Below are 52,347 nucleotides of genomic sequence, written 5' to 3'. Positions count from 1 at the left end.
CCCGCCTGCCACGCCTTGATATCGCGGTGCGCGACGGGGATGTCGTGGCCCTGGGGCAGTCCCGGGCGCAGGTGATCGCAACACCGGGGCATACGGCGGGGGAGGTATCCTATTATTTTCCCGACGGCCCGGCGCTGTTCTGTGGCGATACGCTGTTCAGCATGGGGTGCGGGCGACTGTTCGAGGGGACGCCCGCCGACATGTTCGCCAGCCTGCAACGCATCAAGGCCCTGCCGGATGACACGCTGATTTGCTGCGGACATGAATATACCCAGTCCAATGCCCGTTTTGCCCTGCATGTCGATCCGGATAATGCCGCGCTGAAACAGCGTGCGGGCCAGGTGGCGGACCTGCGGCGCAGGGGATTGCCAACCCTGCCGGTGCCGCTGTCGGTGGAACGTCTGACCAACCCCTTCCTGCGCGCGGGCGACGTGGCGACTCTGGCGCGGTTGCGCGGTGAAAAGGACAGTTTCTGACAGACTGCGTCATGTTTGGCGCGGTTGGGGAAACGCAGGTGGTTACATCTGCGTTTTACAGGCAGGAGGACACAGGCTTCATGGCGGGACAGGGGGCGGAAATGACCATCATCCCGGCATGGCCGGAACATGCGGATGGGGAACCGGGCCGGATGGCAATATTGTTTTCCCATCCGGAATCACAATTAATGATCCGGCTCATGGCCAGTCCCTGATATTATGACATAATACAGGCTGTCTGGCGGTCATGGATGCAGGGACAGGCGCATGCCGCGCGCTGAACCCATTGCCGCAGGGCTGGACATGGTCAGGGGGTGGGTATGAAAGGGCCATGCCGGGGGGAAGTCCCCATGGCTGGCCTGCATGCGCAATGTCTGGCCGGGGTGGCCGCCGCCATCTGGCGGACGGCGTCATGGCCCATCGGGGTGTTACGGGCCTGATCCATGCGAAAGGAAGGCATTTGTCGGTATCTTCTGTTCCGGTAATCATCAAGAAATACGCCAATCGGCGGCTGTACGATACCGAACTTTCGGCCTATATCACCCTTGAAAACCTGATGGACATGGTGAAACAGGACCGTGCCTTCGTCATTCTTGATGCCCGCACGGGCGACGACATAACCCGTGGCGTGCTGGCGCAGGTCATGCTGGAAGAGGAAACCCGTGGGCGCGCCATGCTGCCGGTTGCCTTCCTGCGCCAGCTTATCCGCTGTTATGGTGACAGCAGGCAGGGCGAGGTTTCCGATTACCTGGAACGGATGATGGCCGAATTCATGGACCGGCAGTCCCCATCCGCGACACCGGACGGACTGGAACAGCTGGGAAGGGAAAACGCGGCGGTGGTGCGGCAGGCCATGTCCCTGTTTACCTCCCTTTACGCCGTGGAACGGGTCGGGAACCGGACGGTGGAAAACCTTCTGCAGGAAATCATGGACCTGCGGCAGCAGGTCGCGGCCCTACAGGCCCCACAGGGGACGGCGCCGGATGAAAAGGGCAGCCATTGAAGGCACTTTGCCGGAGGGGATGCGCATCCCCCTCCGGCATGTGGTTCCGTATCTGGCGGATGGCGGGGTATCAGGACGTCCTGCAGATCATGAAGACGTTTCTGGTAACGCTTTTCCGGCAACTTCAGGAAATGCCGCCTTTGTGGAAAAGGCAGCCCCCGGAAACTTTCGTTATTTTTCCATCAACCTGATATTTTGCAACAGTCCTTCAGCATGGCCTGGGATCATGTGTGCGGATGCCTGTTGAGGGCAATGCCCGTCAGGCATGCATGCATGATTGCATTGGCATTCTGGCCGGTCTGGTAGGTGGTATCGAGTACCGGGGCGGGATCAAGGAGTTCAAAGCCAACCACCGTGTTGCTGGCGCATATGCCCCGGACAAGGGGAATGGCCTCACGCATGGTCATGCCACCTGGTAGCGGGCGACCCGTGCCCGTGGCGTACGCGGGGTCAAGAACACTCAGGTCGAATGATACAATGACGTTATGCGCTTTTGTCTTCAGTTCATCATTCACGGTCTGCAACAGGGCCATCGTGCCGTGCTGCTCCAGTTCGGTGACCGGGTGCGTGACAACGCTGCCGGGACGCGATGTCGTGGGCTGGATGGATGGGGCGCCATCCCTTACGCCAACCTGAATGATATTCTGGGGCAGGACGCTGCCGTTTTCCACCAGCCGCCGTACGGACTGGTTATCCGCGCGCAGGTGTCCGTCATCTTCCCAGTCCGTTTCGCCATGCGCATCAAACTGCACGATTGATATGGCGTCATGCCCGTAGACGGATGACAGCCCGGATACATCGGGAAACATGACGGAATGATCGCCACCGATGACAAACGGGACAACATGCAGACGGGCCATCTGTGCGATCATGTCACGGATATGCGCTTCCGATCGTTCCACGCTCATGTAATCCACCGCGAGATCCCCGTAATCGGCCAGACGGAGCGCCGCGCCGGGATTGATGCCGGTATCGGGATCGGGGTCGCTGGCGCTGCCCGTCAGGTAATCCGCGGTTCGCAGCATCATGGGACCATGAAGGGCGTCACGCCAGCCGGTGCTGAAATCCTGTGGCACGCCGACGAAGGCAACCTCCACATGTCCTGCTTCCAGATCTTCGGGGTGGAGGGCGAACGGGGCGTGCGCGAAGGTGGGAATGCCGGTTTTCTGGTGGATGTAGCGGTCCAGGATGATGGGGCCGGGGTCACGGTGCAGGTCATCAAGAATGGCGGGCCGGACAACGGTTTCCCCATTGAAGGCCAGGGCGGATGTGGTGTTTAGCGGAATATCGGGCTGATCGCCGGGCTGGAAGGCTTCTTTCGCCACGGCATTCATCATGGCATCAATATAATCCTTCGCCTCCACCGTGCTGCGTCCGGTCAGGACCATGCGCACCTTTTCCGGTGTCAGGCGGAATTCCGCCAGTTTGTGTGGATCGGTGGCGAAGGCGCGTTCCGCTGGTGTCAGGCCGGCCAGGGCATCGGGTTGCGCCGGGGCCTGTGCATGCGCCGGGGGGAATAACGGACCGGCCAGCACGGCTGCCAGGGTCGAAAGAAAGAGCATTTTGCGCATTGGATTACCCGTTCTCACTTTGATGTTCCCCCCAGGTGATCACGCTGATGATCGACGGTAAGCGGGCTGAGATAGTTTTTCTGCGTGATGCCTTTCTTGCGCATGGCAATGCCGGTCAGGCAGGCGTTGAGAAGGAAATTGGCGTTCAGCGCGGTCTTGTAGCTGGTGTCGAGATAGGGCGCGTACTCCACGATATCGAAACCGACAACATTCTTCTCGGCACACAGGCGGCGCAGGATCGGCTGTGCTTCCCGCAGGGTCAGGCCGCCGGGAACGGGCGTGCCCGTACCGTGGGTGAAGGCCGGGTCCAGCGCATCGATATCAAAGGAAATCCACAGCTTGTCCGTATTCTGGCTGGCTTCCGCCAGTGCGCGTTCCATGACGGCGTTCCAGCCGCGTTTTTCCACTTCCACCATGGTGTGGTAGCGCATGTTGTTATCGCGCATCCATTTGAAGCCCGCTTCCTCCGGCCCACGTGAACGCAGGCCGACCTGAATATAGTTTTTCCCCTGCACGTGACCTTCATGGATGACCCGGTATACCGGCTGCCCATGATCGATCAGGTGGGGTTCGTTGTGCCAGGCGTCGTAGTGGGAATCGAAGTGCACGACCCCCACTTTCCCCTTGCCATAGACATCGGTAATGCCCGCCACGTCGGGATATTCCAGTGAGTGGTCACCGCCGACGACCACGGGGATGGAACCTGCACGGGCGATTTCCGCCACAGTGCGCCGCACTTCGTCAATGCTGCGTTCGGTGCTGAGATTGTCTATCGCCACGTCACCGTAATCGACGATCTTCAGTTCCTCGATGGGATCGACCATGGTGTACATGTCCGGCCCCCACGGTCCCTGTGCGCCGCGTGACGTGCGCATGTCCATCGGGCCGTGCTGTGCATCACGGAAGCCGGATCCCATGTTCAGTGGCGCCCCCACGATCGCGACATCCACCTTGCCCGCCTTCAGATCCTCGGGTGTCAGGGCAATGGGGGCATAGGCAAAGGTGGGAATGCCGCTGAACGACCCGTATTCGCCACCAATGTAACGTGTGATCTGGATCGGCCCCGGTTCACGTTTCGGATTGAGCTGCTGGGGAATGCGGGCATTCCATGCATTGAAACTGGGTGATTTCGTATCAAGGGGAATGCTGGCGGGATCCCGGCCCGGCTTGAAATCGACCTGTTCGGCAACCGATACCATGGCCGAGACATAGGCACTGATTTCTTCAGGTGTTTCTTTTTCCAGCTTGGCGAACAGTTGCGCAGGTCCCCCCGGTGGCCGGGCGAACATGTACAGCGCCGGGCTGGTCAGAAAGGCCTTCTGTTCATCGCTCAGGGCCGTCAGTCGGGGTTTCAGCACATCCGGTATGACAATTTTCGGCAGGGGCGGTGGCTTGTCCACGTCTGTCGCGCCGTCCGCAGCAGATACAGGGGCTGCCTGCACCATGCCCAGACTGGAAAAGGACAGCATGGACGCGGCAAGAAGACACAGGTGCCGTGACATGGGCCTGCGTCTGCGTGGTCGTGCGGCCTCATGGTTGCAGGCAGATGGAAGGTAATGATCCCGGTTGGGGGACCGCACATGCTGTGTAACCATGAATATTTCCCGCCGTATGAAAATGCATCGGAATTATGCCCGGATACTTTCGACCCCCCTTGTGGTGTCATGGAATACGCATTTCCGCGTATTGATCGCGGAGATGAAGAATTTCAAAATAACAGATAAATTTTCATAGATTATGAAGTAAACTATTAATAAATAACGATTTTAATACAAAATATATTACCTGTTAATAACAATTATAATAAAAAGCACATTTTCGTGATTTGCGCTCATCCCCGCATGGTTGCCGTGGATGCCCTGCATGGGCGCAGCGCCTGTCTATACAACCTTCATGCCGGCAGGGGGGTAAGATCATGCAGCCGGGGCCATCACTGTATCGGTGCGCGCTGTCTGGCATGATGGCATGGGATAGTGGTTATGGTGACCGCAGGGAATGATGTTGACGGGCTCATTCATATCGTTACCATAACAATATGGCATCGGTGATTTACTGATTTCCACCGTTATTTCCGGTCTGTCGGATGGCAGGGACTTTTCCATGATCAGAATTGGCATTGATGTCGGCGGCACCAATACGGATGCTGCCATGATCACCCAGGACGTGGTGCTGGCATCGTGCAAGATATATACAACCGGCGATATCATGAGCGGCGTGCGCACAGCCCTGTCCCGGCTGCTTGAAATATCGGGGCAGCCCGCATCTGCCGTCAGTGCGGTAATGATCGGCACGACTCATTTCACCAATGCGGTGGTGCAGCGCCGTGATCTTGCCCCTACCGCCGCCATCCGGCTTGGTCTGCCTGCATCCGCCTGTCTGCCGCCCATGACCGACTGGCCCACCGACCTGCGCGACGCCATTGCCGGGCGGGGCTACATGATCGCGGGTGGCAATGAGTTCGATGGGCGCGAAATAGCACCGCTGGATGAGACGGCCCTGCGCGGCATCGCGGCACAGTTGCGGGCGCAGGGTGTGGGATCAGTTGCGGTTTCGTCCATCTTTTCCCCCGTCAATGCGGAAATGGAACATCGGGCCGAAGCGATCCTGAACGCGGAAATGCCCGGTGTTCATGTCACGAAATCACACGAGATCGGTCGTATCGGCCTGCTGGAGCGTGAAAATGCCAGCATCCTGAATGCCTGTCTGCGTGATCTGTCGCGCACGGTCATCACCGCCTTTCGTGACGCGCTGGCGCAAAGTGGCATTCAGGGGGCGATGTACCTGACCCAGAATGACGGCACCCTGATGGATGCCGGTTTTGCCGAGCGTTTTCCCGTCATGACCTTTGCATCGGGACCAACCAATTCCATGCGTGGCGCGGCTTTCCTGTCGGGTGTCGCGGATGCGATCGTGGTTGATGTCGGCGGCACGACAAGTGACGCGGGGCTGTTGCGGGGCGGTCTGCCACGACAGGCCGGAATTGCGGTGGAAGTCGGTGGCGTACGGACCAATTTCCGTATGCCCGACGTGTTTTCCGTAGGGCTGGGGGGTGGTTCCATCATCCGGCAGGCGGAAGGCGGGATTACGGTGGGGCCGGACTCGGTCGGTTACCGTCTTGCGGATGAAGGTATGGTCTTCGGCGGTGCGACCCTGACCACGACGGACATCATGGTGGCGGCGGGCGGCGCGTCGCTGGGGGACCGGTCGCGTGTGGCCGACCTGCCGCCCGCGCTGGTGCGTGACGCCCGGCGTGCCATCACCGCCCTGCTGGAACAGTGCGTGGAACGGGCACGTATTTCCGCCGATATGCTGCCGGTGCTGGTGGTGGGTGGGGGTTCAATCCTGGTCGATCATGAAACCCTTGCGGGCCTGCCGGTCATGAAACCCGCGCATTTCGCGGTCGCGAACGCGGTCGGCGCCGCGATTGCGCAGGTTTCGGGCGAAACCGATCGCGTCTACAGCCTTGCGACCGTGTCGCGTGACGCGGCGATGGCGGATGCGCGCAAGGGGGCGATGGACATGGCGATTGCCGCCGGCGCGGCCCCCGACGGGCTGGAGGTCATCGATATCGAGGAAATTCCACTTGCGTACCTGCCGGGTAACGCCACGCGCATCCGTATCAAGGTAATCGGGGATCTGCATGTCTGAATGGGGTTATGTGATCGGGGAGGAAGACCTCCTGCCCCTGTCACTGGGCTGTGCCGTGCTGGGCACCGGTGGTGGGGGCAATCCCTATCTGGGCATGCTGCGCACGCGCGAACTGATCCGCGCAGGCGCGCAGGTGCGTATCATTCCCTTTGACGCGCTTGATGATACGGCAACGGTCTATGCCCTGGGCAGTATTGGCGCGCCGGTGGTGGGGGTGGAAAAGATAAAGCGTGGTGACGAATGCTTGCATGCCCTGCGCGCACTGGAACGGACGACCGGACGCCGGGCAGATGCCCTGATTTCGGAGGAAATCGGGGGATCAAACGGTATCGAACCGATCGCGATTGCAGCACAGGCGGGGCTGCCGGTACTGGATGGGGATGGCATGGGCCGTGCCTTTCCCGAAGTGCAGATGACGACGTTCTTCATTTACGGGCAGGCCTGCTCACCCGCCGCCGTGGCGGATGACAAGGGTAATGTCGTCACCTTCGACCCGGTGGATACCATGTACCGGTTGGAGGCACTGGCGCGCGCGGTCACGGTGCAGATGGGCGGCAGCGCCGGCATGTGCACCGCCCCCATGGGGATGGCTTTCATCCGGCGCGCGGCATTGCCCGGCACGGTAACACAGGCCCTGCGTATCGGGCGGGCCATAGTCGATGCGCGGGCGACGCGGGCGGATGTGCTGGAACGCCTGCTGGTCGTGGCCGACGCGACATTGCTGTTTACCGGCAGGGTCACGGCGGTCGTGCGGGAAATGAAGGGCGGTTTTTCCGTCGGCATGGTCATGATTGCGGGCAATGGCGCGTATGCGGGATGCACGGCACGCATCGCCATCCAGAATGAAAACCTGGTGCTGTGGGTGGATGACGCGGTGATGGCCTGCGTGCCCGACCTGATCATGATGGTCGAACACGAAACGGGGGAACCCATTACGACGGAACTGGTCAAGTACGGCCTGCCCGTCGCGGTGATCGGCCTGCCCGCGCACGATCTGCTGCGGACAGCGCAGGCGCTGGATGTCGTCGGGCCGCAGGCGTTTGGTTATGCGGGGATTGATTACGATACGCACCGGCTCTGACGGGCGGGGGAGGTACGATGTCCCCGGATGGCGATTATCTGACCGAAACCGTGCCGCAGGGTGTCGCCCTGCCATGGTGGCGTGTCGCGCTGATGATGTCGGCTTTCAGCGTGTCCCTGCCAACACTGGTGACAGGGGTCGATCTGGCGCGTGTGACCACCATGCCTGGTTTCGTGACTGGCATGCTGGCGGGTGGCCTTATCCTGACCATTATCGGCTCCCTTATGGGGATTGTGGGCGCGCGCACGCGGCTGAGTTCATACATGCTGGCCCGGCTGGTCTTCGGGGAACGGGGGGCGATGGCGCTCAATGCCGCCTTTGCCGTGTCCCTGCTGGGGTGGTTCGGGGTCAATATCGACCTGTTTGCCGATGCCATGCGCGTTCTTCTGGCAACGCTATGGGGGTGGCATGGGCCCATCTGGCCGGTGGAACTGGGCAGTGGGCTGCTCATGACCCTGACCACCATGGTGGGGCTGTGTGCGATTGACCGGCTGTCGCTGGTGCTGACGCCGCTACTGTTTCTTGCGACCGTCTGGCTGCTGCTGTGCGCTCTGGATGTGCCGCATGCGGGCATCATGGATCATATGCCCCATGGTCATGCGTTGCGAATGGGCGATGTCATTTCCGCCGTGGTGGGCGGGGTGGCGGTTGGTGCGGTCATCATGCCAGATCTGTGCCGTTTTCTGCATCGCGACAGGGATGTCGTGCTGGTGTCCGTGTGTGCGTATCTGCTGTCCGCCTCGTTTGTCATGTTTGCGGGCGGTGTCGCGGGCGTTCTGGTCCCGCAGGGCGGAATGCTGCAGATCATGTTGCATATGGGGCTGGGACTACTGGCCTTCGGGCTGGTATTCGGTGGCACATGGACGGTCAACGCACTGAACCTGTACAGCGTGATATTGAGTGCCGCCACAGTGTTTCCCGCCCGATCGCACCAGACCAGTCGCCCTGTCCTTACGCTGGCATGCGGCCTGCTTGGGACCGTGCTGGCGTTTGGGGGGCTGCTGGATCACTTTATCGCTTTCCTGTTCTATCTCTCCATCGCCTTTGTCCCGGTGGCAGGCATCGTCACTGTCGACTTCTTTGTCCTGCATGCACTGGATCACGACAGCATGGTCCATGCGGCCCGCAGGCCGGTGGTCTGGCGTGCCTTCGTTTCATGGGCGGCAGGAACGGGGATCAGCCTGCTGGCGTCAGCCGGGGTGGTAACATTAACGGGAATTGCTGCCTGTGATGCGATCCTTGGGGCAGGTATGACCCATGCCCTTGCCGGTTTTGTGGGCAGGCGCGTGGCAGGGCGCGCCGTGCGCCGTCCCTAGGCGGGATTGGCGGGGGTTGCCTGCGCGGGCACCGGCAGTCCGTGACGGGTGCAGAGTTGCCGCCACGCCTGACCGATGGCAGGCAGCAGTTGCGCCCGCCGCAGCCCTGCGGGCAGGGGTGCGCCCACAACGATATGGATCGTGCCCGGGCGTTTCAGCAGCCCGCCGGGTTTCCAGTACAGCCCCGCATCCGTTGCCACGGGAATGACCGGCAGCCCGGTATGGGTGGCAAGGGCGGCAATGCCCGGCTGCAGGCTGACGGGGGCACCGGGGGCCGTGCGCGTGCCTTCGGGAAAGATGATGATCTGCCGCCCGTCAGCCACGGCTGCATCGGTTGCGGCCAGCAGGGCGCGCAGGGCCTTTGCCTTGCCATCGCGGTCCACGGGTATCATGCCGCTCAGCCGCAGCATGGGGCCGACCAGTGGTATGCGCTCCAGTTCGCGCTTCATGACATAGGCCGGGCGCGGCACGAGGTTCATCCAGACCAGCGTATCGAATTCGGACTGGTGCTGGCACGCCAGCAGGCATGGACCGGCAGGCAGGTGCTCCATGCCGCTGACCTGTATGTCGATCCGGCAGATATGCCGCAGCCCCCGCAGGGTCAGCCCCGTCCATGCCTTGGCATAGGCCAGCGCCCGCCCGGGTGCGAACAGCCGGATGGGAAAGGCCAGAATGCCCATGATGATGGTCAGCAGCAGGAAATACAGGTTGAAGGCAAACGCGCGCAGTACTGTCATCACGAACGGGTCCATCAGTGTGAATGGGTTTTCCTAACACCAGAAAACCGGCGTCAGGACAAGCGGCGACCCGGTATTCAGCCCATGACGGGGGGCGCGCCGGGGCGGGTATCGGTATGGTTGATCAGGCCGTGCAATGGCCGCGTCAGGCGCGCGACATCCAGGCACGCCAGCAGCCATTTGTCATATTCCGTCACCATGAGCCGTATGGTGGCGGGATGCAGCAGGTGCTGCAGCGCGGGTGATTGGATCGGGTAACCATACAGTCGCACATCGGGCACCGTGCGCGCGATTTCCATCATGGCGCGGCGGATATGGTACCCCGCCGTCACCACGACCAGGCTGCGGATATGGTAGGCCCGCACCCAGGCCGCCGTTTCATCCGCGTTGCCCAGCGTGGACGTGGCGCTGTGGCCCAGTGTCGTGCGCATCCATAATGCCAGTGGCGTGGGCTGCGGCTGGTGACGCAGGAAATCAGCCAGCGTCGCATGCAGGTCCACGCCGGAAATCAGCAGCCTGTCCGCATCGCCTTGCGCCAGCAGGCGCAGGGATTCGTCAATCCGGCCCTGCCCGCCCGTCAGCGCCACGATCCCGTCCACATGCGGCGGCCGCGCGGGGGGACGCATGGCGTCACGGGTAAACCATGCCAGTCCCGCCATCCATGCCAGCACGGTGGCCAGTAAGCCCGTGGCCAGCAGCCTGCGGCGGAAGGGGGAGGGTCGTCCGTTGCCGTGTGGCGACCGTGTCATGGCAGGCGGCGCAGCCATGCCCGCACGGTCAGCTGGGTTGTGACCCAGCCCGTCATGCCTGCCGCGGGCGGCAGCGCCAGCAGCATCCATAACAGCGCATGCGGCACGATGTCCGCCCATGCACGGGGATCGCGCCAGTCCACGGGGGCCGTGGCCTGCGCATCGGTCACGGCGGAAAAGGGGGCGGCCAGATGCGACATGGCCAGCAGCATGGGAAGTGCCGCAAGACTGCCCCCTAGTCCCCCAACCAGCGCCAGCAGTCCCACGCGGGATGCGAACCGTCCGGCAATATAGCTGTCCATCGCACCCAGCGAATGGATCAGCGCAATGGCCTGCCGCCGGGTCTGCAGGCCCGCGCGTGTCGCGGCCATGACCACGCATACCGCCACCGTCATCACGATCAGCACGGCCAGCAGCGCACAGGCCTGCAGGCTTGCGGCCAGTGCGGCCAGCCGGTCGCTCCATACACTGTCATGTTCGACCATCACGCCCGGGGCAATGGCTTCCAGCCGGGGCAGCAGGGGGGGCATCGGGTCCTGTCCGGCCGCCGTATGCACCTCGATCACGGCGGGCAGGGGCAGGGACGCATCCCCGGTCTGCTCGATCCACGGGGCCAGCAGGCTGCGCAGTTCCGCGTCACTCAGCCGGTGCGCCGTGATGATGCCGGGGGTATGGGCCAGAATGTCCTGCACGGCCGCGATCCGGGTGCCCGAACCGGCGGCGGGGTCATCGGGGCCGGGCACCTGCACGGTTGTGACGGCCCCCGCGCCATGGGTCCAGCGCTGCGACAGGCCGTGCGCCGCAATTCCCCCCGCCAGCGCCAGCGCCGCAAGGAAGGACATGGCCGCGACAAGAAAGGGCAGGAATTGCCCCGGCAATGCCTGGTGCAGGGCCAGTCCGTCATGATAGCGCCTGCGTGCCATCAGCGGTAATCCCGCACCATGTGGCCATGCGCCAGTTCGATGGCGGGGGCGGGATATTTTTCCACGATCGCGTCGTTATGGGTGGCCACCACGATGGTCGTGCCCAGTTCCGCCAGCCGGTGGAACATGGCCATGAGGCGGCCCGCCTGCCGTTCATCCAGCGCGTTGGTCGGTTCATCCGCCAGAAGCAGGGCGGGGCGGTAGATCACCGCGCGCGCGATCGCGACCCGCTGCTGCTCCCCCCCCGAAAGCTGCAGCGGCCGCGCGTCCAGACGGTTTTCCAGCCCGACCCATTTCATGATGGCGTGGACCTCGTGGGCGATCTCGTCCTCCGCGCGGTGCTGCAGGCGCAGCGGGAGGGCGACGTTGTCAAACACGCTCAGGTCGGGCAGCAGCCGGAAATCCTGCCATACCGTCCCGATGCGGCGGCGCAGGCGCGCAAGGTTGCTGCGCCGCGCCTGCATGACCGGCACGCCCAGTATTTCCACCATGCCGGCACTGGCCTGCACCTCCAGCGACAGGATGGACAGCAGCGATGACTTGCCCGCACCCGAGGGGCCAAGCAGCCAGCGGAATTCACCCTGCGGCACGTCAAGGCTGATATGTGACAGCGCGGCCACCCTGGCGCTGCCGCCATGGGCGTAACTGACATCATGCAGGCGGAACATGCGGACGGCCCTGTCTGTCTTTACATGGTGCGCGCGGCAATGGTGGACAGCGTGGCGCACAGCGCCGCGGCCGCCATGAGCAGCAGTCCGTCAAAGACCAGCGAGGACGGGGTCAGCAGGTGGGACCCCACCTCCAGGTGGTCGGGAATGGAATGCGTGACATGCGCGATCATGTCGCGTGTCTGCGGGTCGCTGCCCACGGCGCCGTTCACGATCCCGATGATATGGGGCAGCGCGCTCCACCCGATGCCAAGGATCAGCACCAGGGGGGCGACCAGTTCCGATACCTGCTGCACCAGATAGAACAGGAAGTAGAAAACCGACCATACCGCCAGCCGCACGATACGTGGCATATTCCCCCCCCCCGCGGCATTGGTGGCGGGGGGCAGCGTGCGATCCTGCGGCTGGTTGGAAAAGGGACTGTCCATTAAAACAAGACTCCGGTCATGGGTGTTGCTTCCCGGGATTGTTGGAAACGCATTCCAGACCGAGGTAGCGACCGCTTGTATTAAATGCAAACTTCTGCCTTGTGCATATGGGAAACAGCAGGTGCGCCGTCGCTAATGGATTACGCCACGCCACAGCAGGACAAGGGATATGGATCGGGTCGGCTGCCATTGCCGCCCGTCATGATCTTTCGCGTCGGTTAGCGGCAGTACGGCCTGCCCGCGGGCCTCGTGGTCAGGGAATGCATGCCCGTGCCCGAACTCATGCCGGTGGCCGTGTCGCTGCCACATGTATCGGGCTGGTTCCGGCTGGGGTCGGCCATGGTGGTGGTAATCGACCTTGGCGTGCTGCTGGGTGAACGCACGCAGGCGGTGCGCCGGCCCGTGGACCTGCTGTACTGCCCGCTGCTGCTGTGCAACCTGCCCGGTGGGGGCAGCGTGGCCCTGATGGTGGACGCGGTATGCGCGGTTGCGCGACCCGTTCCCGTTGCATCCGGCACGGTTGACGGTGACATGGCGGGGGACAGTGACGCAGGGCGGGAACTGGAACTTGGGGATGGTGGCATTGCATTCATGTTGCGCATGACCGACATCATCAATGATGATGAACGCATGCGGCTGGATACCCTGATGGAACGTACCCGTGCGCGCGCCACCCTGTGGGCCGCGATCGATACACCGCAACCCGACATGCCCGGTGACGACGGGCATGGGGAAGGGCGTTCATGACCGGACCGACCGCCTTTCCCCACGCGGGCCTGCGGCGGCTGCTCAACGCGGTCACCCGCCGCACGGGGCTGCATTACTATATGGACAAGGCCGACCTGCTGGAACAGGTGGTCGGCGCGCGCATGGCGCTGCATGGCTGCCGCACCTGCCATGACTACCTTGCCCTGCTGGCTGATGGGGCCCGGGGCGACAGGGAATGGCGGGAACTTGAATCCGCCATCACCATAGGGGAGACGTTTTTCTTCCGTTATGCCGAACAGTTCGCGGCCCTTGAACGCACCATCCTGCCACGACTGATCCGCCGTGCGCGGGCCACGCGCCACCTGCGGATATGGAGTGTCGGCTGTTCCAACGGGGCCGAACCCTATTCCATCGCCATCCTGCTGACGCGCCTGCTGGATGAGGCGGGGATGAACCCCGCTGACTGGCATGTCGAAATCCTGGGCACTGATATCAGCACCCGCGCCCTTGAACAGGCGCGGCAGGCCGAATTCAGCGCATGGACCCTGCGTGACATAGCCCACGCGCAGTGCGCCGCGTGGTTCGCCCCCGTCAGTCCGCGGATATGGCGGCTGCATGAATGCTATCGCCGCATGGTCCGGTTTCGGTACAGCAATGTCCTTGACCTGCTGCGGCCCGATGGTGGGCCGCCGGGGCCATTCGACCTGATCCTGTGCCGTAACGTGCTGATCTATTTCGCGCAGGCGCAGGCGCAGGCGCTGGTCCATGCCATGGCGGGCCGGCTTGCGCCCGAAGGCTGGATCCTGCTGGGGCATTCCGAACCCGCGTCCTGTTTCGCGCCCAGCCTTGAAACCGTGCGCCTGCCGGGCACGCTGGCGTTTCGCCTGCCCGCGAAGCCGGGCGGGGACGCGCGGGATGCGCCCGTCGCGTCCGACATGCCCCGGCGCAGGCCCACGCGCGCGCTTGTGCCCGTGCCCGCTGTGGACAGCGTGGCTGTCGCAACCGAAATCCGGCAGCTTGCTGATACGGGACAGGTTCCGCTGGCCATCCGCATGTGCCGTGACCACCTGCTGCGCCATCCCATGGATACCCGCATCCATTTCCTGTTTGCCGTGCTGGCATGGGGTGAAGGCAGCCTGCTTCAGGCCGAGGAATCGTTTCGCCGGGTCATCTATCTGTGCCGCGACCATATCATGGCGCGCTGCTACCTTGCCCGCCTGCTGGAAGATGCAGGGGGCTGGGTGGAGGCAAACCGGCTTCGCCAGCAGATGATGGAGCTGGCCCGCCGCCGCCCGCCCGATACCGTGCTGCCCGATGGGGATGGCATGACGGCGGGGGGACTGCTGCGCCTGGCCCGGCAGGCCAGTGAGGCACCGGCAATCCGTCATGCGCAGGTGACATCATGACGGAAAACGGGGACATCACGCCACCATCGGGCAAGGACGCCTTCGCCCGGCGGGTGCTGCATGAACGCGCGCGGATCATGGCCGCGCGCGGGCGGGACCAGGCGGGGGCGGCCGCGGGGCGGCTGCTGGTCATGCTGGACCTTGCGGGACAGGCCTGCGGGGTGGACCTGCATGCCGTGCTGCGCGTGACCGACCCGGTCTGGAGTGATATGCCCCGCAGGCCCGACTGCCCGCCCGGCGTGCGCGGCGTGCATGGCTATCAGGCCGACCTGTATACCGTATTCGACCTTTCGGTCCTGCTGGGGGGCGCGCCGCTGGAGGCGCCTGGCGTGATGCTGCTGCTGCGTTCGGTTTCCAGCATTCCGCTGGGGCGCATCGCCCTGCTGGCCAGTGGTGCCGCGGGCACCGTGGAAATCACGGGCACGCCCACGCCGCTTACGCCTTCGGGCTTTCCCCAGGCCAGTCTGCCCGATGGGCGCAGCCTGACCGTCATTGATCCCGCGCGCCTGTTTTCTTCCCGTTATGTCGGAGTGTGAAGTCCCGTGACAATCGCCAATCGCCTGCTGTTCGGTTTCATGGTCGGTGTCCTGCTGATGGTATCGCTGGGTATCTACGCGCTGGGACAGATCCGGGAGGTGCGTGATGAAATGACGATCATCGTCACCCGCGACCTGTCGGTCTATCGTGAACTGACGCATATCCGCGCCAATGAAAACGACCTTGTCGCCCGCAGGCTTGCCATCCTTGCGCATTATTACGCCCATGATTTCGAAACCGCCCCCGCCGTGCTGGAGGACGCCATTGCCGGATGGGATGAAAAGGCGCGCGACGCGGACAGGCTGCTGGCGGGCGTGCTGTCGCGCGCGGAAGAAGGAAGCAGGCTGGCCCGCAGCGACGACCAGCGCGAGATGTTCAATACCGTCGCCAGCCAGTTGCGTGACATTTCCGCACAGTTCCAGATGGATACGCACGGTGCCGCCATGCTGTTCCAGGCCATACGTGCGGGCAATGACGCGGGCGTGCGCGAACAGGCATCGCGTATCGACAGCCGCGAACAGTCGATTGACCTGCTGGTGGGGCGGGCGGCGTCCCTGCTGGACCACGTGGTGCAGGTGGCCGAAACGCAGGGGGCGGCATCGTATGATTACAGCCGCCGTTCGCTGGCCATCGGCATGGCGGGGGCGGTTGTCGTCGCCCTGATCGTGACCTTCTGGACGCGGCGTTCGATCATGGAACCGATCTCGTCCATCATGCATGTGATGGAACGCGTGGGGCAGGGCGACCTTGCCACCCGCGCCAAGGTGGGCGGCATGGGCGAGGACCGGGACGAGGTCGCCCGCCTTGCCTCGGGCCTGAACCGCATGATCGACGGCCTGCGGGAAATCGCGCGCCAGAGCGGGGAAGTCACCCAGAACCTTGACGCCGCCGTGGCCGAGATCCGCGCCTCCACCCAGCAGCAGGCCGCAAGCGTGGAAGAACAGTTTGCCGCGGTGCAGGAAACGGCGGCCACCGTGGACGAAATCACCCATTCCGGCGCACAGATCAGCAAGCGCGCGCGTGAAGTCATTTCCTCGGCGGAGGTGATTGTCCACAGTTCCGCAAGCGGGCTGGAAGCGGTGGAGGAAACGGCCCGCGCCATGGCCCATACCCATGACGGGGCGGAAGCCGTGGCGTCGAACATCGTGGCCCTGTCCGAACGGACCGAGGCGATCAGCGAAATCATTGCATCGGTCAACGACCTGTCCGAACGTTCCCACCTGCTGGCGCTGAATGCCGCGATCGAGGCGGCGGCGGCGGGCGAACATGGCCGTTCGTTCGCCGTGGTGGCGGCGGAGATGAAGATCCTGGCCGACCAGTCGCGCGATGCGACGCAGAACGTGCGGGCTATCCTTGGTGACATCCAGCGCGGCATCAACACCTCCGTCATGCTGACGGAGGAAGCGGTCAAGCGTGTCTCGGCAGGGAAGGAACGCACCTACATCGCCTACCGCACCATCGAACGCATGACCGGCGGGATCGAGGAAGGCGTGCATGCCTTCCAGCAGATCGTGGCGTCGACCAACCAGCAGCAGATCGGCATTGAACAGGTCATGACCGCGCTGCAGAGCATCCGCCAGGCCAGCCAGCAGACATCGGCGGGTACCCGCAACCTGGAGGTCTCGGCCAGCAACCTTGGCAAGCTGTCAAAACAGCTTCTGACCATTTCCGCACGTTACCAGACCTGACGGCCGGGCCGTGGATACCCTTCGCGACGAACTTCTGGCGGTATTCGATGCGGAATACCGCGACCATCTGCGCGTGATCCGCGGCATCGTGGCCGCTGGCTGCCCGGATGCGCAGGGGCTGGCGGAAATCTTCCGGCGTGTCCACTCGCTCAAGGGGGCGGCGCGCGCGGTGGAACTGCCGGTGGTCGAAGGGGTGGCCCACGCGCTGGAAAATCGCCTGTCGACCCTGCAGGCGGCCCGCGCCCTGCCAGATGAAGCCGACCTGAAGGCGATTACCGATACACTTGACGAGGTGGACCTGCTCATGACCACGGCCCCGGCGGGGGCGGATGCCCATGCGCTGGATGAGGACGCGCCCGCCGCCACGGCCATGGAAAACCCGGCCTATGTGCAGGTGCCTGTCGCACGGCTCGATGCGCTGGCCTCGGCGGTGCATGATCTCATGTCCGTGGCCGAACGGCATGAACGTCTGTGGGCGCAGGTGATGGACCTCCTGGATGAATCCCGCGCGGTCATGCATGCGCCCGAACGCATGCGCGCCGATCCCGTGGCCGAATTCGCGCGCATGACGCGCAGGCTCATGACGGTGGGGCGCGAACGTGAACTCATGTCCGGGCAGATCGACCGCGCGCTGCTGCGGCTGGGGGAGGAAGTCCATGCCGTGACCCTCGTGCCCGCCGAAAGCGTGTTCGGCTCCCTTGCCGCCATGGCCCGGCGTATCGCCCGCGAACATGGCGGGCCGGATGCAGGCGTGGACGTGCACATGCATGGCATGGAGGTCCAGACCGAACGCCGCGTGATGCAGGCCCTGCGCGACCCGGTGGTCCATCTTGTGCGCAACGCCATCGTGCATGGGCATGAAACCCGTGCCCGGCGGCTGAAGGAAGGCAAGTCCGAACGCCTGAACATCACCATCGCCGTCACCCTGACGGGCGTGCGGCTGCAGGTCGCGGTCAGTGACGACGGGCGCGGGCCGGACCTGCAGGCGATTGCCGCGCGCGCGGCGGGGCAGGGGCTGGTCCATGCCGATGCGCCGCTGGAGGCGCGGCAACTGCTGGCGCGCGTGTTCGAACCGGGTTTTTCCACGCGGGGCCAGGCGGATACGCTGGCCGGGCGCGGGGTGGGCCTGTCGGTGGTGGCGGAAGCGGCGCGCGCCCTGCATGGCACCGTGCGCATGGAACAGCGCCAGCCCGCAGGGACGACCGTCACTCTGACCGTGCCGGTGTCCCAGCGCCAGCGCACCGTGCTGCTGGTGGAAAATGCCGGGCAGTCGCTCGGCCTGCCCGGACGCGTGATCCGCCACCTGCTGCGGGTGCGGCGTGATGAGATCCGGCTGCTCAATGGCGCGCCCTTCGCCGTGGTGCCGCATCCCAATGACGGCACGCAGCCAGCGGCCGGCCAGGCCGGGAAACAGGCCGAGGACCTGGTGCTGCTGGTGCCGCTGCGGGCCTTTGTGGGGGATGAGAACGCGCCGTTGCCCGTGCGCGACGGCGCGGTCAGCGTCGTGGTGATGGAGGTGGATGGCGTACGCTGCGGCTTTGCGGTGGAACGCATGGTGGATGTGCGCACGCTGCTGGTGTCGGACGCGACAGCCGTGGGGCTGGACAGCGAACTGGTCCCCGGCATTGCCTGGCAGCGCGAGGACCAGCCCGTCTTCATCCTTAGCCCCGACCGGCTGTTTGCGCGCTGGCGGCTGCGGGGCAATGGTGGTGGCGTCTGCTTCAGCGACGTGGATGAAGCCGCCCCCGTGGTGCCCGTGCGCCATGCGCCGCTGGTCATGGTGGTGGATGATTCGATCACGACCCGGACACTGCAGAAAACCATATTGCAGTCCCATGGTTACGATGTCTGCCTTGCGGTGGATGGGGAGGAAGCGCTGGCGATGCTCCAGCAGTCCTCGCGGCATGTGGATGTGGTGGTGACGGATGTCGAAATGCCGCGCATGGATGGCTTCGCCCTGCTGGCGGCCATGCGGGCCGATCCCCACCTGTCGGGCATACCGGTTGTCCTGATGACATCACGGGACGAGGGGGATGACGTGCGCCGGGGCATGGAAGGCGGCGCGCGTGCTTACCTGACCAAACAGAAATTCGACCAGGGTGAACTGATCGACACCATAAAGGGGCTGTTGTGAACGATGTGACGCCCCAGCCCCCGCGCCGCGTGCTGATCGTGGAGGATTCGGCGGTGCTGCGCCACCTGCTCATGCGCGTGGTGACGGGCGACCCGCGCCTGGAACTGGTGGAGGCCGTGGAAACGGCGGAGGAGGCGCTGCGCCTTGTCCCACGCCTACGCCCCGATGTGATTTCCATGGATATCTGCCTGCCCGGCATGGACGGGCTGGAAGCCACGCGGCAGATCATGGCGCATTTTCCAACCCCCATCGTGATCGTCAGTGACACCGTCGGCGCGCAGGCGACGCAGGTTTCCATGAACGCCCTGCGGTCGGGGGCGCTGTCGGTGATCGAGAAACCGCAGGGCCTGTCGGGTGCCGCCGGCGCAGCCGTGGCGCAGGGAATTGCCACGCAGTTGTATATCATGAGCCAGGTGCCCGTTATCCGCCGCCGCCTGATGCAGGCCGAACCCTTCCGGCACAAGGGCATGTGGACGCGCCCGTTGGATATCCGTCCGCGCATCCTCGCCCTTGCGGCCTCAACCGGGGGGCCTACGGCCTTTGCCCGCGTGCTGGGCGACCTGCCGGCGGATTTCGCGCTGCCGGTGGTGCTGGTGCAGCATATGGGCCAGCCCTTCATGGAAGGGTTCGCGGCGTGGCTGGACCAGCATGTGGCCCTGCCGGTCATGCTGGCGCAGCACGGCATGCAGCTGGAACGCGGCCGGGTGCTGGTGGCGCCAGGCAACCGGCACATGACTGTCGGCCCGCGCGGTGACGTGCTGCTGCATGATGATGCGGTGGTGCAGGGGCAGCGGCCATCGGCCGATGTGCTGTTTTCTTCCGTGGCCCGCGTGTTTGGCGCGGACAGCCTTGGCGTGCTGCTGACCGGCATTGGCGAAGACGGCGTGGCGGGGCTGGGCCGTATCCGTGGCGCCGGTGGCTATACCATTGTCGAAGACCGCAGCACCGCCGTCATCCACGGCATGCCGGGGGCCGCCGAACGCGCGGGGGCTGCGTGCATAAGCCTGCCGGTGCATGAAATCACCCCGCATATTCTCCGGATCGTGGCAGGTGGCCAGATCCCTTCCGAAGGCCCCCTAGCAGGATGATGACGCCCCGATGCCGCTGACTGACCAACAGGACCATGCCGACACCCTGCTGCTGGTGGAGGATTCGGACACGCAGGCCCTTCGTGTCCGCCGCATGCTGGAAGGCCACGGCTTTCACGTCCACCGCGTGGCCAGCGGGGAGGAAGCGCTCGATACCCTTGACGAACGCCTGCCGGGGCTGGTGATCGCCGACTACCACCTGCCGGGCATGAATGGCGGGCAGCTGGCCCGCCAGCTGCGCATGAACGCGGTCACGCGCACCATCCCCGTCCTGATCCTGACGGAGGGGATCGAGCCGGGGCTGGAGCGTGAGGGGCTGGAAAGCGGGGCGGACGCCTATATCCCCAAGTCATCCGACCCGGCGCTGATCGTCTTCCGTATCCGCGCGCTGCTGCGTGAACATGCGGCGCATGCGCCATCCCTCCTGCCGCAGCGCGTGTTCCGGCGCGCGCGTATCATGGTCATCGCCCCCGAACCCGCCCACCGGCGCGCGGTGCCCGAACTGATCGACCAGTTGCGGCGTGACGGGCATATCGTCACCCTGTGCCCCGATCCCTCGCTGCTCAGGCCGTCCCTGCTGCATGACCCCGACCATGTGCCCGACTGCGTGGTGATCGACCTGGCGTGCCGGGAATTCGACGGGCTGGAAGTCTGCCGCAAGCTGGACGAATGGCGGCAGAAGGACCTGCTTTCGGGTAACGTGCCACCGCGTATCCTGGGGGTGGATGGCGCGCCCCGGCCCGATGCGAAGGAATTTTCGGCCCGCGTGTTCGAGGCGGGGATAGACGATCTCGTCTCGCGCGATGTGGGGCCTGCGGCGCTGGCGCTGCGCATTCGCGTGCTGGTGCGCCGCAAGCTGTTGCAGGATGACGTGCGCCGGATCGAGGTCGAGCGTCAGGCGCGTGAAATCGCGGTCAAGAGCGCCAGGGCGGAGGCCGCGGCCATCGCGTCCAAGGCGTCCCTGGCCGAGGCGCTGGAACAGGCCAACCGCGAACTGGCCGACGCCAACCGCAAGCTGATCGAGACACAGGGCAAGCTGGTGCAGACGGCCAAGATGGCGTCACTGGGTGAACTGGTGGCGGGCATCGCGCATGAAATCAACAATCCGCTGGCCTTCATCCTGGCGCACAAGGATACGGTGGCGCGTGGTCTGGACCGCGTGATCGGGATGGAAGCCGACAGCGCCGATCCCGGCCATGACGACCGGGCCGCGATCCTGAACAAGTGCCGCGACCGGGTGGGATCCATGAACATGGGGCTGCGGCGTATCCAGAACCTTGTGCTGAACCTGCGCAAATTCTCGCGACTGGATGAAGGACTGTTCCAGCTGATCGACGTGCCCGAGGCGCTGGAAACCGTCATGGCGCTGCTGACACAGAAGCTGGGCAACGGGATTGTGGTCAGACGCCGGTATGAAGCCCCGGACCGGCTGTACTGCCAGGCGGCGCTGCTCAATCAGGTCATCATGAATATTATCAGCAATGCGGCCGATGCAATTCTTGCCGCCCAGCCTGATGATATGTCTGTCCGTGGCGGGATCGCGGAAGGGGAAATCGAGATACACACGTTCCTTGCACATAACGGGGACGGGCGGGACAGCTACGTCTTTGTCATTACCGACAGTGGCCCCGGCATCGCGCCTGATGTGCAGGAACGTATTTTCGAGCCGTTTTTCACCACCAAGCCGGTTGGTGCCGGAACCGGGCTGGGGCTTGCGATTGCCTACAGCGTGGTGCAGGCCCACCAGGGCAGCCTGTCGGTTGGCGCCGCGCCGCAGGGCGGGGCGCGCTTCACCATTTCCGTGCCATGGAATCCCGGTCCGGGGAACGAGGGGCAGGCAGCCCCATCCCGGCCTTTATCCGATCAAGCGCGTTGAGGCACCCCGCGTGGCCTTCGTGCAGGGAGTTGCAGACCAATGAATACCAACCCCGCGACGCAGCCGCGCCCTGTTGTCCTGCTGGTGGATGACGAAGCCGAGATCCTTGTAGCCCTGACGGACCTGCTGGAAGATACCTTTACCGTCCTGTCCACCACATCCCCCACCGAGGCGCTGGACATCCTCGCCGCGCGCAACGACGTGGACGTGATCGTATCCGACCAGCGCATGCCCGAAATGGGTGGCGACGTGATGCTGGCGCGCGCGCGCGCGCACAGCGATGCGCAGGCCATCCTGCTGACGGGTTATGCCGATATCGGGGCGGTGGCGGCGGCGCTGAACCAGGGGCGGATCTCGTTCTATTCGCACAAGCCATGGGACCCGGACGCCCTGCGCGCCATGATCGTGCAGGCCGCGGACTACCACCGGCTGGAACGTGAACTGCGCACCGAGCGCATGCTGCTGCACGGCCTGCTGGACAACCTGCGTTCGGGGCTGGGGTTCAAGGACGCGCAGGGCCGCTTCATCCGCATCAACCGGCAGGCCGCCGATTTCTATGGCCGCGATATCGCAGGCTGCCTTGGCCATACGGAGGAGGAGCTGTGTGACGCGGACCTGCTGCCCCTTATCCGTGCGGCGCATGAACGCCTGCATGCCGAGGGCCGGGACGAGGAAACCGTCGAACTGCCCGCCCATATCCGTGGCGGCGTGCAGGGACGGTGGCGCGAGATCACGCGTGTTGTGCTGGGGGCGCTGGGCGACGGGTCGGCGTGCTCCGTTGTGATCAACCGTGATATTACCCGCCAGCAGGAAATGGCCGCCCGCCTGCGTCAGGCGGAAAAGATGCAGGCTTTGGGCACGCTGGCCGGTGGCATCGCGCATGATTTCAACAACCTGCTGACCGCCGTCCTCGGTTCGCTTGAACTGGTGCGCGACATGGGGCCGGAAACGGGGCCGATGGCGCGCCTGCTGGACAATGCATCCGCCGCCGCGCAGCGCGGGGCGTCACTGACGCGCAGGCTGCTTAATTTCAGCCGCCCGCGCGACCTCAGCCTTGAGCCGGTGGACGTGAACGCCCTTTTGCATGGCATGAACGACCTGCTGGCGCAGACGGTGGTGTCGCGCCAGGGGAAAAGCGGCGGCGCGCCATGCGCCATCGTGGTGGATACGGCGGCGTCGGACGGAATGCTGCCGCCGGTCTGCACCGATGCGGGGCAACTGGAACTGGCGGTGCTCAACCTGTGCATCAACGCCGTGGATGCCATGCCCGAAGGCGGGCTGATAAAGGTATCCACGGCGCTGAAGCGGGTGAAGGAAATCGTGGCGGGCACGAATCTTGTGCCCGGTGAATATGTCATGGTTTCGGTGACTGATCAGGGCGTTGGCATGTCGCCCGAGACACTGGCCCGCGTGTTCGAACCCTTTTTCACCACCAAGGATGTCGGGCGTGGCACCGGGCTGGGCCTGTCCATGATCTACGGCTTCATCCGCCATGTGGGCGGCGAGGTACAGGTGCGCAGCAGGCCGGGCGAGGGCACGCGCGTGGACCTGTGCCTGCCGGTGCAGGGCGGTGGCAACGCCACGGATGCCCCGGTCGCCGCCGTGGCCGCCACGCCGGCGGAGGGCGCGGGCCAGCGCGCGCTGCATGTCATGGTGGTGGATGATGAACCGGGCGTGCGCGCGGTGACGGCGGGCTTCCTGCGCGCGCGCGGGCATGAGGTGCATGAATACGCCAGCGGCACCGCCGCCGTGCAGGCCATGGAGCAGGGGCTGGGACCGATCGACCTTGTGATCATGGACGTGATGATGCCGGGCATGGGGGGCATGGAGACGGCCCATCACCTGCAGGCGCTGCGCCCGGGACTGCGGGTGCTGTACCTGACGGGATACGCCAATGCCGTCGCCCTGCCGGCGGGCAGCGCCGATGTCATGCACAAGCCCTTTACCCGTGCCGATCTGGCCGCCCATATCGACCGGATCATGCACCGCGCCCCGCAGGAGGCATAGGGGCGCCGCACCGTCGGGGCGTTCTTGCCCCTTGTGCTGGCGTGAGAACGTTTTATTTCTATTGATATGCAAGAATATCATTCATCTCCCCATGACCCTGTCGGGTGGCATGGAACAACCATCTTATGTGTCCGGCGTGATGGCCAGGTTGCCATGGCGGGCGATGGGCAGGTGACGCTGGGCGCCACCGTGATCAAGGGCAATGCCCGCAAGGTGCGCCGCATCGGCCCCACCGGGCAGATCCTTGCCGGGTTCGCAGGGGCCACGGCGGATGCCTTCACCCTTCTGGAACGGCTGGAAAACAAGCTGGAACGCTACCCCAACCAGCTGGAACGCGCCTGCGTGGAACTGGCGAAGGACTGGCGCACGGATCGCTACCTGCGTCGGCTGGAGGCGATGATGGCCGTGGCGGATGCCGAACGCTCCTTCACCCTGACCGGCAATGGCGACGTGCTGGAACCCGAGGACGGCATCATCGCCATCGGTTCGGGTGGCAATTACGCGCTGTCGGCGGCACGCGCGCTGCTGGGGATCGCGGGACTGCCGGCGGTCGACATCGCACGGCGGTCAATGAAGATCGCCGGTGACATCTGTGTTTACACCAATCATTCCGTCATTGTGGAAACACTGGGCGCGGATGCGCAGGACGGAGCGGCGTAATGGAAATTCCCAATCATTCCCCGCGTGAAATCGTGGCCGAACTGGACCGCTACATCATCGGCCAGGCCGATGCGAAGCGTGCCGTGGCCATTGCGCTGCGCAACCGCTGGCGGCGCGCGCAGCTGACCGATGCGATGCGTGACGAGGTCGTGCCCAAGAACATCCTGATGATCGGGCCGACGGGTTGCGGCAAGACCGAAATCGCGCGCCGTCTGGCCAAGCTGGCGCAGGCGCCCTTCCTGAAGGTCGAGGCCACGAAATTCACCGAAGTCGGTTATGTCGGCCGCGACGTGGAAAGCATCGTGCGTGATCTGGTCGAGGCCTCGATCAACATGCTGCGCGACCTGCGGCGCAAGGACGTGGAAAAGAACGCCGAACAGGCGGCCGAGGACATCCTGCTCGACGCCCTGGTGGGTGAAGGCGCTTCGTCCGAAACCCGGAACAAGTTCCGCCGGATGCTGCGTGCCGGTGAACTGGAAAACAAGGAAGTCGAGATCTCGATTGCCGAAGGGGGCAGCCCGTCACCGTCCGACATGCCGAACATGACGCCCGGTGCGGTCATCAACTTCTCCGACATGATGAAGGGCTTCATGAACCGCATGCCGCAGCAGAAGCGCATGACGGTGGCTGCCGCCCGTGCCGCCCTGATCCGGCAGGAAGCGGACAAGATGCTGGATACCGAAACCCTGACGCGTGAAGCCGTGGCCCATGCGCAGGACCATGGCATTGTCTTCCTTGATGAGATCGACAAGGTCTGTGCCCGTGCGTCCGAAGGGGGATCGCGTGGCGGCGACGTATCACGTGAAGGGGTGCAGCGCGACCTGCTGCCCCTGATTGAAGGGACGACGGTTTCCACCAAATACGGCCCCGTGCGCACGGACCATATCCTGTTCATCGCATCTGGCGCATTCCATATCGCCAAGCCGTCCGACCTGCTGCCCGAACTGCAGGGGCGTCTGCCCATCCGCGTGGAACTGGCGTCGCTGACGCGTGACGACCTGCGCCGGATACTCACCGAGCCGGAGCATTCACTGCTGCAGCAGTACGTCGCCCTGCTGGGCACGGAAAAGGTCACGCTGTCCTTTACCGATGGCGCGATTGACGCGCTGGCGGAACTGGCGGCCGACATCAATGAACGTGTCGAGAATATCGGCGCGCGGCGTCTGGCCACCGTGCTGGAACGCCTGCTGGAAGACGTATCCTTCACTGCTGCCGACAGGAGTGGTGAGGATGTGGTGATCACGGCCGATGATGTCCAGAACCGGGTGGCCCCCCTGGCCCGCAAGGGTGATCTGAGCCGCTTTATCCTGTAGGGCAGTAACTGCCGGTGCAGGGGGCCGCGCCACAGGGTTCGGCCTTTTGCGTTCCGTCCCGTTTTCCGGCCCGTCATGAGGCCCCGCGTAACAGGAAAGATGATGACCGACCCCTTTGTTAAGCCCGAGGACGACACCGCCGCTGATGCCATTGCGGAAATTGGCGAGGAACTGGCCCTGTTTGATGACTGGATGCAGCGTTACCAGTACATCATCGAACTGGGGCGCAAGCTGCCGCCATTCCCCGCTGAATGGCAGGATGACGCCCATCGCGTGCCGGGATGCCAGAGCCAGGTCTGGATGGAAGTGCAGCCGCGTGATGGCCTGCTGTACCTGGCCGGCGCGTCGGACGCGGCCATCGTGTCGGGACTGGTGGCGCTGCTGCTGCGGGTTTATTCGGGACGCAGCCGGGACGAGATCCTGAATACGGACCCCGGATTCCTGCGTGACCTTGGACTGGTGCAGGCCCTGTCCACCAACCGAGGCAACGGGGTGGAAGCCATGGCGCAGGCCATACGCAAGGCCGCCGCGGCGATGCCCGCCTGAATGCGGAACAGAAGTTTTCCGGGGGCCGCCTTTTTTCAAAAAGGCGGCGTTTCCTGAAGCCTTTTGAAAAAAGCTTCACCAGGAACTTCTTTCACGCCTGTCCCGGCCGGTCAGTAACCGGCGTCAAAACCGGCATCGTCCACTGCGGCGAACAGGTCGTCGGGATTGGTGACGCGTCCGTCATAGGTGACGAAGGCCTTGCCCTGTTCCAGCGAGACTTCCACCATCGAGACGCCATCCACGGCTTGCAGCGCATTCACTACCTTGGACGCGCACCCGTCACAGGTCATGCCGCTTATGTTCAGTGTTATTGTTTCCATGATCTGATCGCCTTTACACCTGCTGGCAGCCTGTATGGGTGCCTGTGGTTGAGAACCGGACCAATTACACCAGATAAGGGCGTTTAACGCCATCATCCCCTTATTCCCCGGCGACGGACCCAGAAACGCGTCAAGGACATGATTGATGGTCCTGCACGGGCTTGCGGGGGCAGGGGCCAGACCGGGCGTGTATTAGCTTTTGATATTATCGATTGTAATAAAATTACTATCGGGAATTGCGGACTGAAAAGCCATGCTTCATGCCGCAGCCTATCACCCCATAACCTGCCGGGACGACGCGCAGCGGCATGTGGCACGGGATCATGGCTGTCGGTCAGGGCCTGTTTCTACGGGTCGGCAGGCGTGGAGAGCAGCCCGTCAGATAACCGGGACGGTGTGTAGCGTCAGGATGCAAAAAAGGCCGGTGCATGAAGCAACCGGCCTTTCAGGTCATGAACGTGATGCGGCGTGACGGCTCAGTCAACCGTGCTCATGCGGGTTTCATCCACAAACTTTTCGGTATCATCATCCAGTTTGCGCGACTTGCGGCCGGCAGGACCATGGACATACAGTGTCTTGCGATCGATTTTCTGATCGGTGCCTTCCGGCTTCAGCGGCATTTCGTATTCCGGCTTCTGCGCATGGTCGGCCATCTGCAGGTCGGGATTGAAGACCGAATTGAACTTCCAGATCATGGTCAGGAAGTTGGTCTGCCCACGCAGCGCAAGACGCAGGGCAATGCCCAGCGTGTCCTTGATCGCGCTCCAGCCCAGATGCTTGTTGTTCAGGATCTGCTGGGTCTTGACCAGTTCTTCATAGAACTCACGCAGCGGCAGCGTGGTGGGCATGACCGCGTGCTGGATATCAAACAGGCGATAGTCGCGCGTGGTCAGCTTGCGGGACTCGCTTTCCCAGATTTCCGTGCCGGGGTAGGGGGTGGTGACCGAAATGTTCACGATGTCCGGGATTTCCAGGCACCACTGGCGGATCACCTCGAAGCGTTCGCGATCCCATGACGGGTCGGCAATCAGGTTGATGGCGACGATCAGGTCCAGCGAACGGGCGTATTCCAGCGCCTCGAAATTGCGGTCCATCGACACGCGCTTGCGGAACCGCTTCAGCCCTTCCGCATCGACGGCTTCCAGCCCGAGGAAGATGTAGCTCAGGCCGATTTCCTTCCAGACCGCGAACACTTCCTTGTTGCGCATCAGCACGTCGGCGCGGGTCTCGAGGTAGTATTCCTTCTTGATGTTGCGGCGCTTGATCTCATCGGCGATGGCAAGGCCGTGCTCGGCATGGACGAAGGCCACGTCATCGACGATGAAGATGCCGGGTTCCTTGATTCCCTCCAGTTCCTCGCCAATCACCTTGGCGCTGGCAGTGCGGTAGGACCGGCCATAGAAGGTCCATGCGCTGCAGAACGTGCAGTCCCAGGGGCAGCCACGGGCGAATTCGATCGACGCCGCCGGGTCCAGCGTGCCGATGAAGTACTTGCGGCGGTGGCGCAGCAGGTCACGCGCGGGACGGACTTCATCCAGGGATTCGATGAAGATCGGCGGCGGGCCATCGCCTTCCATGGTGACGACGCCGGGCACGGTCAGCAGGTCCTTGCCCTGTTCCCATGCCTCGAGCAGCAGGCCGACGGTGGCGTCGCCCTCCCCCTTCAGCACGCAGTTGATGGCCCCGTCGGACAGTGCGAGCACGTCACGCGCGATGAACGAGATCGAGTGCCCGCCAATGAACAGGAACACGTTGGGCAGGCGCCTGCGCGTTTCCTTGCACAGGTCAATGATCTCGGGGACATTGGCCAGGTAGTTGCCCGAAAAACAGATGGCGTGCGGACGGAATCGCTCGATGCGTTCCCAGTAATCGGGATGCTTCTCGACCTGCAGGTCGATGATTTCCACATCATGTCCCTTGTTGCGCGCGGCACCGGCAACCAGTTCAAGCCCCAGCGGTTCAAGACGCAGGAAGACCTTCGTGTACATGAGCGAGCTTGGATGAACGGCCAGTAATCTCATTCTTTTACCTCAGGGCATCGATGGGGACGGTGTCACAGCACGCCAGTGCATACGCAATCCGATAACAAATTTACAGCCGGACCAGCGCCGTATTTGTATTTTTTATATATCAGACACGATTTAGAAAAAATAAGAATAATGACAGAGGGTGGCAATATAAGTGTGATCTGTCATCCAGTTCACGGTAATATCACCTATGCATTCAGTTAATGCCAGCACGCCCCTTGCTGTATTTCATGGGCTGGTATGTTTTTCTTTCATGCCCGGCTTTGGGGGTAGGGGACCTATGCACTGCCAACGGGGCAGGGCGTGGATGACCGTCATGTCCCCTATCGCAACCGGCGCTTTCGTGGCAGTGTCGGCACCGCTTAAGCGACGGGGTCGAAATGAAGCTGAAAATCGTGGAAAGAATGTCCGCCCGCCTCGGGCTGCTGGCATGTGGGCTGGTTATGGTATGCGGCTGTACCGCTGAAATCGGGCGCAAGCCCTTCGAAAGTGACGTGAAGTGCCTGCGCGAACAGATGGGCACCACCATGCAGCTCAGCTTTCCCATCGCTGCGAACACTTGCCAGCGGATGAGCGACCACAACTTCGTCTTCAGCAAGAACCACAAGCATGCCGAGCCGTTGCCGCTGAAGCTGCGTGGCGCGCCCGACCTGCAGAAGATGGCGGACGAATACGGTTACAGCTATACAAAATAACGTGTCGGGGCCTGTGCCCCGATCCGTTCAGTTTTCCAGTTCGGTGTCCCAGTACAGGTAATCGCGCCAGCTTTCATGCAGGTAGTTGGGCGGAAAGGCCCGGCCGTTTTCCTGTAGCCTGCGGCTGGTGGGGCGTGTGGGCGTGCGGTCGGGATACATGCGGATCTGGTGGGGCATGTACGATCCCTTGATCAGGTTGCATGGGCTGCATGCCGTCACCACGTTTTCCCAGCTTGTGCGGCCGCCCTTGCTGCGCGGAATGACGTGGTCGAATGTCAGTTCCTGTGTCGGGAAGCGGGTGTTGCAGTACTGGCAGGAAAAATTGTCCCGCAGGAAGACGTTGAAGCGGGTGAAGGCGGGCTTGCGGGCGGACGGGATATAGTCCTTCAGCGCGATGACGCTGGGCAGGCGCAGGCTGTGGGTGGGGGAACGCACGACGGTGTCATATTCGCTCAGCACCGATACGCGGTCCAGCCAGACGGCGCGGATGGCGTCCTGCCATGACCACAGGGAAAGCGGAAAGTAGGAAAGGGGCCTGAAATCGGCGTTCAGGACCAGGGCGGGCAGGTATTGACTGTCACAGGGCACGGACGCATTCCTTTCCGAATGCCGCGCACAATGCTTGGGCGTATCCTGTAGCGAAGCGAACGCCTGCGTTGTGCGTCGTCGTCAGATAACTGCAGGAATCTATTGCAGACCCCGCATGGCGTGGCAAGTCATGCCCACGGGGTGTCCAGATGCCCTTCATGCACGGAGGAAAGCAAGAAAATGACGGTGTTTTCAGGTATCCTGCTGTTTTAATTCAATAATGGCGTTCACGACCCGTTTTGCCCCAAGCCCCACCGGGCACCTGCACCTTGGCCATGTCGCATCAGCCCTGCGGGGCTGGCGGATGGCTGTGGAGTCGGGTGGGGTCTTCCTGCTGCGCGTGGAAGACATCGACACGGTCCGCTGCCGCCCCGAATTCATTGCCGACCTTTACACGGACCTGGCCTGGCTTGGCCTGTCATGGCCGCAGCCGGTGCGCAGGCAATCGCAGCACATGGCCGACTACCGCCGCGTGCTGGACAGCCTGCAGGCGCGTGGCCTGCTGTATCCATGTTTCTGCACCCGGCGCGACATTGCCGAAGCCGCAAGCGCCCCCCATCATGCCCCCGACGGCACGCTGGTCTATCCCGGTACGTGCAGGCACATGAATCCCGCGCTGCGGGCGGACATGCTGGCGGCGGGCGTGCCCCATGCGCTGCGGCTGGACATGGCGGCCACGCTGCGCCTGCCCGGTGCGCGGGACCTGACATGGCATGAACTTGGCCACGGCCCGCGTCCATGTCAGCCGCAGCTGTTTGGCGATGTAGTGCTGGCGCGCAAGGATGTGCCCGCGTCCTATCACCTGTGCGTCACGCATGATGACGCGCTGCAGGGCGTAAACCTTGTGACAAGGGGCGAGGACCTTATGGCCGCCACCGCGCTGCATCGCCTGCTGCAGCATGTCATGGGCTGGCCCGCGCCGTGTTACAGCCACCATCCCCTGTTATGCGACGACACGGGCCGGAGGCTGGCCAAGCGTGATGGCGCGGTCTCCATCCGCGCCATGCGCGCGGCGGGCATGACGCCGCGACAGGTATGCGCTGCCGCAGGCATGCCCGATCACATATCTGCTGTTTCCACCGCCGCGTCTTCGCACTAGGCTACGCGCCCGTTGCCCGGCCGCGTGCCGGTCTGTCTTTCACTGTTGATGGATCTTGATATCATGGATCTTACCGCCGCCCGGCTGGACCGGATCAGCCCCAGCCAGACGATCGCCATCTCAACCAAGGCGCGTGCGCTCAAGGCGGCGGGAAAGGACATTATCAGCCTTTCCGCCGGTGAGCCGGATTTCGACACCCCGGACACGATCAAGAAGGCGGCCATGCAGGCCATCGCGGCGGGTGAGACAAAATATACCGATGTCGCCGGCACCCCGGCCCTGCGCCGCGCGATTGCCGAACGCTTCCGCGCCGATAGCGGCCTGGACTATACCTGGGACGAGGTGATCGTTTCCAACGGTGGCAAGCAGATCATCTATAACGCCATGGTCGCGACCATCAATCCGGGGGATGAGGCCATCATCCCCGCGCCATGCTGGGTGTCGTATCCCGATATCGTCTCGCTGGCCGAAGGCACGCCGGTCATCGTGCCGTGCAGCGCGGAAAACGGCTTCAAGCTGCAGCCTGCCGATCTGGAGGCCGCGATCACCCCGCGCACGCGCTGGCTGCTGCTCAATTCCCCCAACAACCCGACGGGCGCCGCCTATTCCGCCGAGGAAATGCGGGGCCTGTGTGACGTGCTGCTGCGTCACCCCGATGTGTGGATCCTGACGGATGATATCTATAACAAGCTGGTCTATGACGGCTTCCGTGCGCCGACGGTGGTGGAGGTGGAACCCCGCCTGCGCGACCGTACGGTGACCATGAACGGCGTGTCGAAGGCTTATGCCATGACCGGCTGGCGCATCGGCTATTCCGCGGCCCCCGTGCAGATGACGCGCGCGATGAACAAACTGCAGAGCCAGTCCACATCCGGCCCGTGTTCGATCAGCCAGGCGGCGGCGGTGGAAGCCCTGACCGGCCCGCAGGACTTCATCGGCACCATGGTCAGCACCTATCAGGCGCGGCGTGACCTTGTGGTGGGCATGCTGAACGAGGCCGCGGGCCTGCACTGCCCGGTGCCGGAAGGGGCGTTCTATGTCTTTCCGTCACTCGTCGGCTGTCTTGGCAGAACCAGCGCGGGTGGCACGCTGATCGACACGGATGAGGCCTTCGTCACCGCATTGCTGGATGAAGAAGGCGTGGCCGCCGTGCATGGCAGCGCGTTCATGTTCGCCGGCCATTTCCGCATTTCCTATGCCACCGATACCGAAAGCCTGAAGGAAGCCTGCCTGCGCATCCAGCGTTTCTGCGCCGGGCTGCGGTAAGGGATATGGACAGGGATGCTGACCGGACCCACCCGCTGTTTGCGCAGCGGATGGACCGCCTGACGGTACCAGCCACCATTGCCATGGCCCAGCGCGCGCGCAACCTGCGTGCGAAGGGGGAGAAGGTACTCTCCCTCGCCCTGGGGGAACCTGATTTCGCCACCCCCGCCGCCGTGATCGAGGCAGCGCACCGCGCGGCACTGGACGGACAGACAAAATATCCGCCCGTTGATGGCACGCCCGCGCTGAAGGCGGCCATCGCGCGCAAGTTCGCGCGTGAGAACGGACTGGAGTACGCGCCAGCCGAAATCATGGTGTCCAATGGCGGCAAGCAGGTCATTTTCAACGCGTTCATGGCCACGGTGCAGCCGGGGGATGAGGTCGTTATTCCCCGTCCGTACTGGGTCAGCTATCCGCTGATCGTGCAGATGTTCGGTGGCACCCCGGTCTATGCCGACTGTCACGAAGCCGATGGCTTCCGCCTGACGGCACAGGCGCTGGAGGCGGCCGTTACGCCGCGCACCAAATGGCTTGTCCTCAACTTTCCCAACAACCCGACCGGCGGGACGATGGGGCAGGCTGACCTGGAGGCCGTGGCCGAGGTGCTGCGCCGCCATCCGCACGTCCATATCCTGTCGGACGAGATTTACGAACACCTGCTGTATGACGGATTGCGGCATCATTCCCTTGCCGCCGTGGCGCCCGATCTCAAGGGGCGCATCCTGACGCTGAATGGTGTGTCCAAGGCCTATGCCATGACGGGCTGGCGGGTGGGATATGTGGGTGGCCCCACGTCCCTGATCCGCGCCATGACGGCCATACAGGGCAGCGCCACGTCAGGTATCTGTTCCATAAGCCAGGCGGCGGCGGCGGCGGCGCTGGATGGTCCGGCGGACATTATCGCCCAGATGTGCGCGGTCTATGCCCGCAGGCGTGAAATGGTGGTGTCCACATTGCGAGCCATACCGGGGCTGACCTGCGCCATGCCGCATGGGGCGTTCTATGCCTATCCGGGTATTGCGGGATGCATGGGGCGTGTTTCGGCTGGTGGCCACCGGCTGGAAACGGATCAGGATTTCGCCATTGCCCTGCTGGCGGAACAGCATGTGGCGGTCGTGCATGGCTCGGCCTTCGGGCAGGGACCTTACCTGCGGCTGTCCTATGCCACCAGTGACGATATCCTGAAGGAAAGCTGCACACGGATCGCACGCTTTGTCGATGGGCTGAACTGACGCCCATCGATAAAGCGCGATCAGTCCGGATCGGGGGAGGGGGGGCAGAGCAGGAAGACCCCCTCCGTCACGATGGCGGGCAGCAGCGGCATGGCCAGTGGCAGTCCCGACAGGCCAATCGCCCCGGCGGATGCGGCGCAGGTCGCCATGTAGCCCGTGCGACCGCCCAGCCGTTCGGCAATGACAAACAGGAACACGGCGAGCAGTTCCAGTATGGCTGCCCCGCCCAGCCGCAACGGGTGGGCCTGTGTCTGCACGCCCATGTCCGACAGTAGGCGTAACAGGGCAGGCGACTGGCCATCTGCGCCGCCCAGCCCGAACATGAACGAAAAGGGCAGGATCAGCACGCCCAGTATATCGCGCAGCAGGTTTACCAGCCCGCTGACCAGTGGCAGCAGGACCATGATCGCCAGGCTGGCTGAAGTACAGGTCGCGACAATGACAAGTCCAACCTGACGTTGTCGGGCCGCCGGATTATGTCGCGGGGCTTCCGGAGTCATGCAGGTGCGCCGCCAGCGCCTAGCGCAGCCACCACTTGACGGGTTCGGGTTCGTCCGCCGGCGTCCCGTCCTGCGGGGTGGTGGCCTGTGTCGGTGCGGGGCGGGGATCTGCGGCACGCTGTCTTGATTTCAGGCGTGCCAGTTCTTCACGCAACTGGTCGTTTTCTTCACGGGCATTGTACAGATCCGCACGCACGGCCAGTAATTCCGTATCCTGCGCTGCCAGTTTTCCCTTGTGTTCCGCCGCGATGACATCGGCATGGCCAATGCGCGTGGTCAGGGAACGGATCTGTGCATGTGCTTCCGACAGGCGCAGTTCAGCCTGTTCGCGCAGTTTCTGCTCGAACTGCACCTTGTGGCGCAACTGTTCGATTTCACCACGGTCTTCCTGTTGCGCATGAATGGCGCGTGGCGTGGCACGCCCGGTAGCCAGGGAGTGATGTTCGACCCGGACATCGCCATCCTGCACGAATTTGCGCCGACGCTGCGTGGGATCGGCCTGACGGGCCGGGCGGGCCTTGGGTGCCGGTGCCTTTGTGCCGCCAGCGCCACGCGGCGCGGGCTTGCCCTTGCCCAGTCGTTCAAGCGCCTGTCGGAATGCGGATTCATTCACTTCTTCCCGATGGGCGTTCTGGTCTTCTTCTTTCGGGAAGGAAAGAAAATCATTATATGATGACACAGCGGAACTCTCGATAATCAATGCACCATGAACGGTGTGGCTGAAATTATATTTAGGAATCTATTCCTACAGCCAGTGTACCAATGGCGCCTGTCTTTAGGTGATTTACTGAGTATATAATTCTTTTCCGCCAACTTGCGCAAGGGGATAAGGAATAATATGGGCTGATAACATATTATTTATTATTTAAGGTTATTTTATAAGTAAAATAATATTTTCATAATATAATAAATAGAAAAATATAAATATAATTTTGCATATATTTTTATGCGCCATCTAATTGGTGTATAAAAATAGCATCTTATATTCTGGCGGTGCGTGATCGTACGCCGCAGGACGCTTGCGTTCAGGGGGCAGGTTGGTCCAGATAAGATGTAATATGGGTTTTCGTGATAATATCCGACAGGATGCGGAATGTGTAACATCAACCAGCAGGCGGTTTCGGTTTCTCTTTCACGCAGGCTGCGCCAGGGTAAGCGACCATGCGTGCTGATTGTCATGGGAGTTTCGGGATGCGGCAAGAGCACCTTGGCCCAGCTTATGGCCGACCGCCTGGGGTGGCCCGTGATTGAGGGTGATGACCTGCATACCGCGCATAACATCGCCAAGATGAGCAACGGCATCCCCCTGACGGATGAAGACCGCGCCCCGTGGCTGGACCGTATCGCGCAGCAGGTCCGGCAGTGGGGGGATGCGGGCCAGTGCGGGATCGTGACCTGTTCCGCGCTGAAGCGGAAATACCGCGAACATATTGGCGGCGGCAGTCAGGATGTCTGTTTTGTCTATCTCAAGGGAAGCAGGGAAGACATCGCGCCGCGCCTGAAGGAGCGGACCGGCCACTTCATGCCGGTCGCCATGCTGGACAGCCAGTTCGCGACATTGGAAGAGCCGGACATGGATGACGAAGTCGTCATGGCGCTGGATGTCAATGCAGCGCAGGATATCCTGGCGGAACAGGCCAGTGCGCATCTGTCCGGCCTGCCTGCGTGATGCGGGGATCCGCCCGCCCGCCCGTTCAGTTCAGGTCGGGCGGGGGGAAGCGGGCGCCCATGTCAGGTCGGCCGCCCCGTTGTCATTAAGGTGGCGCCCCAGCACGAAGAGGTAATCCGACAGGCGGTTCATGCAGGCGGGAATATCGGTGCCGATATCGTCCTGCCGCGCCAGCGTGGCCAGTCTTCGTTCCGCCCGGCGCACGACGGTGCGCGCCAGATGGGCGTGGGCCGCGGCAGGCGTGCCACCGGGCAGGATGAAGCTGCGTAGCGGCGGAATATCCGCGCGCAGGCGTTCGACTTCCTGTTCCATGGCCTGAAGGGCTTCTGCCGCATGGGGAAGCGGGCGGGGCGGACTGGCAGGCATGCAGACCGCGCCGCCGATATCGAACAGCAGTCCCTGTATCCATGCAATGAACGTGGCGTTGCGGCCGGTGGGAAGGGTGCCGCGCAGCAGGCCGATGATGGCATTGGCTTCATCCAGCGCGCCAAGGGCCTCGATCCGGGCCGAATCCTTGGGAACCCGTTCCCCGTTGCCCAGCGATGTCTGTCCCCTGTCCCCGCCGCGCGTCACGATACGGTCGATGCGAATGGTCATGAATGATCCTGTATGTAAATCCGGTCGCAACGCTTATCGGGTGGGCTTGCTGGCCCCAAGCTTCATGGCTTCGTTCAGGTGCGCCTGAAGTGTGTCCGCCGTGGCGGATGCATAGGCCTTCAGGTCCGGGTCGCTGGCTGATTCCGCTTCGTTCTGGAACATGGCCAGCGCATCGCTTGCCGCCTGGGCCTGCAGGTCAAGGTAGGTGCGGTCGAATTTGGTTCCGTTCTGGGTCTTCAGGTCATCTGCGACCTCGGCTTCGTCCGAACTCATGTCCTTGTGCAGTTCCAGGCCGTGCTTCAGCGTCATGGCAGACAGGGTCTTCTGGTTCGCTGTGTGCATTTTCAGCGATTTTTCAGCGAATTCCTGCACTTTCGGGCGCTTGGCCTGTGTCGTGGCCATTTTTGAAATGGTCATTTCAAATGTGTTCAGCGCGGAAACGTTTTCGGCAAAGGTGGAATCTGATTCCGTCAGCGGCGGCAGTGTCGGTGCCGCCGCAGTTGCCGCCGTGGGGGCGGGCGCAGGTGCGGGACGGGCCATGGCGACGGCAGGAAGAAGGCTGACAGACGCAAAAAGGAACCAGACTGCGTAATGTTTCATATTGTCATCTTCCTAACGTGTGAAACCCAGGCGGTTTTACTGAATGTCATGCCATTTTATCAGTTTTGGCGGACCATACAAAGCGGCCATGCGGGATAGGACAGGTCTTGTGCAACCAGTTCCGGGCAGGGTGTTGATAATAAAAACTGCTGCGTATCCGTGTAAATATCGGTAAAATTAAAATATATCTATATATAATTAATCATTAAAAATAATAATATATGTATAATAATAAAAAATAGTATAAATTAAATGAATTTATGAAATAATAACCAAATATAATTGGTATTTTTGTAAAATTTCCAGAAATTTCATGGATATGTCGTCTTGCATGGAACATTTTCGTTTCCTGCAGTAACGAATTCAGTTTCGTCGCAATGCGGGGACCTGACTGTGCCGGTGGGCACCGGTCCCGTGTATGAATGGAATTTCATGATACCGCCATCTGGCACGACAGCTTCCCGCCAGCGTGACCTATACGATTGACCTATGTGCGGAGTAGGGTGTGCCCGCCCGTGCCCGATGCGGGTCGTCACCCTGTTTTGCGGATACCCCGAATGCCTACTGTTGTCAGGTTCCTCTTGTGTTTTGCGGCACTGGCCGCGTTTTCCGGTGTCATGGGGGGCGCACTGACCGCTCATCTGCCCGACCGTTTCTTTGCCGAAGGCGGGCGGGACATGGCCCGTCAGGCCATACAGATGCAGATGTGGCACGCGCTGGCCATTATCGGCATTTCGGTCCTGATGATCCAGCAGGGGTGCAGGGTGCTGGTTTCCATGTCCGGCTGCCTTATGGCAGTGGGCACCATTCTGTTCAGCGTGGGCGTGGCGCTGACCGCGTTCTGGGGCATTCATCCCGGCCCGGTCGCGCCCACGGGGGGCAGCATGCTCATGCTGGCGTGGCTGCTTCTGGCCGTCGGGGTCATGCGTTCATGAATGCAACGGACAGTACACAACCGCCCTGGACAGTACGCAGCGCGTATCTGGCGCCCCCGGGGTTTGAAGCCGTCATGGAACAGGAACTGGCCCGGCGGGGGGCTGGCGACCTGTGCTGGCATGGGCGTCTGGCGTTGTCCGCCATGCCGCCGGTGGCCTGCCTGTGGGCGCTGGACATATGGGATGCACCGGAAGAACACCCGGTCCCGTCCATAAAGGGGGCGGCGCGGATCATGCGGGCGATCCAGCGTAACTGGGCGGGATATGCGCCAACGCTGCACCGGCGCAGCGCGCTGGTCACCGATGCGCTGCCGCCGTTGCGGCCAAGACCCTTTGCCTTTCCCGCCGTCGGGCCGGATGCGCATCTGGGGGCATGGACGCTGCTTTCGGCTGACCGGCTGCTGCTGTCGCGGACCAAGTCCTCACCTTTCATGAATGGCGAGGTTCCGTTTGTCGAAAACCGTACCGATCCGCCCTCGCGCGCCTATCTTAAGCTGTGGGAAGCCCTGCTGCGCCTGGGGCAGTGGCCGGTGGCGGGGGAAACCTGCATTGACCTTGGGGCCTGTCCCGGTGGCTGGACATGGGTTGCGGCCAGTTGCGGGGCGCATGTCACCGCCATCGACCGCTCGCCCCTGGCAGAAAACGTGGCGGGCCTGCCTAATGTGACGTGCCGGTACGAAAGTGCGTTCGGGCTGGATCCGGCCAGTTGCGATCCCGTGGACTGGCTGTTTTCCGATATCATCGCCTATCCCGCGCGCCTGCTGGCGCTGGCGCGGCGGTGGATTGATTCAGGCCGCGCCGCCCGCATTGTCATGACCATCAAGTTCCAGGGTGAAACCGACCATGACACGGCGGATGCCTTTGCCGCCATTCCCGGCGGCCGGGTGCTGCACCTGTGGCACAACAAGCATGAACTGACCTTTTTCTGGCGGCGCGATCCGTCATGAGGCGGTGTGGCGACGGCTGATCAGCCTGTCCGCCACTTCCACCACCGCGATCGCCAGCAAGCAGCATACAAGGGCGACAGCCATGACGATCAGCCGTTCCTGCTCGGTCGCGTCATTCGCCCCGGCCAGACGGTACAGCGCCAGCCACATGCCGGTTCCGGCAATGCGGTCCACCATACCCGCCACGACGGCGCTGAAGCGCAGGCTGAGCATGAACACGCCCGTCAGCACAAGCACCGCCAGCGTCTTGCACACGGTCCGGGTAATGGTGGGGGGCGGGGTGGAAGACATGACTTCCCCTTGGTGATGAAGGGCATGTGACGCCCGCATGGGCGATCAGGCGTTCAGGATATCGCGCGCCGTGCGGACCACATCGGCCAGCGTGCCCGGCTGGAAGGGCGACTTCAGACCTGCAGAACGGACCAGCCGGGTAAAGGGTTGCGCCCCACCCTGTGCGCACAGCGCGACATAGGCCTGCAATGCGCCATCCATGTCCGTACGGCTGCGGATCCAGAACTGCATCGCGCAGCACAGCGCCAGCGCGTAATCAATATAATAGAAGGGCGAGCGGTAGATATGCCCCTGCGCCTGCCACCGTCCCCCCATGGCCGGATGCGACAGGCCGCCATAGTTGCGCCACGGCAGGTAGCGCTGTTCCAGTCGCTTACACGTGGCATGGCGTTCCGCCGGCGTCATGTGCGGGTTGGCATAGATCTCGGTCTGGAAGTGATCGACGCAGACCCCATAGGGCAGGAACGAGAGGGAGGAGATCAGGTGCATCTGCCGGAAGCGATCGCCCTGTCCTGCCTCCACCATCAGGTCGATATGCGGCCATGTCAGGAATTCCAGCGCCATGGAATTGATTTCGGCCCCGTCCATGGTCGGCCACAGCAGGTCAACGGCAGGCAGGCCGCGACTTTTCCAGTTCTGGTAGGCATGGCCCATTTCATGGGTGAAAACGTTGATGTCGTGCTGCGTGCCGTTGAAATTGGCAAAGATGAACGGCATGCCCACCGTGGGGAAGGACGTGCAGAACCCGCCCCCCGCCTTGCCGGGCCGGTTGACCAGGTCCAGATAGCCCCCATCGCGCATCCGCCCGAAAAATCCGCCCAGATCACCGCCCATGCGGTCAAACATGGTCTGCGCGCGTGCCAGCAGCACATCATGGTCCCCCGCCGGGCGCGGATTGCCCTTCGGGTCGATCAGCGGTTCATCCCATGAATACAGGACGTCCCATCCCATCGTCTCGCACCGCTTTCGCAGGATGTCATGGACCAGTGGCACGACATGTTCATGCACCTCGTCGCGAAAGCGCGCGACGTCCGCCGGGCCATAATCCACCCGGCGCATGCGGCGGTACGCCAGCGGAATATAACTGTCATAGCCCAGTGTTTCTGCCATGCCGTGACGCAGGCGGACCATCTGGTCAAACAGGGTGTCGAGCCGTGTGGCGTTCTGTTCGAAAAATGCCCATCTGGCCCGTTCGGCCGCATGGCGCGTGGCGCGGTCCGTGCTTTCGGCATAGGGGGCAAGGCCGGACAGGTTGACGTGGGTGCCGTCAATTTCCACCCGCGCACTGGCCAGCAGGGTGGTGTATTCGCCACTCAGCCGGGCTTCTTCCTCCAGCGCATCGGCAATGCGGGGGTCGAAGGTGGTGATGTCGGTCTGCCACAGTTCCAGCGTATGGGGCGTGACCACCTGCGCCACCGCCGTGGGGTCGGGATATTCCAGCAGCCTGCGCTTCAGCGCGACTTCATGCGCCGTGACATGCGGCGTCAGGGCATCGGCATAATCACGGTCGGCGCGGGCGGCGGGGCTGGTTGTGTCCTGTGCGAAGCGCAGGTCGACCAGCGCGGACCAGCTTTCGTAATCGCGACGGATCGTATCAAACAGGCGGGCGGCATCCGGTACGTTGCCCTGGTCCAGCAGGGTCGAGACCTGACCAAAACGCAGCCCGAGCGCGTCGCGCGTGGGGCGTGGGAAATCAAGGCTGTCAAAATGGCGCAACATGCCGGGCAGGGTGCCATGGAAACCTTGCCTGCGTCCATGCCCGATTATCTGACGCGCCTACCGCCGGTTCCGCCGCAGTTGCATGGCGCAGAACCACGCGCACAGCGCGCAGAACGCGCCCAGCCCCGCCCAGTCGGCCAGGGGCGCATTCATGCCCGCGGGCAGCAGTGAAAGCGGGCTGTCGCGCCCGCTCAGCGCGGACAGGCTGGCCAGTACCACCCCCGTCAGGCTTTCCCCCACGATCAGGCCCGATGCAATCATGGTGCCCTGATGACTGCCCGCACCCGCGGTCAGGCGGGTGATGACGTGGCCCAGGATCGCGCCGATGGCCAGGGTGAGGGAAACGCTCATGGGCAGGTAGATGCCAACCCCCACCGCAAGCGGCGGCAGCGCGCCCCGTCCCGTGCGGCGCAGCCCGGCATCGATCCCGATCAGCAGGCATCCGGTTCCCACGCCCAGCAGCAGCATGTTCCAGTCAAGCTGATGCAGGAAAATGCCCGATGTGATCAGCAGCAGCAGCGCGGGCTGCGGGGCGGCCAGCGCATGGGTCGCGTCCATGCCCGCGCGCGGCATCGCCCCCACGAAACCATAGGTCTGGTACAGCACGTTCAGCACTGGCGGAATGATGACCGCCCCGGTCAGGCAGCCAATCAGCAGGACGGCTTCCTGCCTCCATGGCGTGGCGCCTACCAGCCGGCCGGTTTTCAGGTCCTGCAGGTTGTCATTGGCGATCGCGGCCGATGCCGTGATGGCGGTCAGGACATACAGGCAGAAGCCGATGGCGAAATGCTGCCCGTCCGCCCCCGCGAACAGCCCCAGCAGCCGCAGCATGACAAATACACAGGACAGGCACATCGCGGCCAGGATGATGACGCCGGAAATGGGGGATGACGAAGATCCCACCAGCCCCGCCATGTACCCACACGCCGCCGCCACGAACAGCCCGACACCCGCGCAGCACGCAAGCCCCGCGATCGTGGCCACGAGTGCGGACAAAGCAGGCACGTAAGGATGTGCGAATACGAAAAACAGCCACCCGACCACCATCAGCACGATACCGGCGACGGCGCGCATGGCGCGGGGGGAAAGGTCGGTTTCGGTGCGGGCGGCATGTGTATCGCCCTGCGTGCGTTCCAGCAGGGCGCGCACGCTGGCCAGCAGCGGGTGGCCCATGCGCAGCACCGTCCATATCGCGGCGATCCCGATCAGCCCCACGCCAATGAACCGTGCCTTGTCCTTCCACAGGCTGGTGGCAAACGCACCTGCGGGCAGGCCTGCCGGGTTGGGCTGGACATGCGCCATGACGGGCACGATGATTTCCCATGTCATCACCGCCCCCGTCAGCATCGCGATGCCCCCTTCCAGTCCAACCAGGTAACCCGCCCCCAGCAGCGCGGGCGAAAACCCCAGTGACAGGCGGAAGGCCGACACGCCCCAGACAGCAGTCGCCGTCATGCCATCCCCCAGCACGCGCAGCCCGGTGGTGGCGAAGGTCATGACCGCCGCCAGCACGCCGCCGTGCATCAGGGCGCGGATGGCGCCACGGTCCTCCCGCGCGGCGCCCGCGCGCAGGATCTCGGCTGCTGCCACCCCTTCGGGAAAGGGCAGGGCCGGGTCCGCCAGCATGACGCGGCGCAGCGGGATGGTGAACAGCACCCCCGTCATGCCGCCCGCCGCCACCAGCAGCGCCGTCAGCGCGAAGGGGAAATGCTGCCACACCCCGGCCATGACCAGGGCAGGCAGGCTGGCGAACACGCATGACAGTGTGCCCGCGGCGGAAGCCTGCGTCTGGACCAGATTGTTTTCAAGGATCGTGCCCCCGCCCAGAAGCCGCAGCACCGCCATGGAAATGACGGCGGCGGGGATGGAGGTGGCGATGGTCAGCCCGACCCGCAGCCCCAGATAGACATTGGACGCGGTAAAGACGACGGTGATCAGCGCACCGATTACGATGCCGCGCCATGTCAGTTCGGATGGCTGGGAAGGATTGGCCAAGACGGCCCCTTACATCTTGTGGAAGGTCGGCATGACAAGATGCGCGCGGTTGAAGTCAAGCTGCGCCTTGGTCAGCTGGAAGCCGATCTCGATATGGTACTGGTCGCTGTGGATATGGCGCGACACCGGCAGCGTGATGGGAATGTTGCGCGTATGGGTCAGGTCCTGCATGCGCCCGTTGTCAAACGACACGTGGGCGACGAATTCCTTCTTGCTCTTGATCTCGCCATTGAACACCACGGCGACGAAATACGGGATGTTGACGAAATTCACGTTCGATGCCGGGCCGCGTTCCACATGCAGCCCGATTTTCATGTTCGTCATGACGGTGCGCTTCTGCCCCGCCTCGCACGATCCGACCACGCGGGTCAGGCTGGCGCGCGCGACCAGGTGGGTCACGTCATGATCGTTGCCGCAATACTGGTAGTAATCCGCGGCTTCACCGGGAATTTCCACCACGGGACAGGCCGGGGCGAAATCGATCGAATCGGATTCGCTGGAACAGGCGGCCAGCAGGGGCACGGCCCCCAGCATGCAGATTTTCAGGGCGTTTCGCGACAGGCGAGATAGCGCAAGGGCAGGAATCATGCGGGTATTCCGGGTAGGTCAGGTGTGGACAGAGGCCCGCCCAGCGGGGGATGGCCGGGGTGCAGCGCAATACCGGCAGGGCGACGGGGGAGGACAGACATGGCACAGTACGTTAGGATCAACGGGAAAATGGCTTGCGCCATTGCCGCGGTTTGCGTAGGGCCGGGACCATCGCACGGGAGACCGGCGCCGGAACTGTAGCAGATCGCGGCCCGTATCCTATACCGCCCGCCGGATGTTTGGGGAACACCATGCCCGACCAGATGATTCATACGCCCGATAATACCGCCCCCACCGAGGCCCCGCCCCGTGTCCTGAAAGTACTGCTGGCAGGGCCGCGCGGTTTCTGCGCCGGCGTCGATCGCGCCATCCGCGTGGTGGAAGAAGCCATCCGCCGCTATGGCGCGCCGGTCTATGTCCGGCACGAGATCGTCCATAACCGCACCGTGGTCGAGGCGCTGGAAGCCCAGGGCGCGATCTTTGTCGAGGAACTCGATGAGGTTCCCGCCGACGGGCAGGTGGTCTTTTCCGCCCACGGCGTGCCCAAGACCGTCCCGGCCGAGGCCATGCGCCGCAACCTGCTGTATCTGGATGCGACGTGCCCGCTGGTGTCCAAGGTCCACCGTGAGGCCGAGCGTCACTTTGCCGATGGTGGCCCCGAAAGCCGCCATATCCTGATGATCGGCCATGCGGGCCACCCCGAAGTGGTCGGCACGATGGGCCAGCTGCCCGCGGGCGCGGTCACCCTGATCAACGACGCCGAGGAAGCGCGCACGGTCCAGCCGGCCGATCCCTCGCGCCTGGCCTTCATTACCCAGACCACGCTGTCGGTCGATGACACGGCGGAAATCGTGGATATCCTGCGTGACCGCTTCCCCCTGATCGAAGGGCCGCGGCGCGAGGACATCTGCTACGCCACCACCAACCGGCAGGAAGCGGTCAAGGCGATCGCACCGGGCTGCGACCTGGTGATCGTGATCGGTTCGCCCAATTCGTCCAACTCGCAGCGCCTGCGTGAGGTGGCCGAGCGTTCGGGCGCGCCGCGCGCACTGCTGGTGCCGCGCCTGAACGCGCTGGACTGGTCGGCGCTGGATGGCGTCGCGACGCTGGGCATCACGGCGGGGGCCTCCGCGCCGGAATCGCTGGTTCAGGAAATGGTGGCGGCCCTTGCCAAGCGTTTCACGCTTGAGATCGAGGAAATTACCGTCAAGGAAGAAAACGTGGCCTTCCGCCTGCCGGCGCCACTGGGCTGAACCGTATTCCCACATGGCAGTCTATACCGAAGTGCCGGAAGATGCGCTGGCTGCGTTTCTGGAAGGCTATGACATCGGCAGGCCCGTCGCCTGCCACGGCATTGCGGAAGGTGTGGAAAACAGCAACTTCCTGCTGAAGACCACACAGGCCACCTTCATCCTGACGCTGTATGAGCGTCGGGTGAACCCCGATGAACTGCCATGGTTCCTGGGGCTCATGCAGTACCTGGCGCAGCATGGCCTGTCGTGCCCGCTGCCGGTGGCCGACCGGCAGGGGCGCACGCTGCGCACGCTGTCCGGCCGTCCCGCCGCCATCACCACCTTCCTGCCCGGCGGCTGGTCGCGGCAAGTGGATGTGGACATGTGCGCGCAGGTGGGCGGGGCGCTGGCGCGGCTGCACCTGCTGGGCGAGGGGTACGTGGCCGAACGCCCCAATTCCATGGGGCCGCAGGCATGGACCGACCTGCTGCGGGCATGCCGGGCGCGTGGGGACGAAGTTCGGCCCGGACTGATACGCGCGATCGCGGATACGCTGGCGCGCGTGCTGCCCGCATGGCCCGGCACGGGTGGCAACCCGTCCCTGCCGCGTGGGCAGATCCATGCCGACCTGTTTCCCGACAATGTCTTTTTCCGTGACGGGAAACTGTCGGGCATCATTGATTTCTATTTCGCTTGCACCGACTGGTACGCCTACGATCTGGCCATTACCGTCAATGCATGGTGTTTTGATGACATGGGCCGTTTCGTGCCCACCCGTGCGCGCGCCATGGTGGAAGCCTACCGCCATGTCCGCCCGCTGGAGGATGCGGAGGACGCGGCCCTGGCCACCCTTGCCACGGGTGCGGCCATCCGTTTCACGCTGACCCGCCTGTATGACTGGATCAATACGCCCCCGGATGCGCTGGTGACGCGCAAGGACCCGCTGGACTATCTGGCGCGCATGGAATTCTTCGCGGCCCGCATGGATGAAGGTTTCCTGTGATGGACGAGGACATGGCCCCCGTGGAAAACGTGGCACCCGCCACCGACATGGTGGAAATCTGGACCGATGGCGGGTGCAAGCCCAATCCCGGCCCCGGTGGCTGGAGCGCATTGCTGTGCTGTCGCGGGCAGGAGCGTGAACTGTCGGGCGGCGAGGCGGAAACCACAAACAACCGCATGGAACTGACCGCCGCGGCCGAGGCGCTGGAGGCGCTGAAACGTCCCTGCCGTGTCGTGCTGCACACCGACAGCGAATATGTGCGCAATGGCATCACGCGGTGGAGCACGGGCTGGGTGCGGCGCAAATGGCGCAATGCATCCGGTGACCCGGTGGCGAACATGGATCTGTGGCGGCGGCTGCTGGATGTCAGCGCGAAGCACGAGATCGAGTGGAAATGGGTCCGTGGCCATTCCGGCGACGTGAATAACGAACGTGTGGACCAGATGGCCACTTCGGCGCGTGACGCGCTGGGCATTCCCTATCCCAAGCGTGGAAAATGATGCGCGCGCCCCCTGCCATCCATCTGGAAGGGGTGGGGCTGGATTTCGGGGCCGCGCCGCTTTTCCGTAATCTGGACCTGTGTATCGGGGCCGGGACCATGACCGTGCTGCTGGGTGCCAGCGGTGTTGGCAAGACATCGCTGCTACGCATGCTGGGCGGCCTGGTCGCCCCTGATTACGGGCGTGTCGTGGCCGGGGACGGGCTGCCCCTTGCCGGACGGGTCGCATGGATGGGGCAGCAGGACCTGCTGCTGCCATGGGCGACTGCCATGGACAATGTAATGCTGGGCGCGCGCCTGCGTGGCGACCGGCTGGACCGCGACAGGGCAGGGCGCCTGCTGGATTGTGTCGGGCTGTCATCGCACGCGGCGGCCCTTCCGGCCACGCTGTCGGGGGGCATGCGGCAGCGTGTGGCGCTGGCGCGGGTATTGTATGAAGACCGTCCGGTCGTGCTGATGGATGAACCTTTTTCCGCACTGGACAGTGTGACACGGGCACGCATGCAGGATCTGGCCGGCCGGATGCTGGCGGGCCGGACCGTGGTGCTGATTACCCATGATCCGCTGGAAGCCTGCCGTCTGGCGGATCACATGCTGCTCATGGCCGGGCATCCCGCACGGCTGGACGGCATTGCCGTCCCGGCGGGGGCCGTGCCGCGCGCGGTGGATGACGCGGGCGTGCTTGCGGCGCAGTCCGTGCTGCTGCGGATGATGATGCAATGACCGGCAAGGCCACAGCACGGAGCATGCGCCTGCTTGTCACGCTGGCCGGTCTGGTGGCCTTGTGGGGCGCGCTTGCGCGCTGGGGACATGTGCCGCCCTATATGCTGCCCGGCCCCGATGCGGTGGCGCGTGCGCTGTGGACGCAGCGCGCGCAACTGGCCCCCGCCGCCCTGACCACGCTGGAGGAGACGGTTCTGGGCCTTGTGCTGGGAATCGGGGCGGGCGGCGCGCTGGCCATCGGCATGGCGGTCTGCGCGCCGCTGCGGCGGTGGGTCATGCCCATGGTGCTGCTCAGCCAGGCGGTGCCGGTTTTCGCGCTGGCGCCGCTGCTGGTGCTGTGGTTCGGATTCGGCATGGCGTCCAAGGTGGTCATGGCGGTGCTGGTCATTTTCTTTCCCGTCACGTCGGCGCTTGGCGATGGCCTGCGCCAGACCGAGCCGGGGTGGATGGACCTTGCCCGCACCATGGGGGCCACGCGGTGGCGGGTGCTGGTGCATGTGCGCCTGCCCGCGGCCCTGCCGTCCTTTGCGTCGGGCGTGCGCATGGCCACCGCCATCGCACCGATCGGGGCCGTCGTGGGGGAATGGGTCGGGGCGTCGTCCGGCCTCGGGTTCCTGATGCAGACGGCCAATACCCGATTCCAGACGGATCTCATGTTTGCCGCACTCGCGGTGCTGGCAGTCATGACCGTGCTGCTGTGGTGGGGCGTGGACCGGTTGCTGGCGCGTGCGCTGTACTGGCTGCCCCGGCATGCTGATGTTGACTGAACTGTTGTAACACGTCACCACCACCGCTAATCGCGCAACCCAATGCAGGATGGATGCCCAATGACACGCCCCATCATTCTTGACCTGACACCCGGCGCGCAGGGAATGGCGACCCTGCTGGCGGCGCTGCAGGTGCCTGACCACGTGCGCCCGGTGCTGGTGCTGTTCAGCGGCAGGGCCGCCGAAGTCGAGGTGGCGCTGACCCATGCGCGTGACCTGCTGCACCGGTACGGGCTGGATGATGTCGCCGTGTGCGCGGGCTGTCCCGGCCCGATGGTGCAGGCCGGGGACGTGGGGCATGACCTGCCCGTGGGGCAGGATGGGCTGGGTGCGCTGCATCTGGTGCGGGCGGTGCGGGCCTGTCCGGCGGACAGCGTGAGCATATGCTGTTCCGGCCCGCTGACCACGCTGGCCCTGGCCCTGGTGCAGGCGCCCGACATGGCTTCGCACCTGCATGGGGTGATTGTGAATGGCGGCGCGTTTTTCGTGCATGGCGATGCCACCAGCGTGGCCGAACGCAATATCGCGGCCGACCCGGAAGCCGCGGCTGTGGTGCTGGCGGCGGGCGTGCCGGTGACCCTTGTGCCGCTGGACTGCGCCGCGCGCCTGACGGCGGATGCGGTGTGGATGGAACAGCTTGAGCCGATGGGCCGCGTCCCGGCTTCCGTCGCGGGCAGGGTGCATGCCGAACTGGTGGCCGCGCGTAACGGCGGCGCGCGTGGCAGTGGGGTGGATATTTCTCTGCGTGCGGCAGCCCCGCTGCTGGCGCTGCTTGGCCCCGGTCTTTTCAGCGGCCATCTGGCGCATGTCGATGTGGAATGTCGTGGCGAATTTACCCGTGGCATGACCGTCGCGCACCGCATGGGGCCGCCGGGCGTGCAGCCCAACGCGCTGGTGCTGGAACGCATGTCGGTCGAGGCCGTGCGTGGCGTGCTGCGTGACCTGCTGCTGGGCGTGCGTGAATAACCGGTCCGGGCCATCGGAATCGCACAAAAATACAACGATCTGGTGCAAACTTGGGCCACGGGCGATCATGACGGTTGCAGAACCGCCGTTCCGTCCAGTATTGGTCCCCGCATTCCGGTGCGTCCGCGGGCGCGAATGTTGAGAACAGTGAAGCGTGTGGCGGCGCGGAGGTCTTCTGTATGGATCGGTCTGCAACATCCCCTTCGGCCCTGACGGGGGTGGCAAGGGGCAACGGTGATGCCGTATTCGCCACCATCGTGCGTTGCGCCGCCGTCCTGATCCTGCTGGGGCTTGGGGGCATGGTGGCCGTCATGGCGTGGGGCGCGCGGGGCGCGTTCGCGACATTTGGCCCGGCCTTCATCGTGGACAAGGCCTGGAATCCCGTAACGCAGCATTTTGGCGCCGCCGCCCCCGTGTTCGGCACGCTGGTCACGGCCCTGCTGGCCATTGTGCTGGCGGTGCCGCTGGCCTTTGGCATCGCGGTCTGGCTGACCGAAATCGCGTCGGCGCGCATTGCGGGCGTCATCGGCACGCTCATCCAGCTTCTGGCGGCGGTGCCGTCCATCATCTTCGGCATGTGGGGCTTCGCGGTGCTGGTGCCGTTCATGGCGCATTATGTGGAACCGTTCGCCAGCCATACGCTGGGGCGCGTGCCCGGCATCGGCCCGCTGTTCCGTGGCGCGCCCTATGGCACCGGCTTCCTGACGGGGGGCATGATCCTGGCGGTCATGATCACGCCGTTCATCTCCGCCGTGATGCGTGACGTGTTCCTGTCCATGCCCGCCGTGCTGAAGGAAAGCGCCTACGGGCTGGGCATGACACGGTGGGAGGTGGTGCGCCGCATCATCCTGCCATGTTCACGCACGTCCGTGGTCGGCGGGATCATGCTGGGGCTGGGCCGCGCGCTGGGGGAGACGATGGCGATCACGTTCGTCATCGGTAATGCCAACCATATCGGCTGGTCGCTGTTTTCCCCCGGCAACACCATCGCATCGCTGATCGCGCTGGAATTTCCCGAAAGCGCGATGGGCAGCCTGAAATTTTCGTCCCTCATGGCCGCGGGCTTCCTGCTCATGCTGATTTCACTTGGAACACTGGTCTGTTCGCGGCTGCTGCTGCGCACCAGGGCGGCGGGCCGATAAATGGCGGGCCGGGATAACGTGACGCAGGCCACCACCGCGCCCTGCGCATCCGCGCGGTGGCAGGGCAACGGCCTGTCCGACATGCGCAGGCGCATGGTCGACCGGGTGGCGACGGGGCTGTGCTGGGCTGCCACGGTCCTTGTGCTGCTCATGCTGTTTTCCATCCTGTTCGTGCTGGTGCGCAACGGGGTGGGAGGGCTGCGCTGGATCACCTTCGTGCACGTGACCCTGCCGCCGGGGCAGGGGGGCGGCCTTGCCAACGCCATTGTCGGCAGCCTGATCCAGACCGGTCTGGCCGTGCTGATCGGGGCGCCGGTGGGGCTGCTGGTCGGGATCTACCTTGCGGAATTCACGGCCACCGACAACCGGTTCATCAACATGGTCCGGTTCATATCCGACCTTTTGCTGTCCGCGCCGTCCATTCTGGTGGGGCTGTTCATCTATATGATCGTGGTGGTGCCGACGGGGCATTTTTCCGGTCTGGCGGGCGCGTTGGCGCTGTCCATGCTGGTGGTGCCGGTCGTGGTGCGCACCACGGAAGACATGCTGCGCCTCGTGCCGCTGTCCATGCGTGAGGCGGCAATCGCGCTGGGCGCGCCACGGTGGCGGGTCATCCTGTTTGTCTGCCTGCGTGCCGCGCGCGACGGGGTGGCGACGGGCATCCTGCTGGCGCTGGCCCGCGTATCGGGTGAGACGGCGCCCCTGCTGTTCACCTCGCTTGGCAACATGAACTGGTCGGTATCCCCCGCGGCCCCCATGGCCAGCCTGCCGGTGACCATCTACCAGTATGCCGGCGCTGCGTACGAGGACTGGACCGCGCTGGCATGGACCGGGGCGCTGCTGATTACGGCGGGTATCCTCATGATCAACATAACCGTGCGGCTGGGGCTGGGACGTAACAGGAAATGAATATGACAGTGGCGGAAAAACAGCCGGTGCCAGCCGCGATTTCGGTGCGTAACCTTGATTTCTATTACGGCGCGAACCACGCGCTGAAGAATATCTCGATCGATTTCCCGCAGGGACAGGTGACGGGCATGATCGGCCCGTCCGGGTGTGGCAAGTCCACGCTGCTGCGCGTGCTCAATCGCATGTATGACCTCTATCCCGGGCAGCGCGCGACGGGGGAAGTCATTTTCGATGGCTGCAACATCCTTGGCCCGAAGGTGAACCTGAACGTGCTGCGCGCGCGGGTGGGCATGGTGTTCCAGAAGCCCACGCCGTTCCCCATGTCGATCTATGACAACATCGCCTTTGGCGTGCGCCTGCATGAACGCCTTGACCGCGCGGCCATGGATGCCCGGGTGGAGGATGTGCTCAGGCGCGTCGCCCTGTGGCCGGAAGTGCGCGACAGGCTGCACGATTCGGCGTCCGCGCTGTCGGGCGGGCAGCAGCAGCGCCTGTGCATCGCGCGCACCATCGCCACCCGGCCCGAAGTGGTGCTGCTTGATGAACCGACCAGCGCGCTTGATCCCGTGTCCACCGCCCGGATCGAGGAACTGCTGGATGAACTGAAAACCGATTTCACCATCGCCATCGTGACCCACAACCTGCAGCAGGCCGCGCGCTGTGCCGATCAGGTGGCTTTTTTCTATATGGGGGAGGTGGTGGAAGTGGACAGCGCCGACCGCATGTTCACCGCGCCGCGCGAAAAACGCACGCAGGACTACATCACGGGCCGTTTCGGTTAGGCCTGCATACCTTACATTTTGTAGCAAGGTTTGCACACACTGAACACATGGGGTGTTGTAGCGTTACGTTTACAGGCCTTGCATGACCGGCCTGAGCCATGCAGGGTAGCAAATACGTTATAACAGGAGTAGACTTGGTTCCCATGATGAAGAAAATGATTCTGGCCGCCACGATCGTTGGCGGTATGGCTGCAGGTTTCTCCGGTCAGGCCGTTGCGGCGCACCATGCGCCTCCCCCGCCGCCGGGCGGTTGCGGTGGCCCGGGTGGCCCCGGCGGGTTCGGCATGCCGTTCCTTGGCAATGTGCAGCTGACCTCCGCGCAGCACAAGAAACTGAAGGCCATCCTGCAGGACAGCCATCCCGATTTCCGTGCCGACATGGATAAGGAGCACAAGCTCCACCAGCAGATCCAGGACCTGCTGGCCACGCCGGGCAAGGTTGATGAATCCCAGATCGTTGGCCTGCAGCAGCAGATTGCCCAGATCCACCAGCTGCATGAGGCGGCCCGCCTGCAGACCGCGATCCGCATCCATGACATCCTGACCACGGACCAGCTGAACCAGATCCGTGAGACGCAGGACAAGGTCGCCAGCCTGCATGAGCAGCTGCGCGCGCTGACGGCGCCCCCGGCACCGGAAGATGCCAAGAAGTAAGATCTCCCGCCCGCCCATGGCGGGCTGAGGGTCAAGGCGG

Annotated in this window: 51 protein-coding genes and 1 pseudogene (1 of these 52 only partly in view); 34 read left to right on the top strand and 18 right to left on the bottom strand. The window is 63.8% G+C overall.

What is annotated here, in order from left to right; all coding sequences use genetic code 11:
* The 3 genes and pseudogenes from gloB to GEU01_RS26140 all read left to right on the top strand — a co-directional run.
* A pseudogene (gene gloB / locus GEU01_RS22150) lies at positions 1–476 on the top strand (hydroxyacylglutathione hydrolase); it begins 258 nt to the left of the window's first position.
* 412 nt (positions 477–888) lie between these two features.
* Positions 889–1,479: a polyhydroxyalkanoate synthesis repressor PhaR gene (phaR, locus tag GEU01_RS00310; RefSeq protein ID WP_232272380.1), complete on the top strand. Its 591-nt coding sequence runs from the start codon at positions 889–891 to the stop codon at positions 1,477–1,479.
* Positions 1,460–1,726 (top strand): hypothetical protein, encoded by a 267-nt coding sequence (locus GEU01_RS26140; RefSeq protein ID WP_162136418.1) that lies wholly within the window; start codon positions 1,460–1,462, stop codon positions 1,724–1,726. Before phaR ends, GEU01_RS26140 begins: the two co-directional genes overlap by 20 nt.
* Here the strand turns inward: GEU01_RS26140 and GEU01_RS00300 are convergent.
* Together GEU01_RS00300 and GEU01_RS00295 are read right to left on the bottom strand one after the other, a co-directional pair.
* A complete protein-coding gene (locus tag GEU01_RS00300; RefSeq protein WP_019084496.1) occupies positions 1,704–3,050 on the bottom strand; it encodes an agmatinase family protein in 1,347 nt (448 codons plus the stop codon). The genes GEU01_RS26140 and GEU01_RS00300 overlap by 23 nt on opposite strands.
* Before the next feature lie 14 nt (positions 3,051–3,064).
* A complete protein-coding gene (locus GEU01_RS00295; protein WP_019084495.1) occupies positions 3,065–4,552 on the bottom strand; it encodes an agmatinase family protein in 1,488 nt (495 codons plus the stop codon).
* Between the two features lie 598 nt (positions 4,553–5,150).
* Here GEU01_RS00295 and GEU01_RS00280 point away from each other — a divergent pair.
* Genes GEU01_RS00280 through GEU01_RS00270 form a run of 3 tightly spaced genes read left to right on the top strand, consistent with a single transcriptional unit; the run spans position 5,151 to position 9,095 of the window.
* Positions 5,151–6,698 (top strand): hydantoinase/oxoprolinase N-terminal domain-containing protein, encoded by a 1,548-nt coding sequence (locus GEU01_RS00280; RefSeq protein ID WP_019084493.1) that lies wholly within the window; start codon positions 5,151–5,153, stop codon positions 6,696–6,698.
* A complete protein-coding gene (locus GEU01_RS00275) occupies positions 6,691–7,779 on the top strand; it encodes a DUF917 domain-containing protein (protein ID WP_019084492.1) in 1,089 nt (362 codons plus the stop codon). The genes GEU01_RS00280 and GEU01_RS00275 overlap by 8 nt, the downstream gene beginning before the upstream one ends.
* Positions 7,780–7,796: 17 nt before the next feature.
* Complete coding sequence (locus GEU01_RS00270) at positions 7,797–9,095, top strand: cytosine permease (protein WP_019084491.1); 1,299 nt, start codon at positions 7,797–7,799, stop codon at positions 9,093–9,095.
* On the opposite strand, the gene GEU01_RS00265 is transcribed toward GEU01_RS00270, so the two are convergent.
* The 5 genes from GEU01_RS00265 to GEU01_RS00245 all read right to left on the bottom strand — a co-directional run bounded on the left by GEU01_RS00265 (position 9,092) and on the right by GEU01_RS00245 (position 12,600).
* Complete coding sequence (locus GEU01_RS00265; protein ID WP_042710744.1) at positions 9,092–9,832, bottom strand: lysophospholipid acyltransferase family protein; 741 nt, start codon at positions 9,830–9,832, stop codon at positions 9,092–9,094. The two genes, GEU01_RS00270 and GEU01_RS00265, sit on opposite strands and share 4 nt — an antisense overlap.
* A gap of 77 nt (positions 9,833–9,909) precedes the next feature.
* Complete coding sequence (locus GEU01_RS00260) at positions 9,910–10,599, bottom strand: YdcF family protein (RefSeq protein WP_019084489.1); 690 nt, start codon at positions 10,597–10,599, stop codon at positions 9,910–9,912.
* Entirely contained in the window at positions 10,578–11,504 is a 927-nt protein-coding gene (locus GEU01_RS00255; RefSeq protein WP_019084488.1) for a cell division protein FtsX, read from the bottom strand. Before GEU01_RS00255 ends, GEU01_RS00260 begins: the two co-directional genes overlap by 22 nt.
* A complete protein-coding gene (locus GEU01_RS00250) occupies positions 11,504–12,172 on the bottom strand; it encodes a cell division ATP-binding protein FtsE (RefSeq protein ID WP_019084487.1) in 669 nt (222 codons plus the stop codon). Before GEU01_RS00250 ends, GEU01_RS00255 begins: the two co-directional genes overlap by 1 nt.
* Positions 12,173–12,192: 20 nt before the next feature.
* On the bottom strand, positions 12,193–12,600 hold the full coding sequence (locus tag GEU01_RS00245; protein ID WP_019084486.1) for a hypothetical protein: 408 nt from the start codon (positions 12,598–12,600) through the stop codon (positions 12,193–12,195).
* Between the two features lie 234 nt (positions 12,601–12,834).
* On the opposite strand from GEU01_RS00245, the gene GEU01_RS22145 reads away from it, so the two are divergent.
* The 11 genes from GEU01_RS22145 to GEU01_RS00190 all read left to right on the top strand — a co-directional run bounded on the left by GEU01_RS22145 (position 12,835) and on the right by GEU01_RS00190 (position 26,563).
* Positions 12,835–13,347: a chemotaxis protein CheW gene (locus GEU01_RS22145; RefSeq protein WP_305067630.1), complete on the top strand. Its 513-nt coding sequence runs from the start codon at positions 12,835–12,837 to the stop codon at positions 13,345–13,347.
* Positions 13,344–14,714 (top strand): CheR family methyltransferase, encoded by a 1,371-nt coding sequence (locus GEU01_RS00235; protein WP_019084484.1) that lies wholly within the window; start codon positions 13,344–13,346, stop codon positions 14,712–14,714. The genes GEU01_RS22145 and GEU01_RS00235 overlap by 4 nt, the downstream gene beginning before the upstream one ends.
* Positions 14,711–15,250 (top strand): chemotaxis protein CheW, encoded by a 540-nt coding sequence (locus GEU01_RS00230; RefSeq protein WP_010506538.1) that lies wholly within the window; start codon positions 14,711–14,713, stop codon positions 15,248–15,250. Before GEU01_RS00235 ends, GEU01_RS00230 begins: the two co-directional genes overlap by 4 nt.
* 6 nt (positions 15,251–15,256) lie before the next feature.
* Entirely contained in the window at positions 15,257–16,939 is a 1,683-nt protein-coding gene (locus GEU01_RS00225) for a methyl-accepting chemotaxis protein (protein WP_019084483.1), read from the top strand.
* A gap of 10 nt (positions 16,940–16,949) precedes the next feature.
* Positions 16,950–19,073 carry a hybrid sensor histidine kinase/response regulator gene (locus GEU01_RS00220; protein ID WP_019084482.1) on the top strand — a complete coding sequence of 708 codons (2,124 nt, stop codon included), beginning with the start codon at positions 16,950–16,952 and terminating at the stop codon, positions 19,071–19,073.
* Entirely contained in the window at positions 19,070–20,161 is a 1,092-nt protein-coding gene (gene cheB, locus GEU01_RS00215; protein ID WP_019084481.1) for a chemotaxis-specific protein-glutamate methyltransferase CheB, read from the top strand. The genes GEU01_RS00220 and cheB overlap by 4 nt, the downstream gene beginning before the upstream one ends.
* 10 nt (positions 20,162–20,171) lie before the next feature.
* A complete protein-coding gene (locus GEU01_RS00210; protein WP_019084480.1) occupies positions 20,172–22,037 on the top strand; it encodes a response regulator in 1,866 nt (621 codons plus the stop codon).
* Positions 22,038–22,076: 39 nt separating this feature from the next.
* A complete protein-coding gene (locus tag GEU01_RS00205) occupies positions 22,077–24,044 on the top strand; it encodes a response regulator (RefSeq protein ID WP_019084479.1) in 1,968 nt (655 codons plus the stop codon).
* A gap of 66 nt (positions 24,045–24,110) precedes the next feature.
* Positions 24,111–24,704 carry an ATP-dependent protease subunit HslV gene (gene hslV, locus GEU01_RS00200; RefSeq protein WP_026018371.1) on the top strand — a complete coding sequence of 198 codons (594 nt, stop codon included), beginning with the start codon at positions 24,111–24,113 and terminating at the stop codon, positions 24,702–24,704.
* Positions 24,704–26,017, top strand: a complete 1,314-nt coding sequence (gene hslU / locus GEU01_RS00195) for an ATP-dependent protease ATPase subunit HslU (protein WP_019084477.1) — start codon at positions 24,704–24,706, stop codon at positions 26,015–26,017. The genes hslV and hslU overlap by 1 nt, the downstream gene beginning before the upstream one ends.
* A 99-nt stretch (positions 26,018–26,116) precedes the next feature.
* On the top strand, positions 26,117–26,563 hold the full coding sequence (locus GEU01_RS00190) for a SufE family protein (RefSeq protein ID WP_010506521.1): 447 nt from the start codon (positions 26,117–26,119) through the stop codon (positions 26,561–26,563).
* 110 nt (positions 26,564–26,673) lie between these two features.
* On the opposite strand, the gene GEU01_RS00185 is transcribed toward GEU01_RS00190, so the two are convergent.
* Complete coding sequence (locus GEU01_RS00185; RefSeq protein WP_010506519.1) at positions 26,674–26,883, bottom strand: heavy-metal-associated domain-containing protein; 210 nt, start codon at positions 26,881–26,883, stop codon at positions 26,674–26,676.
* Positions 26,884–27,359: 476 nt separating this feature from the next.
* The gene (gene hpnR, locus GEU01_RS00180; protein ID WP_026018370.1) at positions 27,360–28,904 is read right to left on the bottom strand and encodes a hopanoid C-3 methylase HpnR; all 1,545 of its coding nucleotides are present in this window, start codon (positions 28,902–28,904) and stop codon (positions 27,360–27,362) included.
* Between the two features lie 386 nt (positions 28,905–29,290).
* Here hpnR and GEU01_RS00175 point away from each other — a divergent pair, with 386 nt between their 5' ends.
* The gene (locus GEU01_RS00175; protein ID WP_025438979.1) at positions 29,291–29,605 is read left to right on the top strand and encodes a hypothetical protein; all 315 of its coding nucleotides are present in this window, start codon (positions 29,291–29,293) and stop codon (positions 29,603–29,605) included.
* 27 nt (positions 29,606–29,632) lie between these two features.
* On the opposite strand, the gene GEU01_RS00170 is transcribed toward GEU01_RS00175, so the two are convergent.
* Positions 29,633–30,193: an HNH endonuclease gene (locus GEU01_RS00170; RefSeq protein ID WP_010506513.1), complete on the bottom strand. Its 561-nt coding sequence runs from the start codon at positions 30,191–30,193 to the stop codon at positions 29,633–29,635.
* Between the two features lie 220 nt (positions 30,194–30,413).
* On the opposite strand from GEU01_RS00170, the gene gluQRS reads away from it, so the two are divergent.
* The 3 genes from gluQRS to GEU01_RS00155 all read left to right on the top strand — a co-directional run bounded on the left by gluQRS (position 30,414) and on the right by GEU01_RS00155 (position 33,790).
* On the top strand, positions 30,414–31,292 hold the full coding sequence (gene gluQRS / locus GEU01_RS00165; RefSeq protein ID WP_019084474.1) for a tRNA glutamyl-Q(34) synthetase GluQRS: 879 nt from the start codon (positions 30,414–30,416) through the stop codon (positions 31,290–31,292).
* Positions 31,293–31,355: 63 nt separating this feature from the next.
* Entirely contained in the window at positions 31,356–32,558 is a 1,203-nt protein-coding gene (locus GEU01_RS00160) for a pyridoxal phosphate-dependent aminotransferase (protein WP_010506509.1), read from the top strand.
* Positions 32,559–32,563: 5 nt separating this feature from the next.
* Positions 32,564–33,790 carry a pyridoxal phosphate-dependent aminotransferase gene (locus tag GEU01_RS00155; RefSeq protein WP_019084472.1) on the top strand — a complete coding sequence of 409 codons (1,227 nt, stop codon included), beginning with the start codon at positions 32,564–32,566 and terminating at the stop codon, positions 33,788–33,790.
* A 20-nt stretch (positions 33,791–33,810) separates the two neighbouring features.
* Here the strand turns inward: GEU01_RS00155 and GEU01_RS00150 are convergent, their stop codons facing one another.
* Positions 33,811–34,290 (bottom strand): hypothetical protein, encoded by a 480-nt coding sequence (locus GEU01_RS00150; protein ID WP_026018369.1) that lies wholly within the window; start codon positions 34,288–34,290, stop codon positions 33,811–33,813.
* Between the two features lie 19 nt (positions 34,291–34,309).
* Positions 34,310–34,969, bottom strand: coding sequence for a hypothetical protein (locus tag GEU01_RS00145; RefSeq protein ID WP_019084470.1), 660 nt, complete (start codon positions 34,967–34,969; stop codon positions 34,310–34,312).
* A gap of 414 nt (positions 34,970–35,383) precedes the next feature.
* Between GEU01_RS00145 and GEU01_RS00140 the strand changes: the two genes are divergently transcribed.
* Positions 35,384–35,959, top strand: coding sequence for a gluconokinase (locus tag GEU01_RS00140; RefSeq protein WP_019084469.1), 576 nt, complete (start codon positions 35,384–35,386; stop codon positions 35,957–35,959).
* Between the two features lie 30 nt (positions 35,960–35,989).
* Here the strand turns inward: GEU01_RS00140 and GEU01_RS00135 are convergent, their stop codons facing one another.
* Positions 35,990–36,556, bottom strand: coding sequence for a cob(I)yrinic acid a,c-diamide adenosyltransferase (locus GEU01_RS00135; RefSeq protein ID WP_019084468.1), 567 nt, complete (start codon positions 36,554–36,556; stop codon positions 35,990–35,992).
* A gap of 33 nt (positions 36,557–36,589) precedes the next feature.
* On the bottom strand, positions 36,590–37,156 hold the full coding sequence (locus GEU01_RS00130; RefSeq protein WP_019084467.1) for a DUF4142 domain-containing protein: 567 nt from the start codon (positions 37,154–37,156) through the stop codon (positions 36,590–36,592).
* A 557-nt stretch (positions 37,157–37,713) separates the two neighbouring features.
* On the opposite strand from GEU01_RS00130, the gene GEU01_RS00125 reads away from it, so the two are divergent.
* Both GEU01_RS00125 and GEU01_RS00120 read left to right on the top strand, forming a co-directional pair.
* Positions 37,714–38,091, top strand: a complete 378-nt coding sequence (locus GEU01_RS00125; RefSeq protein WP_039794055.1) for a DUF423 domain-containing protein — start codon at positions 37,714–37,716, stop codon at positions 38,089–38,091.
* Entirely contained in the window at positions 38,088–39,038 is a 951-nt protein-coding gene (locus GEU01_RS00120; protein WP_019084466.1) for an SAM-dependent methyltransferase, read from the top strand. Before GEU01_RS00125 ends, GEU01_RS00120 begins: the two co-directional genes overlap by 4 nt.
* Here the strand turns inward: GEU01_RS00120 and GEU01_RS00115 are convergent.
* From GEU01_RS00115 to GEU01_RS00100, 4 genes are read right to left on the bottom strand one after another with little or no spacing between them, the layout of a single operon-like run.
* Complete coding sequence (locus GEU01_RS00115) at positions 39,033–39,329, bottom strand: hypothetical protein (protein WP_019084465.1); 297 nt, start codon at positions 39,327–39,329, stop codon at positions 39,033–39,035. The two genes, GEU01_RS00120 and GEU01_RS00115, sit on opposite strands and share 6 nt — an antisense overlap.
* A gap of 45 nt (positions 39,330–39,374) precedes the next feature.
* On the bottom strand, positions 39,375–41,048 hold the full coding sequence (locus GEU01_RS00110) for a M3 family oligoendopeptidase (RefSeq protein WP_019084464.1): 1,674 nt from the start codon (positions 41,046–41,048) through the stop codon (positions 39,375–39,377).
* Between the two features lie 57 nt (positions 41,049–41,105).
* Positions 41,106–43,043 (bottom strand): OPT family oligopeptide transporter, encoded by a 1,938-nt coding sequence (locus GEU01_RS00105; RefSeq protein WP_019084463.1) that lies wholly within the window; start codon positions 43,041–43,043, stop codon positions 41,106–41,108.
* A 9-nt stretch (positions 43,044–43,052) separates the two neighbouring features.
* On the bottom strand, positions 43,053–43,631 hold the full coding sequence (locus tag GEU01_RS00100) for a hypothetical protein (protein WP_019084462.1): 579 nt from the start codon (positions 43,629–43,631) through the stop codon (positions 43,053–43,055).
* Between the two features lie 263 nt (positions 43,632–43,894).
* Here GEU01_RS00100 and ispH point away from each other — a divergent pair, with 263 nt between their 5' ends.
* From ispH to GEU01_RS00050, 10 genes are all read left to right on the top strand, one after another.
* Positions 43,895–44,884 (top strand): 4-hydroxy-3-methylbut-2-enyl diphosphate reductase, encoded by a 990-nt coding sequence (gene ispH, locus GEU01_RS00095; RefSeq protein WP_085949323.1) that lies wholly within the window; start codon positions 43,895–43,897, stop codon positions 44,882–44,884.
* A 13-nt stretch (positions 44,885–44,897) separates the two neighbouring features.
* Positions 44,898–45,866 carry a homoserine kinase gene (locus GEU01_RS00090; RefSeq protein ID WP_019084461.1) on the top strand — a complete coding sequence of 323 codons (969 nt, stop codon included), beginning with the start codon at positions 44,898–44,900 and terminating at the stop codon, positions 45,864–45,866.
* Complete coding sequence (rnhA, locus tag GEU01_RS00085) at positions 45,866–46,366, top strand: ribonuclease HI (RefSeq protein WP_019084460.1); 501 nt, start codon at positions 45,866–45,868, stop codon at positions 46,364–46,366. Before GEU01_RS00090 ends, rnhA begins: the two co-directional genes overlap by 1 nt.
* Complete coding sequence (locus GEU01_RS00080) at positions 46,363–47,088, top strand: ABC transporter ATP-binding protein (protein WP_019084459.1); 726 nt, start codon at positions 46,363–46,365, stop codon at positions 47,086–47,088. Before rnhA ends, GEU01_RS00080 begins: the two co-directional genes overlap by 4 nt.
* Entirely contained in the window at positions 47,085–47,855 is a 771-nt protein-coding gene (locus GEU01_RS00075) for an ABC transporter permease (RefSeq protein WP_019084458.1), read from the top strand. Before GEU01_RS00080 ends, GEU01_RS00075 begins: the two co-directional genes overlap by 4 nt.
* 60 nt (positions 47,856–47,915) lie before the next feature.
* Positions 47,916–48,821 carry a nucleoside hydrolase gene (locus GEU01_RS00070; protein WP_019084457.1) on the top strand — a complete coding sequence of 302 codons (906 nt, stop codon included), beginning with the start codon at positions 47,916–47,918 and terminating at the stop codon, positions 48,819–48,821.
* Positions 48,822–49,000: 179 nt separating this feature from the next.
* A complete protein-coding gene (gene pstC / locus GEU01_RS00065; protein ID WP_026018367.1) occupies positions 49,001–49,963 on the top strand; it encodes a phosphate ABC transporter permease subunit PstC in 963 nt (320 codons plus the stop codon).
* Positions 49,964–50,872, top strand: coding sequence for a phosphate ABC transporter permease PstA (gene pstA, locus GEU01_RS00060; protein WP_010506475.1), 909 nt, complete (start codon positions 49,964–49,966; stop codon positions 50,870–50,872). It abuts the gene before it with no gap.
* On the top strand, positions 50,869–51,654 hold the full coding sequence (gene pstB, locus GEU01_RS00055; protein ID WP_019084455.1) for a phosphate ABC transporter ATP-binding protein PstB: 786 nt from the start codon (positions 50,869–50,871) through the stop codon (positions 51,652–51,654). The genes pstA and pstB overlap by 4 nt, the downstream gene beginning before the upstream one ends.
* Positions 51,655–51,797: 143 nt before the next feature.
* Positions 51,798–52,307, top strand: coding sequence for a Spy/CpxP family protein refolding chaperone (locus tag GEU01_RS00050; protein ID WP_010506471.1), 510 nt, complete (start codon positions 51,798–51,800; stop codon positions 52,305–52,307).
* The last annotated feature ends 40 nt before the right edge of the window (positions 52,308–52,347 follow it).

The sequence above is a fragment of the Komagataeibacter europaeus LMG 18890 genome, from assembly GCF_000285295.1.
Classification (GTDB): Bacteria; Pseudomonadota; Alphaproteobacteria; order Acetobacterales; family Acetobacteraceae; genus Komagataeibacter; species Komagataeibacter europaeus.
This window is presented reverse-complemented; position numbering and strand designations above follow the sequence as displayed.

What these genes read in the sequence shown, in the direction of transcription:
- phaR (WP_232272380.1), top strand. Translation starts at nt 889, where the DNA reads ATGGCCCATCGGGGTGTTACGGGCCTGATCCATGCGAAAGGAAGGCAT.
- GEU01_RS26140 (WP_162136418.1), top strand. Translation starts at nt 1,460, where the DNA reads ATGAAAAGGGCAGCCATTGAAGGCACTTTGCCGGAGGGGATGCGCATC.
- GEU01_RS00300 (WP_019084496.1), bottom strand. Translation starts at nt 3,050, where the DNA reads ATGCGCAAAATGCTCTTTCTTTCGACCCTGGCAGCCGTGCTGGCCGGT.
- GEU01_RS00295 (WP_019084495.1), bottom strand. Translation starts at nt 4,552, where the DNA reads ATGTCACGGCACCTGTGTCTTCTTGCCGCGTCCATGCTGTCCTTTTCC.
- GEU01_RS00280 (WP_019084493.1), top strand. Translation starts at nt 5,151, where the DNA reads ATGATCAGAATTGGCATTGATGTCGGCGGCACCAATACGGATGCTGCC.
- GEU01_RS00275 (WP_019084492.1), top strand. Translation starts at nt 6,691, where the DNA reads ATGTCTGAATGGGGTTATGTGATCGGGGAGGAAGACCTCCTGCCCCTG.
- GEU01_RS00270 (WP_019084491.1), top strand. Translation starts at nt 7,797, where the DNA reads ATGTCCCCGGATGGCGATTATCTGACCGAAACCGTGCCGCAGGGTGTC.
- GEU01_RS00265 (WP_042710744.1), bottom strand. Translation starts at nt 9,832, where the DNA reads ATGACAGTACTGCGCGCGTTTGCCTTCAACCTGTATTTCCTGCTGCTG.
- GEU01_RS00260 (WP_019084489.1), bottom strand. Translation starts at nt 10,599, where the DNA reads ATGGCTGCGCCGCCTGCCATGACACGGTCGCCACACGGCAACGGACGA.
- GEU01_RS00255 (WP_019084488.1), bottom strand. Translation starts at nt 11,504, where the DNA reads ATGGCACGCAGGCGCTATCATGACGGACTGGCCCTGCACCAGGCATTG.
- GEU01_RS00250 (WP_019084487.1), bottom strand. Translation starts at nt 12,172, where the DNA reads ATGTTCCGCCTGCATGATGTCAGTTACGCCCATGGCGGCAGCGCCAGG.
- GEU01_RS00245 (WP_019084486.1), bottom strand. Translation starts at nt 12,600, where the DNA reads ATGGACAGTCCCTTTTCCAACCAGCCGCAGGATCGCACGCTGCCCCCC.
- GEU01_RS00235 (WP_019084484.1), top strand. Translation starts at nt 13,344, where the DNA reads ATGACCGGACCGACCGCCTTTCCCCACGCGGGCCTGCGGCGGCTGCTC.
- GEU01_RS00230 (WP_010506538.1), top strand. Translation starts at nt 14,711, where the DNA reads ATGACGGAAAACGGGGACATCACGCCACCATCGGGCAAGGACGCCTTC.
- GEU01_RS00210 (WP_019084480.1), top strand. Translation starts at nt 20,172, where the DNA reads ATGCCGCTGACTGACCAACAGGACCATGCCGACACCCTGCTGCTGGTG.
- GEU01_RS00205 (WP_019084479.1), top strand. Translation starts at nt 22,077, where the DNA reads ATGAATACCAACCCCGCGACGCAGCCGCGCCCTGTTGTCCTGCTGGTG.
- hslV (WP_026018371.1), top strand. Translation starts at nt 24,111, where the DNA reads ATGCAAGAATATCATTCATCTCCCCATGACCCTGTCGGGTGGCATGGA.
- hslU (WP_019084477.1), top strand. Translation starts at nt 24,704, where the DNA reads ATGGAAATTCCCAATCATTCCCCGCGTGAAATCGTGGCCGAACTGGAC.
- GEU01_RS00190 (WP_010506521.1), top strand. Translation starts at nt 26,117, where the DNA reads ATGATGACCGACCCCTTTGTTAAGCCCGAGGACGACACCGCCGCTGAT.
- GEU01_RS00185 (WP_010506519.1), bottom strand. Translation starts at nt 26,883, where the DNA reads ATGGAAACAATAACACTGAACATAAGCGGCATGACCTGTGACGGGTGC.
- hpnR (WP_026018370.1), bottom strand. Translation starts at nt 28,904, where the DNA reads ATGAGATTACTGGCCGTTCATCCAAGCTCGCTCATGTACACGAAGGTC.
- GEU01_RS00175 (WP_025438979.1), top strand. Translation starts at nt 29,291, where the DNA reads ATGAAGCTGAAAATCGTGGAAAGAATGTCCGCCCGCCTCGGGCTGCTG.
- gluQRS (WP_019084474.1), top strand. Translation starts at nt 30,414, where the DNA reads ATGGCGTTCACGACCCGTTTTGCCCCAAGCCCCACCGGGCACCTGCAC.
- GEU01_RS00160 (WP_010506509.1), top strand. Translation starts at nt 31,356, where the DNA reads ATGGATCTTACCGCCGCCCGGCTGGACCGGATCAGCCCCAGCCAGACG.
- GEU01_RS00155 (WP_019084472.1), top strand. Translation starts at nt 32,564, where the DNA reads ATGGACAGGGATGCTGACCGGACCCACCCGCTGTTTGCGCAGCGGATG.
- GEU01_RS00150 (WP_026018369.1), bottom strand. Translation starts at nt 34,290, where the DNA reads ATGACTCCGGAAGCCCCGCGACATAATCCGGCGGCCCGACAACGTCAG.
- GEU01_RS00140 (WP_019084469.1), top strand. Translation starts at nt 35,384, where the DNA reads ATGTGTAACATCAACCAGCAGGCGGTTTCGGTTTCTCTTTCACGCAGG.
- GEU01_RS00135 (WP_019084468.1), bottom strand. Translation starts at nt 36,556, where the DNA reads ATGACCATTCGCATCGACCGTATCGTGACGCGCGGCGGGGACAGGGGA.
- GEU01_RS00130 (WP_019084467.1), bottom strand. Translation starts at nt 37,156, where the DNA reads ATGAAACATTACGCAGTCTGGTTCCTTTTTGCGTCTGTCAGCCTTCTT.
- GEU01_RS00125 (WP_039794055.1), top strand. Translation starts at nt 37,714, where the DNA reads ATGCCTACTGTTGTCAGGTTCCTCTTGTGTTTTGCGGCACTGGCCGCG.
- GEU01_RS00120 (WP_019084466.1), top strand. Translation starts at nt 38,088, where the DNA reads ATGAATGCAACGGACAGTACACAACCGCCCTGGACAGTACGCAGCGCG.
- GEU01_RS00115 (WP_019084465.1), bottom strand. Translation starts at nt 39,329, where the DNA reads ATGTCTTCCACCCCGCCCCCCACCATTACCCGGACCGTGTGCAAGACG.
- GEU01_RS00110 (WP_019084464.1), bottom strand. Translation starts at nt 41,048, where the DNA reads ATGTTGCGCCATTTTGACAGCCTTGATTTCCCACGCCCCACGCGCGAC.
- GEU01_RS00100 (WP_019084462.1), bottom strand. Translation starts at nt 43,631, where the DNA reads ATGATTCCTGCCCTTGCGCTATCTCGCCTGTCGCGAAACGCCCTGAAA.
- ispH (WP_085949323.1), top strand. Translation starts at nt 43,895, where the DNA reads ATGATTCATACGCCCGATAATACCGCCCCCACCGAGGCCCCGCCCCGT.
- GEU01_RS00090 (WP_019084461.1), top strand. Translation starts at nt 44,898, where the DNA reads ATGGCAGTCTATACCGAAGTGCCGGAAGATGCGCTGGCTGCGTTTCTG.
- rnhA (WP_019084460.1), top strand. Translation starts at nt 45,866, where the DNA reads ATGGACGAGGACATGGCCCCCGTGGAAAACGTGGCACCCGCCACCGAC.
- GEU01_RS00080 (WP_019084459.1), top strand. Translation starts at nt 46,363, where the DNA reads ATGATGCGCGCGCCCCCTGCCATCCATCTGGAAGGGGTGGGGCTGGAT.
- GEU01_RS00075 (WP_019084458.1), top strand. Translation starts at nt 47,085, where the DNA reads ATGACCGGCAAGGCCACAGCACGGAGCATGCGCCTGCTTGTCACGCTG.
- GEU01_RS00070 (WP_019084457.1), top strand. Translation starts at nt 47,916, where the DNA reads ATGACACGCCCCATCATTCTTGACCTGACACCCGGCGCGCAGGGAATG.
- pstC (WP_026018367.1), top strand. Translation starts at nt 49,001, where the DNA reads ATGGATCGGTCTGCAACATCCCCTTCGGCCCTGACGGGGGTGGCAAGG.
- pstA (WP_010506475.1), top strand. Translation starts at nt 49,964, where the DNA reads ATGGCGGGCCGGGATAACGTGACGCAGGCCACCACCGCGCCCTGCGCA.
- pstB (WP_019084455.1), top strand. Translation starts at nt 50,869, where the DNA reads ATGAATATGACAGTGGCGGAAAAACAGCCGGTGCCAGCCGCGATTTCG.
- GEU01_RS00050 (WP_010506471.1), top strand. Translation starts at nt 51,798, where the DNA reads ATGATGAAGAAAATGATTCTGGCCGCCACGATCGTTGGCGGTATGGCT.